Genomic DNA, 57,671 nt, shown 5'->3' with positions numbered 1-57,671 from the left:
ATAATCTGGTATCAGTGCTGCATCAACCAAACGATCTTCGACCTGAACAGGTACATCATTTTCATAATGCACAATAATCGAATGAAATAATCTTTGCCCTTCACGAGTCTGCATTAACACGCTTTGCTCTGCATTTGCATAAATTTGTTCTAAGACTAAAACTTCAGCGTGGTGCTTATGGTTTCGTGCAATAATCTCATCGGCAATATTATTAATTTGAAAAAGTGCAGTTCGGCCTTGCCCTTCAGCAACGAATGAGCCAACGCCCTGAATACGAACGAGTAAACCCTCAGTCGTTAATTCACGAAGCGCACGGTTTACCGTCATACGGCTACAGCCGAGTTGATTAACGAGTTCACTTTCCGAAGGAATTTTTTTATTTACAGCCCACGAGCCTTCATAAATCTTTTGTGAAATCAGTTGTTTTACGCGTTGATATAAAGGAACTGGACTATCAGCTTCAATCGAAAGCTCAGTATGTTCTTGTTTTGATGTTCTGGGCATAACAAATACTCAAAAAGGCGGCAGGCAAAAAGGTATTTTAGTTGACATGCTATGTATATACAACCACATACAACATGTTAATTTATGAATCAAATAGATTTTAAAAAGTTTAAAAAATAAACATAGCTCGATAAGAGCTAATTTAAAGTTTTATGTAGAGAAATTCAAATATATTAGGATTTTATCAATATTTATTTAATAGTTATTTCTGCTAAGCCAGTGCCCCATCCAAGAAAACAAAAATATCATTTTTTCGGGTTTACGAAATGATGCTTAAAACTTTTATTTAAAATAACTGATCGATAGTATTCTTCTGCCACACAGTATATTAATAAAACTGGAAGCACATCGAATGCGTAATTATAAAATAGATATTCTTCGAGGAATCTCTATCCTTTTGGTTCTTTTACATCATTTTAATATTCCCTATAAACTTAAAGATACATGGTTAGGTTTTGATTTTTTAGGTGAAGCATTTAGCACAGTCATCGCAAGAAATGGAAATTATGGCGTCACCATGTTTTTTGTGATTTCGGGTTTTTTAATTACCCATCACACTTTAAAACGAGACAAACAATTTTCTGCAATTAACCTCAAGCATTTTTATATCCGACGGGCAGCGCGTATTTTACCGTGTCTGGTATTACTCATTTTAGGTGTAAGCATACTCGGTTCATTTGACTTAAAACCCTTTATGAACCAAGCACCGAATGGCATTGAAGTCTCTTATCCTTTAACCATATTTGCAGCTTTAACCTTCTGGATGAATATCCTGATTATTAAATTCGGTTGGGTAAACTACGCTTTGGGAGTGCTGTGGTCGCTCTCTGTGGAAGAAGTTTTTTATTTTGTTTTTCCATTATTGTGTCTACTCACGCGCAGTAATAAGGTCTTTATTGCTGTGCTAATTGGAGTCATTTTATATGGGCCTTATTTTAGATCTCTGCATTTTGGAGAAGAAAGCGGCGCTTATTTATATCATTATTTTTCAAGTTTTGATGGTATAGCGGTGGGCTGTTTAACTGCCATTTTTTCTCATAAATATCAGCCAAATTGGTCCTATAAAAAACCTCTTTCATGGTTGATTATTTTGAGTATGACCGCTCTATATTTATATGCACCAATTAAAGAAGTCAGTACATGGGGTATCAGCTTATTTGCTTTTGCTACAGGCTTACTTATTTTGTGTTTTCAGCATCCTTCCGAAACGCAAGCGCATAACTTATTTACCAAAGTGATGGTCTGGTTAGGGCAAAGAAGTTACGAAACTTATTTGTTTCATCTGGTTGTATTGGGCCTTATGAAAGTTGCGTTTATTCCTGCTCAAACCGACTCTAGCATCAAAATTATGCTTTTAATTGGCTATTTGGTTCTGACTTTTATCATCAGCGCAGCGATTGAAAAATATTATTCCACACCGCTTAACAGCTACATTCGAAAGGTTTTTATTAAAGACAAATCATAAAAATAAGCCCCTTTAAAATAGGGGCTTATTTAATTAAGCGATCAACATGGTTTCATCTTCTTGTTTAAAAGGGTTAGACCAGCTCTGCCAAACTTGTGGCCCTAAAGCCATTTCTTCATCGCTTAACAAGCAACGATCTAAGCGCTGTATTAACGCTTGCTCATCCATTTGCATACCAATTAAAACCAGTTCCTGACGCGCATCACCTGTGCGGGCATCCCAGTTTTTCTTAATTTGTTCAATGCTGGCTAGGTCACTCGGCCAGTCTTCTTCTGCAACGGCGGCCCACCAATAACCTGCCAAGCCATGTCGAGCCATTGCTCCCGCTTGTGACCATGAATAAGCCAATGTCGGTTCAGCAGCCAACCAGAAAAAGCCTTTAGAACGCACGACTCCCGGCCATTCAGCCTGAACCAAATCATAAAAACGCTCTGGATGGAAAGGTCGGCGAGCGCGGTAAACAAAGCTGCTGATTCCATACTCTTCAGTCTCTGGCGTATGCTCGCCGCGTAACTCTTTTAACCAGCCCGGTGCTTGTGCGGCTTCATCAAAATCGAATAATTGCGTATTTAAAATTTTATCTAAGGCAATCTTTCCAAATTGAGCAATTTCAATTCGGGCACGCGGGTTTAATGTTTTTAAAATGGCGATAAGCTGGTCTTGCTGAGCTTGGTCAATCAAATCAATTTTATTCAGCACAATCACATCACAAAACTCGATTTGATCAATGAGAAGATCGACTACAGTTCTTTCATCTTGCTCACCTAATGATTCGCCACGTTGTTGCAGTGAGTCAACTGAACTGTAATCTTTAAAGAAGTTAAAAGCATCGACTACCGTGACCATGGTGTCGAGTCGAGCGAACTCATTGAGTGAGTTTCCATCTTCATCTTCAAAGGTAAAGGTTTCTGCCACAGGCAGCGGTTCAGAAATGCCAGTTGACTCAATCACCAATTGGTCAAAGCGCCCTTCGTCGGCTAAACGTCTCACCTCAACCAATAAATCTTCTCGTAGCGTACAACAGATACAGCCATTACTCATTTCAACCAGCTTTTCATCCGTTCTTGAAAGCTCTGCCCCACCTTCACGTACTAATGCAGCATCAATATTCACCTCAGACATATCATTGACAATCACGGCAATACGGCGGCCTTCACGATTATTTAAAATATGGTTGAGTAATGTGGTTTTTCCTGCACCTAAAAAGCCTGATAAAACAGTGACGGGAAGCTTGGCAAATGAGTTGGCGATTGCAGTGCGCATGGCTTGATCTCTTCGAATAATATTTAAACTGATCATGGCTGGCCATCTAGGTATGGCCAGATCACAGGCGTAATCTATTTCTAAACCACAATAATGTTATGTTATAACATAACTATTGATCAAGTTTTTATTCCGCTTTTATTTAAATCAATTTACTTAGTCGTTGAAAAAATTGCTTTTATAGTCCCTGACAAATTGAGGTTCTATAGTGATGGTCAGGCCCCCATGCACGGAATCCTTGGCTATCAATATGAATTTGTCCTGAAGCATAAACACCTAGTCCCATCTTAAGCGCTTGACCTTTTGTCGCCCAGAACTGACAAAGTTTGGTTTTAGTTTGCTGAATATTGAACTGGTCTAAGTCGCTGGGCTGTTCTGGCCCAATTCTAAAATCAAGCGCTGCATTAAAGACATGTCGAGAAGCATCAGCACCACCTGCACAGCGGTTTAGAGACAACGCCCGGTAGACCGAAGTCACTTCAAAATCATTAATTACGCCATCCTCAACTAACGCTTTTAAAATGCTAAGCGTCGGAACAATATTGGACCAAATCTCCCGTGGTGGCACCGCGTAAGGCTCAACTCCACATTTTTGCCAATCGCGAGCTGAGCTTAATAATTCATGGTCTGGAACTAAATTGGCAAGCCCTTTTTGCTTAAGAAATTGCTTGTAAGCTTGTACAGCCTGTCGATGGTCTGCTGAAGCTAACCACGCAACATACGCCTCGGGTTGAGACTTTATTTTGACCACTGGTTTTGTAGGTTGAGGTAAAGGTGTTTGGGTATGCAGAGGGGTTGTTGGCTTGGGTGTTTGAATGCTACATGCTGTGAGAGATAAGAAAATTAAACCGAAATAACGCTTCATAAATATGCTCTATCTTCACCAAAAATGGGAAAATTGCTCATCATTAAATTAATGAAATGTTATATTATAACAATAATAAAATCCTTTAATTTCTGTTGCTAAATTTTAAAAATAAAAAAAGGACGCCTGTCAGACGTCCTTTTTAGATACAACTCAATAATTTATTAAATATCTGCTTCTAAGGCAGGTACAGACTGCTCAGCTTTTAATTTTCGGCGTTTAAATTGGTAAGCCACCATCAAACACAAGATCCAGCCAGGAATCATCATGACCGCAACACGCATATCTGGTGTTAAAGACATCACGACCAAAATACCCAGCATAAACAGTATGCATAGATAGTTGCTAAACGGATACATAAAGCTTGGGAACTTCGTTGTTTGCCCTTGGCGCTGCATATATTTGCGGAATTTTAAATGCGTCCATGAAATTACAACCCAGTTAATTACAATCGCTGCAACCACCAGCATCATGAGTAAACCAAATGCTTTTTCAGGGAAAATATAATTTAACAGTACACATAAAATAGTGACTGCCGCAGAAAGGATCACTGCATTGGTTGGAATACCGCGTTTATTAATACGTGCAAATACTTTTGGTGCATTTCCTTGTTGCGCAAGGCCTAACAACATACGGCTACTGCAATAACTTGTCCCGTTATAAACTGAAACAGCAGCAGTCAAAATCACAAAGTTTAATAACGTTGCAATTCCTTGGCTATCTAAAGAAGCAAATACCATCACAAACGGGCTTCCGCCTTGTGCCATTTGGTTCCATGGGAACAGCGAGAATAAAACAAAAAGCGTCGCAATATAGAAAATCAAAATACGGTAAATAATTTGATTCACAGCTTTAGGTAAAGTTTTATCAGGGTCACGTGCTTCAGCTGCAGTAATACCGAAAAGCTCAATACCACCGAAAGCAAAAATAATGACTGCCATTGCCATGACTAAGCCTTCAACACCAAACGGGAAGAAACCGCCAAGTGCCCAGAGGTTTGAAATGCTTGCCTGTGGACCTGCTGTGCCTGTTGCAAGTAGATATGAACCAAAGCCAATCATTGCAAGAATCGCTAAGATTTTGACAATAGAAAACCAAAATTCCATTTCGCCAAAAAACTTAACGTGTAGCAAATTAATGCCATTAATTAAGACAAAGAAGGCTAAAGCAGATGCCCACGTCGGGATTTGCGGCCACCAATATTGAATGTAAAGACCAATTGCGCTTAGTTCTGCCATACAGACGAGTACATTGAGTACCCAATAGTTCCATCCTGACATGAACCCTGCAAATGGTCCCCAATATTTGTAGGCAAAATGACTAAAAGATCCACTAACTGGCTCTTCTACCACCATTTCACCAAGCTGACGCATCATTAAAAAAGCAATAAATCCTGCAATGGCATAACCGAGGATGACCGATGGACCTGCTAATTTAATCGATTGTGATATACCAAGAAAAAGCCCTGTGCCAATCGCCCCACCCAATGCAATAAGCTGGATGTGCCGATTACTCAAACCATGTTTCAGGTTTCCTTGCTCTTGTGCTGACATATGATTATTCTCATCCGTGTCACGTAATTTTTTTCCAATAAATTACGTATATCATAAATTGATCAAACTTTCATAGAGATTCATGAAAAAATAATTGCGTAACTTTTCTCATGACCGCGAATGAAAACAGAAAATACAAGAAATGACAATTATTATGAAATGTGTAATTAAATTATGTATTGCGTAATTTTATGAATTCAGTATTATAGAGACATGAAGCCATTGGTTGTGCTCGGTCTATATCAAACTCATAAGACAAAAGATGATCTAAGCAAAGGTTAAAACTTATTGAGTAGCTCAGTCCTAGACCGAACTTTTATTTGTATAAGACCCGAGATAAAGACAAGGAAGCGAAAATGGAACAAAAACTAAACTCTTTTATTGAAGTTTCACCTCAATCAGATTTCACTATTCATAATTTGCCTTACGGTGTTTTTAGCAGAGCTAACGAAAGTGAGCGTCAAGTTGGTGTAGCTATTGGTGATTGGGTGATTGATCTCGCTGCTCTTGAAAAGCATGGTCTTTTAAAACTTTCAGAACAAGACACATACTTTAACCAGCCTACTCTGAATAAATTTATCGAGTCTGGAAAAGCCAACTGGTCAAAAGTTCGTAAGACACTACAGTCTCTTCTCTCGGTTGAAAATTTAACGCTTCAAGAAAATGAAGCATTGCGTCAGGAAGTTTTGGTTAAGCAAGACAGCGTTACTTTGCATTTACCACTTCAAGTATCTGGTTATACCGATTTCTATTCTTCTAAAGAACATGCCACCAATGTAGGCTGTATGTTCCGCGACCCTAAAAATGCTTTACTGCCAAACTGGACTGAATTGCCTGTTGGTTATAACGGCCGTGCTAGCTCTGTTGTCGTCAGTGGCACTCAAGTCGTGCGTCCATCTGGTCAAATTAAACTTCCAAATGAAGAGCGCCCAGTTTTCTCAGCTACGCGTAAACTCGATTTCGAACTTGAAACAGCATTTGTTATTGGTAAACCAACAGAGCTTGGCCAGCCGATCTCTATTGAAAATGCTTGGGATCATATTTTTGGAATGGTATTACTCAATGACTGGTCAGCACGCGATATCCAGCAATGGGAATATGTGCCTTTAGGCCCTTTCAATTCAAAATCATTTGCTAGTGCCATCTCACCTTGGGTAGTCACACTTGAAGCACTTGAGCCATTTAAAGTGGAAGGCCCAAAACAAGAGCCTAAACCTTTAACGTATTTACAAGAAAATATCGCGAATAGTTATGACATTAATTTGAGTGTTGAAATTCAAAGCCCGAAATCGGCACAAGCTGACGTGATTTGCCAAACTAATTTCAAATATATGTACTGGTCTATGGCTCAGCAGCTCACTCACCACACCATTGGCGGCTGTAACGTTCAGGTTGGTGATTTAATGGGTTCAGGTACTATTTCAGGTTCTACACCAGATTCGTATGGCAGCTTGCTTGAGCTTACATGGAACACCACCAAGCCTTTAACACTTGCCAATGGTGAAACTCGTGGTTTCTTGCAAGACGGCGATACACTCATTATGAAAGGTCACTGTGAGAAAAATAGTATTCGCATTGGCTTCGGTGAAGTTCGAAATACAGTCCTTCCTGCATTAAATTTCGATTTTGCAGAAACTTCGGAGCCTGACTATGAAGCTGTATAGTTACTTTCGTAGCTCTGCAGCCTACAGAGTACGGATTGGTCTAAACATTAAAGGATTAGCTTATGAGACTGTTCCAGTTCATCTGGTAAAAAACGAACAGCAAAGCGAAGACTATTTAAAGTTAAACCGTAGTGCTCTAGTTCCGACTTTAATTGACGGCGATTTAACCTTGTCTCAATCGTTAAGTATTTTGGAATATCTGGATGAGCAATATCTAGAAACCAAATTACTTCCAAGTGATGTGCAAGAGAGAGCCAAAATCCGTGCTTTTTCCCAAGCAATCGCTTGCGATATTCACCCGTTAAACAACTTACGCGTACTGAAATATTTAAAAAATGACTTAAATGTTTCAGATGAGCAGAAAAATTATTGGTATCAGCACTGGATTATTGAAGGCTTTCAAAATCTCGAACAGCTACTTCAAGATTCAAATGGACAATTCTGCTTTGGACAACAAGCAACAATTGCTGATTGCTGTCTGATTCCACAGGTTTACAACGCGAAACGCTTCAAGATTGATTTATCTGCGTTTCCAAAAATTGAATCGATTTATCACCATTGTTTGTCTATCCCAGCCTTTTATAACGCGGCGCCAGAACAACAACCAGATTGGGAATAGTAAAAAGGAGTTTTAATATGACATTTGCCATTAAAAAAATACATCACGTTGCATATCGTTGTAAGGATGCGAAAGAAACTGTTGAGTGGTATAAAAAAATGCTCAACATGGACTTTATTTTAGCTTTTGCTGAAGACCATGTGCCGTCAACTAAAGCCTTTGACCCATATATGCATTTATTCTTAGATGCTGGTCAAGGCAACGTTTTGGCATTTTTTGAATTGCCAACTCAACCAGAAATGGGCCGAGACGAAAATACGCCTCAATGGGTACAACATATTGCTTTTGAAGTTGAAGACTTAAATGCGCTGATGGCTGCCAAGCAACATTTAGAAGAAAATGGCGTGAAAGTTTTAGGCGTAACTAACCATGGTATTTTCCACTCAATTTACTTCTTTGACCCAAATGGCCATCGTTTAGAACTGACTTATAACGATGCTCATGCTGAAGAAAAAATTGCAAAAATTACTGAAGAAATGAAAACTGAAATGCTAGAGGAATGGAGCAAAACCAAACGCGCTCCGCACCATACTCATTTCTTGCATGAAGAAGAGTTAGGAACCTAATTTTTAAAGAGCGCACTAAAAAATCGGCATTGATTAGAATTGTTTTAAGAGCAGTTCTATATCAATGCCGATTTATATTATTTAAAACCGCTAAATTTCTAGAAAATTGCGCTATAAATAAGAGCATAGTGATTTTAGAAAATTGTTGGTTATTAAACATGTCAATTTCGCTAATAGAAAAAGGTGATTTCTATTTTTCACTAGGCTCAGGCATGATGTAAAACGCGCCAATTTCAATTTATGTTTTGATCGTCACTGTTTAACAGCTGAAGTAAATTTATTAAGGGTATTTAAATGATTGAAGAAAAAGTATCTGGGGGGGTTCAATCACTTGAAGTCGGTTTATCTGTACTAAACGCCCTTTTGGAACACAATCAACCTATTATTCTCAAAGATCTGTCTAGCAAGCTCGAAATGCATCCTGCCAAGGTTCACCGCTATCTGGTTAGCCTTATTCGTATGGAATATGCAAAACAGCTTGATGATGGGCAATATGCTTTAGGTGATCAGGCATGGCGCTTAGGTCTCAACTGTGTCCAGCATAGCGACACACTACAGCTGGTACAGCATTTAATTTATGACCTACAAAACAAAATTGGTTGCGGTATACAAATTAGTAAATGGTCACCAAAAGGCCCTGTCGTGGTTCAATCGATTGAATCAAACCACCCTATTTCGATTGTGACTAAAGTCGGCTCGATTATGCCTTTAGTCAATTCTGCTGCGGGACGTCTATTTGCTTCTTATCTACCAGAACATTTTGTTCGTCCCTTAATGGAAATAGAATGGCAAAAACATCAAGAGCTTGATCTGCACATCGCACCACAAAACTGGCAAGCATTTACAGAGCTTAAAGACACCATTCGCCAGCAACAAATGTCGGCAGCGAAAGGTGATTTACTGACAGGAATTAATGCGGTGGGTTTACCTGTATTTAACTCAAATCAAAGTATTGAGTTTTGTATTGTCGCACTAGACAGTGAAATGTTTTTACCAGTCGATCCTCATAGTAAAACGATTGAAATCTTGAAAAATGAAGTGAACCTCATCAATCAATATATTAAAAGCCGCTAATCAGTAGCCATAAAAAAAAACCAAGAGATCAAACTCTTGGTTTTTTTAAGATCAGGAATAAAGCTCAGCTTATTTATTTAGTTTCTAAAACACCACGGCGAATCTGGTCACGTTCAATCGACTCAAATAACGCCTTGAAGTTACCTTCACCAAAGCCATCATCATCTTTACGTTGAATAAATTCAAAGAAAACTGGACCAATCATGTTTTCAGAGAAAATTTGCAATAAAAGCTTTTTCTGACCGTCTTTAGTATTACCATCAAGCAAAATACCGCGCTGTTTTAATTCATCAGTCGGTTCACCATGCTCAGGTAAACGATCTTCTAGCATTTCATAATACGTATTTGGCGGCGGTGTCATGAATTTCAGACCAAGGCCTTTTAACTTATCCCAAGTCGAGATTAAGTCATCACAAATAAACGCGATATGCTGAATACCTTCGCCATTAAAGTCAGATAGGAACTCTGCAATTTGGCCGTTTCCTTTGTCTGAATCTTCGTTTAACGGAATACGGATCTTACCGTCTGGTGCTGTTAATGCTTTAGACGTTAAACCTGTATATTCACCTTTAATATCAAAGTAGCGAATTTCTTGGAAGTTAAAGATTTTTTCATAGAAGTTTGCCCAATACTCCATACGGCCTTTGTAGACGTTATGAGTTAAGTGGTCAATCTCATTTAAGCCTGCCCCTACTGGACGTTTCTCGGCATCATCAAAGAAAACAAAGTCATTTTCATAAATATCACGGTCAACTAAAAAGATTGGCATACCACCAATACCTTTGATTGCCGGGATGTTGAGCTCCATTGGCCCAACTTTTGAATACATTGGTTCAGCACCAAGTTCTACTGCTTTTTGGAAAGCTTTTGCTGCATCACGTGTTTTAAAACCCATCGCACAAGCAGATGGACCATGTTCATTAAAGAAGAATGAAGCATAAGATTCTGGCTGATAATTCAGGATAATATTGATATTTCCTTGACGCCATAAGTACGCTTCTTTCGATTTATGCTTGGCTACTTTTGAAAAGCCGATTGTCTCAAAAACTGGATCTAATTCATTTTCTTTTGAAACAAACTCAATAAATGCAAAACCGCATAATTCTAATGGGTTCTCTAAAATATCCATCTAGTTTCCCTCTGGTGATTACCTGTTCCGTTTATCTCTATTGCTGATGAACTCAGCTCCTTTCTCTATAGAATACGTTGCTATTGGGTGAAGACTTGAACCGTCAAATTGGCTTAACCCAACGCATCCTATGAGAAAAAAACGAGTCATTAAAACGAAGATATGATGAGCGTAAAGCCTTTAATGATTAATTTCCGTTCCATGTGGTGTTTGTTTTCCATACACACTGTCCTTTGTTATCTAAAAGTACGATTGAGATTTTTCAATAAACCCTTAAAAATCGTCTTTTCCTAAAAATCATTTATAGATTTATGGAGACCAACATCCTTGTTGGATCTCCAATGGCCATTTACCTTGAATTAGATGCTACTAAAAACAATTAAATTATGCAATACATAACTTAATTATGAATTGCATAATTTTAGTAATCTTTTAATTTGCCTGTTTTTAAAATCAATTGTCATATTCGATATTCTGTTTATGATCCTTATCTTCAAAAATCTCTCTTGCTTTGAGTTTGAAAAACTATGCTTTTAGTCAGCGCATGTTTAATTGGTGAACCTGTTCGATATGATGGTAAATCCTGTCCAAATACCCGACTTAAGCAACTATTAATCAATAAAAAAGCCCAAGCATTATGCCCAGAGCTATTAGGTGGTTTTACCACTCCCCGTTTACCCGCAGAAATTGTGGACGGAACAGGTCAAGATGTGCTTGATGGCAAAGCAAAAATTACTGATTCATCTGGTTTAGATGTGACAGAGTTATATTTAAAAGGTGCTTACCGCACCCTAGAAGTTGCGCAGCAAATAAAAGCGACTTGTGTGGTTTTAAAAGAGAATAGCCCATCTTGTGGTAGCCAAAAAATTTATAACGGTACTTTTCAAGGTGAGAAAATTACGGGAGTTGGAATCACCACGGCGCTTTTGCAGCGCCATGGCTTTGAAGTAATTTCTGAAAATGAGATTGAAGATTGGTTAGTAGAACATCCTCTTTAATCATTGTCTGCTCAATCAAAATCCTCTTAATTGTTTTCTAAAATGGAAACAGATGGCACTCATTAGACAAGCCACTAAATAACTTATGGCAGCCATCCACCAGAAGCCATAAATTCCCATCGCAGAAATCGAGATATCCTGCCAATGCAGTCCTTTATAGGCCATCCACCAACCACCGCCTAATCCGAAACATAACACCACGACCAAGAAAATCAGCATTGGTAAAATCGACACATCCCAACAGCGCAACAAAGAGGTCAATAACGTCATTAAGCCATCTAGAAAGTGAGACAGACACACAATCAACAACAACGATGCAGCCAAAATCTGCACGGCCAAATCGTCTGAATAGAACGTGACAATTAAATCCCGTTCCAACCATAAACACAGGGACAAACTGCCACTCACTGCCATAATCACCCATATACTTTGTCTGGCAATTTTGTTTGCTTCTTCCATGTTCCCGCTGCCCATAGATCGTGACACCAAAATGCTATAAGCCGAGGCAATGGACGAAGGAAAAATAAACATGAAGCCGCCAGTACTCGCGACAATTTGATGGGCTGCAGACACCACACTCCCAAAAGGTAAAATCAGAATAGCAACCGAACAAAATGCAACGACGTCCATCAACGCCATGATTGCTGTCGGTATCCCTATTTTTAAAATCATACGCAGACTTTGGCGGCTATCTTCAACTGACTGCTCTGGTTGTTCAATAAAGATGTATCCTTTCTCTAGGAAAAACAGGTAATAAATAGCCAGCATAAACCACCGTACAATAAGGGTGGCTAACAAAGCCCCTATCGCACCGAGTGGTGGAATTGAAAATAAAGCGACACCATAAATCAAAAGATAGGACAAAATAATTTTAAGAATGAAGAAAATGCTATCTGATACTAAAACCTTATGCGCATTTTCAGTGACCTGAGACAAAGCTGTAAATAAGCGCATCAGTAAATGGGCAGGTAAAATAAATACCAAAGCCCAAATACAGTTTTTAGTAATTGAAACAACATGTTCAGATGCACCAAATAATTTTGGTAAATCACGGAACAAGTAAAGCAAGCCAATACTCAGCAATGCCGAACATAACATCAGCCAGATGCCTTGAATAAAAATTTTACGAATGCGTGGTATGTCATGGGAACCATAAGCTTCTGAAAGCTTGAGCATCACACCTTGCAGAATCCCCATACCAATGACATAAACCACTGTATATAAAGATAAGGTCACAGATAATGCTGCTACATGATCGTTACTAAAATGCCCTACATAAGCAATATCAACCAATCCACTTAAAACTAGAATTAAATTGCTTGAGAGCATGGGAATAAATAATTTAAAAATCTGGTTCATCAAGGAAATGCCTTATTTTTCTTTACGATTTATACTCATATTCACGTTATTTTTAGTGCATCAATTCAAAGCAAAAGACATACCAGTTCTAGCTTTAGCTCCCCTAAAATATGCTTTAAATAAAAAGGCCAAACTATTCGTTTGGCCTTCTTTTGTCATGTATGTTGTTTATACAGTTATTCTTGTTTGTGTTTACTTGCCCAATAAGTTGCAAGCGCCGGGCCCGAAATATTATGCCAAAGACTGAAAATCGCGCTTGGTACAGCTGTAATCGGAGAAGCAGCAAAATGTACTGCTGCGAGCGCAACACCTAAGCCTGAGTTTTGCATTCCGACTTCTACAGCAATTGCTTTACTGTCCGCATAAGGTAATTTAAAGAAACGCGCTGCGGTAAAACCTAATAAATATCCAAGCCCGTTATGTAAGATCACCACAGCTAAAATAAGCAAACCCGACTGTAAAATTGCTGCTTTGCTTCCACCAATAATGGCTGCCACAATCGCGACAATTGCAATGACCGAAACTAAAGGCATGACTTGAATATAAGATTCGACCTGACGTTTAAGCCATGTTCTTAAAATTAGACCAACGATAATAGGTAGTAGCACCACCTGCAAAATCGAAATAAACATCGAAGCTGCATCAATCTTTAGCCATTGGCTAGCAAGCAGATAGAAAATCGCAGGTGTTAATACAGGCGCTAAAAGCGTTGATACCGATGTACAGGCTACCGATAAAGCGACATTGCCTTTGGCCATATAGGTAATCACGTTTGAAGCGGTTCCCCCTGGGCAACAACCTACCAAGATGACCCCAACCGCGATTTCAGGTGGTAAATTAAATAATTTACATAGAACATATGCTAAGCCTGGCATCACCACAAACTGCGCTACGACGCCAATCAATACCGCTTTAGGGCTTTGTAATACTCCTTTAAAGTCATCGACGGTCATGGTCATTCCCATGCCAAGCATAATAATGCCCAAAATCCATGGAATGTACGCTTTGAGCCAGACAAAAAGTTCAGGCTGCCATAGCGCTAATGCTGCAAAAACAATCACCCATAGGGCAAAAGTTTTTTGAATAAATTGGGTAAAGCGCAGGAATGCATCCATACTTTCTATCCCTAAAAATTAAAATATAAAAGTAAAAATCAGAGCAATATACTTAAAACTCGCTCAACAGATCATTCGATTGAATACGGATAACACCTTGTTGCTGCATGGTTTGCCACGCTTGTTCTAAAGAACCATTCAGATCAATCCCTTTACAAGCATCTTCAACCACTAAAGTTTTAAAACCTTGCTTAACTGCATCCAAGGCAGTCCATGCTACACAAAAGTCCGTAGCAATTCCGACCACATAAACCGTATCAATACCGCGCTCTTTTAGATAACCCGTTAAACCCGTCGTTGTAGAATGATCAGCTTCTATAAAAGCCGAGTAGCTATCAATATGCGAGTGAAAGCCTTTTCGGATAATCAGTTGAGCTGTCGGAATATTTAAATCAGGATGAAACTCGGCATCTTGAGTACCTTGTACACAATGCTTAGGCCAAAGCACCTGCTGTCCATAGTCGAGTTCAATGGTTTCAAATGGCTGCTTATCCAAATGATTGGCTGCAAAAGAGATATGATTATCCGGGTGCCAGTCCTGAGTCAGGACGACATTTTCAAAACAACCAGCAAGTTGGTTAATAGTTGGAATAATTCTATCGGCATCAGCAACTGCTAAATTTCCACCCGGCGTAAAACCATTTTGTACATCAACTACGATTAAAACCGCATTTTGTGGTTGTTTATTCATTTTCATGTCATCTTCAATCCCAACTGGGAAATTGCATTCTATCTTGCCACAAAAAAAGCCCATATTAAGTAAGGCTCAGTCGAATCAAGCCGTATTGTTATGTTTACTGGGTATTCTTAGCGCGCAATAATGAAAACATCCTATCTTTTCCTCAAGTTTACATCGCGATTATCCGTTAGGCGTATTGTTCTTATGCGTCTGATCAGTCATAATTTGCATAATTGTCATTCAACAATCTGTTATTGTTAGAACTGGACAATCAAAATACTGCAACCATCCCACATTTTGTTTTTCTTACCTCAGATTCGGATGGATAAATAGGATATTTTTAAAAATGACTCAGCAAGCACAGACCATTCAAGGCTCAATCGTCGCAATCGTCACACCCATGTTGAAAGACGGCGGTGTAGATTGGAAGGGTCTTGAGAAGCTGGTTGAGTGGCACATAGAACAAGGTACAAACAGTATTGTAGCCGTCGGTACAACCGGCGAAGCCTCAACATTGAGCATGGAAGAGCACACACAGGTTATTAAAGAAATTATTCGTGTAGCCAATAAACGTATTCCAATTATTGCCGGTACTGGTGCAAACTCAACCCGTGAAGCAATCGAATTAACTAAAGCTGCTAAAGACCTCGGTGCTGATGCAGCTTTACTTGTAACACCATATTATAACAAGCCAACCCAAGAAGGCCTTTACCAACACTATAAAGCGATTGCTGAAGCTGTTGAATTACCGCTTATTCTCTATAACGTACCTGGTCGTACTGGCGTAGACCTTTCAAACGACACAGCTGTACGTTTAGCAGAGATCTCGAATATTGTCGGCATTAAAGATGCAACAGGTGACGTACCTCGTGGTAAAGCTTTAATTGAGGCGTTAAACGGCAAGATGGCTGTGTACTCAGGTGATGATGAGACAGCATGGGAACTTATGCTTCTTGGCGCTGACGGCAATATTTCGGTTACTGCAAATATTGCACCTAAAGCAATGAGTGAAGTATGTGCTGTTGCGATTGCCAAAGATGAACAACAAGCGAAGACGCTTAACAATAAGATTGCAAATTTACACAATATTCTATTTTGCGAATCAAACCCAATTCCTGTGAAATGGGCACTACATGAGATGGGACTGATTGATACTGGTATTCGTTTACCACTCACTCCTCTCGCTGAGCAATATCGCGAACCTCTCCGCAATGCCCTAAAAGATGCGGGAATTATTTAATAAGAGCAATTTATGATGCAATTACGTCTTGGTTTAGTCCTTGCAGTTTCAGCCTTAAGTTTAGCTGGTTGTGGTCGCTTCGCAATTAATAATCACTCTTTAGATTATAAAAATGCCAAGCAACTTGCCCCGCTTGAATATCCTGCCGATGCAACTGTACGACCAGCGACACCTTTGTATCCTGCACCAACTGTAGAACAGCGCGCTATCGATAACGCACCGAAGTTTGAAAATAAGCGTGGCAACCGCTATGCACTGCCACGCCCTGAACAAACACAAGGTAATGCGACACTAGATGCCTCTGCTCAAACGACGACTGCGCTTGGACGTCCTCAGCTTGTGACTGACGGTAATAAAAACCCGTTGTTAAAAGTTGATGGAAATACAGCCGAGATCTGGCAATACACTAAAGCAACTTTAAGTACTTTAAATTTCAACATCATCGCTCAAGGCAGTAATCAAGCGACGATTAAAGTAAATGACAATACTTATGTGCTTAAACTTACTGGTGTAGGTTCTAGTCATACTCTTGCTCTATTTAATGTAGATAACACTTTTGCAAGCCCAGATGTGGCTACTGAAGTGCTAAACCAGATTTACCAAAATTGGCCAGCCTAGTCGTTTACTAGGCATTTTTTTTAAAAAGGTTCCCTCATGTTAAAACAAACCTTGCTCTATACTGGTAAAGCAAAATCTGTATATGAAACAGACAATGCCGACCATCTGATTTTAGTCTTTCGTGATGATGCCTCTGCGTTCAACGGCGAAAAAATCGAACAACTAGATCGTAAAGGCAAGGTGAACAACCGTTTTAACGCCTTCATCATGGAAAAACTTGCTGCTGCAGGTATTGAAACGCATTTTGAAAAATTGCTTTCTCCAACTGAAGTGCTTGTTAAAAAACTTCAAATGATTCCAGTTGAATGTGTAATTCGTAACTACGCAGCTGGTTCTCTATGCCGTCGCTTAGGTGTAGAAGAAGGTAAAGAGTTAACTCCTCCTACATTTGAATTGTTCTATAAAGATGACGGTCTAGGTGACCCAATGGTTAACGAATCTCAAGCGATTGCTTTAGGTTGGGCGACTGCTGAACAGTTAGAACAAATGAAAGTTTTAACTTATAAAGTAAACGATGTATTAAAAGCATTATTTGCTGAAGGCAACATGATTTTGGTGGACTTCAAGCTTGAATTCGGTGTTTTCCATGACCGCATCGTGCTTGGTGATGAGTTCTCTCCAGACGGCTGCCGTTTATGGGATAAAGACTCTAAGAAGAAACTCGACAAAGACCGTTTCCGTCAAGGTTTAGGCGGTGTTGTTGAAGCTTATGAAGAAGTTGCTGCTCGTTTAGGCGTAGATTTATCTGACATCTAATCAGTAAAACTTCATAAAAAAACCGGGCTAAAGCCCGGTTTTTTATATTCAGCGTCATGCGCCCCAAACAATGTAGACAGATTTGTCTATTTCAATAAATTAACACTTGCATAAGCTTAATTTAAAACACTAAAATCTAAAAAAACACAAAGCACTTCACAATAATTAAATTTAAAAACTAGGATGAACCTATGGAATTATCTAAGCTTGAAAAGAGATTAATGAATCATCCAATCCATTTTGGTGAAAATCCTTTGGTCTTATTAAACAACTTTAGCACTTCTGCCTTAAAACAAGGATGGAGTCAGGCAGAGGTTGAATCTGTTATTGCTAAAGCCTCTCAAGGCGACTATATGGCACTCATCCGTACTTTAAGAGCTTATACTTTTCTTTGATTTTGTGATTGATGATCCAGCCATTGTGCATTCAATTTATAAAAAGACACATAAAGCTGTTATGAATAGACTAGATTTATCCTGAACACTGCCTTAACAATAAATAAAACAATAAATATAAGATATTTATTCAGTGAGGAGTAAACCTGATGGACCATGAAATAGAGGAAAAGAAAGTCGAGAAAACTTTAAGCTGGCGTGAAAAAATGGCAGTCGAAGAACATGAGAAACTGTCACCCCGTCTGGTTTATGAAATTATCCGCCGTGATGGTGCCGAAGAGCTTGATCGTCCAACAACTGCACTCATCTTTTCAGGGATTGCCGCGGGTTTAGTCATCAGTTTTTCATTTGTATTTAAAGCGATTATTGCTGCTTATCTCCCAACTGATGCAGTCTGGACCGATTTAATCACTAATGTCGGTTATACCATTGGGTTCTTGATCGCTATTTTGAGCCACATGCAACTCTTTACTGAAAATACCATCACCACAGTTGTGCCATTATTTAATCCCTTTACTTTCGATAAATTACGAGCAGTGGGCCGCTTATGGGGCATTGTGATTCTATGCAACATTATTGGAACAGCTTTGGCGAGTTTATTTTTCCTAACTACTCACCTGTTTACTCCAGATATTGACAAAGCACTGGATGAGCTCGCACATCATGTGGGTTCCTTTTCTGCCACTCAGAATCTGCTCAAAGGCATTATGTCAGGGCTGTTAATTGCAGCATTGGTCTGGATGTTACCCTCGGTCAGTAATAAGTTCCTGCTCATCTTTTTTATGACGTATTTGATAGGACTGGGTGACTTTACTCATGTAGTGGTTGGTTCTACAGAAATGTCCTATCTGGTCTGGCAAGGAGAAGCTTCTATTGGCAAGTATCTGTTTACTTTCCTCATCCCAACCACTATCGGCAATATTATTGGCGGTACAGGCGTGTTCACTCTACTGATTTATGGTCAGGTCACTGAAGAGCTGGAATAGCATAAAGCAGGAACTATTGTTCCTGCTGCCATCTGCGTTGCTGTAAGCGCTCACCTTCAACCTCACGCTTATTTCTTGCAGACTCATAGAGTTTGGTTCCCTTCAACTCAGGCGGCAAATAGTCTTGCAGCACAAAATGCTCTGGGTAGTCATGAGGATAGAGATAATTAATTCCATAGCCTTGCTGTTTCATAAGCTTGGTCGGCGCATTTCTCAAATGCAAAGGCACAGGTAAATTTGCTGTTTTTTCAGCAAGTTCCAAAGCTTTATTAATCGCTAAATAAGTACTATTACTTTTTGCACTCGTTGCTAGATAAACCGCTGTTTGACCTAGAATAATTCGGGCCTCAGGCATACCTACCGCTTGTACAGAGCGGAAACACTCACCTGCAAGCAATAGTGCATTTGGGTTGGAGTTTCCGATGTCTTCTGAGGCTGCAATCAGCATACGTCTTGCAATAAAAACAGGATCTTCTCCGCCTTTAAGCATACGTGCCATCCAATATAGCGTTGCATCTGGATCACTACCACGAATTGATTTAATAAAGGCAGAAACAAGGTCGTAATGCTGCTCGCCCGATTTGTCATAACGCGCAATATTTTGCTGAGCGACTTTTACCACAACCGCATTAGTAATCGTGTTTTCAACTTCTGGTTCAAAAGTACTTGCGATCAAGTCTAGTAAATTAAGCGCTTTACGTGCATCACCTGCTGCGAACTGAATGAGCGCATCATATTCTTCTATATGAATGTAACGTTCTTTTAAGAATTTATCGCTTTGAAGTGCATTGTTGAGTAATGTCTGAATTGCCTCACTGTCTAAACTATTTAAGGTATAGACCTGACAGCGTGATAAAAGCGCGCTATTCACCTCAAAAGATGGATTTTCAGTGGTCGCACCAATTAAAGTAATTTTGCCTTTTTCAACTGCACCCAATAAAGCATCTTGCTGAGATTTATTAAAACGATGAATTTCATCAATAAAAACTACAGGCGTCAGTAAATCACCACTTTCTGCAATCACTTCACGTAATTCTTTTACACCCGTATTCAGCGCAGATAAGCTCACAAATGGACGGTCTATCGCCTGTGCCAAAAGTAAAGCAATCGTTGTTTTACCAACGCCTGGTGGTCCCCAAAAAATAATAGAAGGCAAATGTCCCTGATCAATCATTTGACGTAAGGGCGCATGTTCACCTAATAAATGATCTTGCCCAATAATTTCAGACAAGTCTCTTGGGCGCAGGCGTTCGGGAAGTGGAATATGGGTGTCTGACATCTCAAATGGCTTTATCGTCTTTTCACTATAGTCTATTGTGTCTCACAGAAATCTACAATTTGAATCTATGAGACACGTTCTTTATTTACAGGCTCTTGCTTAGCATTAAGAGGGTTTCTTACTCAGCTTGAGTAAACGTGCATTTGAGCCATCTTCAATCACCCAAATCGAACCATCTTGTGCTTCATGCAACCCACGAATACGTTTTTTCATATCCAATCTTTGCACTTCTTTCACGGGCTTATGCTCTAAATCCACCACAATAATCGCTTCGGAAGATAACCCGCCAATTAAGGCTTTATTTTGCCATGCAGGAAATTGCTGACCACGATAAATGATCATACTCGATGGAGAGATAACAGGAGTCCAGTCAATTTCTGGTGCTTTAAACTCTGGCCGAGTGTGATGATCTGGAATAGGTTGGCCCGAATAATGGTCTCCATTTGAAACGATTGGATAACCGTAATTTTCACCTTTGGTAATAATATTAAGCTCATCACCACCTTTAGGCCCCATCTCAACCACCCACAGCTGTCCTTGGCGGTCAAAAGCCATACCTAACGGGTTACGGTGTCCAAGTGACCATATCTCAGCAATTACCCCGCCTTGCTTATAAAAAGGGTTACCTTCAGCCGCGGTGCCATCCTCATTTAAACGCAAGATTTTACCCAAGTTACTTTTCATGTTTTGGGCAGGATCAAACTTTTGTCGCTCACCTGAACTGACCCACAGCTTACCATCTGTACCAAAAAGCATGCGATGTCCATAATGGCCTTGTCCTGAGACTTTAGGTACTTGCTGCCAAATCTGCTTTATATCGTTAAGTTTTGGCTGATTAGGATTAGATAAATCTAATTTCGCACGTGAAATCACTGCGCCAGATCCGCCTTGTCCTTTTGTAGCATAGCTAAGATAAACCCAATGATTCTTGGCAAAGTCAGGGTGTAAAATGACATCTCCTAAACCACCTTGTCCCCCATAATTCACTGCAGGAACATTCTGGACATCCAACATTTGTTTATTTTTAGGGTTAAAAATTTTTAATTTACCCTGCCGTTCAGTCACTAATAAACGTTGATCAGGCAGACTGGTCACAGCCCAAGGCTCATTAAAATGTGCAACTGCTTCGACCTGATAAGTTTGTTTGACAGCAACAGACTGATCTGTTTTCGCAGTCGTATTTTGTTCAGGATTTTTTGAATTGGTATTATTAGACCCACAGGCCATTAACAAAAAAAAGCTACTACATAATAAGGGGGCTGCTAATCGTCTCATCGTTTTTATCTCCTTTTGCTTTTATTGTTATATAACGGAGATGAGCAAAAAAATGACGATAAAAATGTTACTTTATTATACGCTGTAATCAAACAACGCCTTTTAAGATCTATTTAACGTACCCATCGCACAATATAATCTTCAAGATCATCTTCATGGACATCAACTTCAGAAAGACAACGTCCTGCAACTGACTTTTTCGCCTTAACCACGCTTTGTCTCGAACCCGTATTTAAATAATGCCAAGAAGGTAAATTCTTGCCTTCATTCAAGCGCTTATAGGCACAGCTTGATGGCAACCAGTGGATTGTTTTTAAAGACTCTACCGTTAATTGCAGGCAGTCAGGTACTTGCTGCTGACGATTCGGATAGTCCGTGCAACGCCCTGTACCACAATCAAGTAACTTACAGGCCACCTTGGTATAAGCCACCTCATGCGTATCTTCATCTTCTAGTTTTACCAGACAGCACAAACCACAGCCATCACATAAAGCTTCCCACTCAGCCTGAGTCAGTTGCTCTAACGGATAGTTTTTCCAAAAGAGTGGTCGAAGTGAGGTCTCGGTAGACATAATCTTTTAACAGCTGATGAGATAAAACGATGTATCAGTATAGCATTGAAGTGGTCTGTACTAAAAAAGAAGCTGTATTTATGACATCACAAAATGATTGTTTAATATACATTTCAACCACATAAACGACACATTCCGAGTAAAAAACACGCTATATAGTTAAATGACAATGAAAAATAAGGAGGACAGCATTATGTTCCGTTGGGCGATAATTTTTGCAGTAATTGCACTCATTGCCAGTCTATTAGGGTTTGGTGGTGTTGCAGGGCTATCTAAAGACTTTGCCGTGATTTTATTAGTTGTAGCTGTAATTCTAGCTGTAATTGGGTTCATTTCTCGAGGCCGAACTTAATTTAATCATGATCACATAAAAAGAAGGAACTGGTTTCCTTCTTTTTTATTGCTTATAGCTTTGTATCTTTTTATTTTGATGTAGATTTTTACATAGTTATTTATTTTAGTTCTTAATTTTTATGCTTTAATCAAGCGTATTTAAATCGATTTAAATTTCAGGATTAATGTCATGAGTACTGCAATTAAAACCCGTGAAATTCAATATACTGCACCAGACGGTAGCCATTTAATTGGTTATTTTGCGGCTCCAGATAGCGAAACACCTGTTGCGGGTGTGATTGTTGCTCCTGAGTGGTGGGGACGTAACGAATATACAGAGCAACGCGCACGTGAACTTGCTGAACACGGCTATGCTGCGCTTGCAATTGATATGTATGGTGATAAAAAAGTTACAACCACCGCAGCTCAAGCCTATGAATGGATGATGCAGACATTTGAAGAATTAGACACGGTGACTGATCGTGCCAATGCTGGGCTTCAAACTTTAGCTGCTCAGCCGGAAGTAAACAGTGAGAAAATTGCCGCTGTCGGTTACTGCTATGGTGGTAAAGTCGTATTAGATCTTGCGCGTTCAGGTGCTCCACTAAAAGCAACTGCAACTTTCCATGGCACATTAACGCCTAAAGCTCCTGCTCAAAAAGGCGACATTCAAGGTGAAGTTTTAGTTCTACATGGTGAATTAGACAGTATGGTCACCTTAGAAGATGTTGCTAATTTTGAAAAAGAGATGCAAGCTGCTGAGGTTAAACATGAAGTAGTGGTTTTAGAAGGTGCTAAACATGGCTTTAGTAACCCGCTTGCCGATGAAAGAGCTAAAGCGAACGGTGTGGACCTTGGCTACAATAGCGAAGCAGAAAAACAAGGCCTTGCTAAAATGTACGCTTTATTAGATCGTACTCTAAAATAAAAGAAGCAAATTTGGAGCAAATGATTTTTTTGCATTTGCTCCCTTAAATGTTTATGACTTTGCAATATTTTTACTGTATTTTTTAAACCATACTTCAATAACTATACTCCCGTTGAGCTAGAGCAAAGCCTAGTCTTATTTCCCGCACTCGGGGTTTAATGGAATAACATGAGAGGATACAACAATGACTGACAAGAAATGTCCGTATTGCGAATTTGATGAATATGACATCATTGATAAGAATGAATTTGCCGTAATTTTGCCTGATTCTAATCCGTTATCTAAAGGCCACTGTGTAGTAACACCACTGCGCCATGTTAGTTCTTTTTTTGACATTACGTCTAAAGAACATCAAGGGTTGCTTACACTTCTTGAAATTGCCCGTCATGAAACCCAGCTTCGTCATCAACCAGATGGCTTTCATATTGGCTTTAATGATGGTGAAGTTTTTGGAAAAACTTCAGATCATTTCCACATTCATGTCATTCCTTACTATAAAAACCAGCCGTTGAAACTTGATCAACTTTGGGGTGTACAAAAGGATTAATCCTTTTTATACATGAAACAGAGGTTGCCCATTATCAGGTAATCTCTGTTTTAATATACTCTCGCTGTTCGCCTGCTTTAAACAAAATTTCATCTAAATTTCAGCTATAATTTAGCCCTTACTTCTCTTCTATAGCTGTTCATGCCTGAATTTTCTTTTTCTGATGCCCTCTTAAACTGGTTCGATCAACATGGTCGTCACGATTTGCCTTGGCAAGTTGCCGATGATCCGTACAAAGTTTGGGTTTCTGAAATTATGCTACAGCAGACTCAGGTGAAAACGGTCTTGCAATATTTTGACCGCTTTATGGAGCGCTTCCCGACTGTAGAAGCTTTAGGTCATGCAACTTGGGATGAAGTAGCCCCTTTTTGGGCTGGCCTCGGTTACTACGCTCGTGCACGCAATTTGCATAAAGCGGCTGGTCTTGTCACGCAGCAAGGTAAATTTCCTGAAACGCTAGAAGAATGGATTGCGTTACCTGGCATTGGTCGCTCTACCGCAGGCGCGCTCATGTCTTTAGGTTTACGTCAGTACGGCGTCATCATGGATGGCAACGTGAAACGCGTCTTAGCTCGTTTCTTTGCCATTGAAGATGACTTAAGCAAACCACAGCACGAGCGTGAAATGTGGAAACTGGCTGAAGAGCTTTGCCCTACACATCGCAATCATGACTACACTCAAGCGATTATGGATCTCGGCGCAACCATTTGTACGCCTAAAAAACCGCTATGTTTATATTGTCCAATGCAAGCCCACTGTCAGGCTTATCAGCAAGGGTTAGAACAAGAATTACCTTTTAAAAAACCGAAAAAAACACCGCCTGTTAAAACAGCAGATGTTCTTATTATTCAGTGCGAAGGTGAATGGTTCTGGCAACAACGTCAAGCTCATGGTCTATGGGGCGGTTTATTCTGTTTACCTATTTTAGAAAATGAACATGAACGACTGAGCATAAGCCAGCAATATAAATTACAGCCTCAAGCACAAACTTTTCAGATCAGCCATAGCTTCACTCACTTCACATGGTTACTTAATGCTCATGCGTTCCACGTGGAACCTGATCAAAAAGAACATCTGGCTATTGAACTTGAAGGTCAATGGTTGAGTCCGGAACAAGCCATTGCCAAAGGTGTTCCAACCGCTATGAAAAAATTGATCTCGACAAGCCGTTCATGACATAGTGAGTAAAATAATTTTGATATGGCTGTGACAGGGAGTATTTTGTGCGACGTTTTGTTTCTCATTTCTCACTTGGTTTTCTGATTATTCTTTTGGCTGCCTGTGCCAGTGCACCTAAAAAACCTGCCCCACTTCCACCTGCTCAAGTCATCAAACTCAAAAGTATGCAGCTTCCAAGTCGACTACCTGTACCTGTAAGAGGTATTGACCGTGATGAATTAAAAGACACATGGGGAGCTGCTCGGAGTCAGGGCCGTAGTCACGAAGGAATTGATATTTTGGCTCCACGTGGAACCAAAGTGTACAGTGCAACCGAAGGTCTCGTTGCAGATCTTCGCAATAACAACTTAGGTGGCAAAGTCATCTGGATTTTAGGTCCAGCCGGGACATGGCATTATTATGCTCATCTTGATGGTCACAAACGTGGCTTAAATGTGGGTGACTATGTCAAAAAAGGCGACCTCATTGGCTATGTCGGCAATACGGGCAATGCACGTTATACTTCACCTCATCTTCATTATGGTCTTTATCTAGATGGTAAAGGGCGTGGTGCTGTTAATCCTTATTTATATTTACGCTAGGAACATTTTATGTCGGAAGCGCTGATCAATCGCTTAGTAGAGTTTGCCGAGTCTGGTAACCAGCAAAAGATCGTTTTAAATGGCAATAGCTATCAAGGCTGGATCATGGAAATCAGCGATGATGCCCTGCTGATCAGTACCGGTTTTTCAGACAAAGTTGGCAAAGACTTTTGGCTAAAGTTTGAAGACTTAACACAAGCAGAACTGTATTATTGGGATACTCGCCCGAATGAATGGGTGCTATTTAAACTTTAAAATTCTAAGATAAATATAAGGAGCATTATCATGAAAACTCAACGTTGCGGATGGTGTTCCGACGATCCACTCTATATTGCCTACCATGATGAAGAATGGGGCAAACCCGAACACGACGAAGCACGATTATTTGAAATGCTCTGTCTTGAAGGTCAGCAAGCCGGCCTATCATGGATTACCGTACTGAAAAAAAGAGAAAGCTATCGTCAGCATTTTTTTAATCATGCGATTGCAGACATTGCTTCATTTACAGATGATTTTCTAGAACTAAAATTATCCGATGCTGGCTTAATTCGTCACTTGGGGAAACTCAAAGCCATTCGTGATAATGCTATTGCTTGGCAAGCGCTCAAAGTACAAGTCGGTGATGTTCCTACATGGCTTTGGCAGTTTGTAGATGCAGCTCCACAAAACAATGATGTTGTAGATTATCGTAAGGCCCCTGCTCAAACCGAACTGAGCGTAAAACTTTCCAAAACTCTTAAAAAGAATGGTTTTAAATTTGTTGGCCCAACCACCTGCTATGCTTTTATGCAGGCAGTAGGCATGGTCGATGATCATGAAAACGATTGTCAATTTAAAGCTTCATAACCCACCAGAACGGTTCAAAGCCGCTTAAGGAGTTTCCGATGAGCAATAATACGATTCAAGCTTATGCTGCAATGCAGGCAGGTGAAAAACTGGTTCCCTATCAATTTGACGCAGGTGAATTACAACCGCATCAGGTTGAGGTAAAAGTTGAATATTGTGGTTTATGTCATTCTGATATTTCTGTTTTAAACAATGAATGGCATTCGACCGTGTACCCTGTGGTTGCAGGTCATGAAATTATTGGACGAATTGTTGCTTTGGGTTCAGAAGCCAAAGGTCTACAAATTGGGCAACGTATCGGCATTGGTTGGACAGCTGAAAGTTGCCAAGCCTGTGATGAATGTATTGGTGGTCAGCAAGTACTGTGTACAGGTGGAAATGTTGCAACAATCGTCGGGCATGCTGGTGGCTTTGCTGATAAAGTCCGTGCAGGTTGGCAATGGGCCATTCCCCTCCCTGAAGATTTAGACGCTGAAAGTGCAGGTCCTTTACTTTGTGGCGGAATTACCGTTTTTGATCCACTACTCAAACACAAAATACAGGCAACGCATCATGTCGGTGTGATTGGTATTGGTGGTTTAGGTCATATCGCCATTAAGCTACTTAAGGCATGGGGCTGTGAAATCACTGCTTTTAGTTCTAACCCAGATAAAACCGAAGAACTCAAAGCAATGGGAGCCGACCATGTGGTAAATAGTCGCGATACAGAGGCAGTAAAAGCTCAAAAAGGTAAATTCGATTTATTGCTAAGTACCGTGAATGTGACTCTAAATTGGTCTGCTTTTATTGCAACACTGGCACCAAACGGAACCTTACATTTCTTAGGCCTTACGCTTGAGCCTGTTCCTGTTTCTGTTGGCTCTCTTATTGGTGGTGCTAAGTCAGTGACTGGTTCACCTACGGGCTCACCTGCTGCACTACGTCAGCTTTTAAAGTTTGCTGCACGTAAAAAAATTGCGCCTCAAATTGAGCTATTTCCAATGTCACAGCTCAATGAAGCAATTGAACGTCTACACTCGGGTCAGGCACGCTACCGCATTGTGCTTAAGGCAGACTTTGCAGAATAAGGCTAACTCACTGTTTTAATCTGTTGCCGTGACCAGTCCGCTAAGTCTTTAATTGCTTGGCGGACATCTGCTGTTAACTCATGACCTGCATTTAAACGAATAAAATGTCTATAGCGTTCATCCTCACCAAAAACATGCCCGGGAACTACGGTAATTCCGTGAGATTTTGCAGTGTAATAGAGCGCCAAACTATCTACGGTTTTAGGTAACTGCATCCATAAGGCATAACCCCCTTCTGGTTGGCTCAATGCAATTGGTATACCTTCAAAGGCATTTAAAATACAACTACGATACTCCTCGACTTGCCGCATCAAATTCGGTCTTAACTGCTCTAAATGCTCCCTGTAACCACGACTATAAATAAAATCAGCTAGGCCTAATTGTAGCGGTGTATTGACCCCTATATTACTGGCTACCAGCTCAAGCCTTAAATGTTGTAGCTTCGCACTTAAACAGAACCACCCTACGCGATACGCACTCGACAATGATTTAGAAACCGATCCACACCAAATCACATAGCCTTCACGGTCCCAATAGCGTATAGGCAATGGCCGCTCACCACTGTAACCACACTCCCCATAAATATCATCTTCGATAATAAAACACTGATACTTTGCTGCTAATTCGGCAATCTTTTGCTTTTCTGCATTACTTAAACAATATCCTAAAGGGTTTTGATAGCTGGCTGTCATTAAGCAAACTTTAGCCAAACCTTGCTTCATAAATGATTCTAAGCGCTCAAGATCGATACCACGATGATGCGCTGGAATTTCAATAATCTGTCGTTTTAAACTGGCTATAAGCTGTAGTTGTCCATTAAAAGTAGGCGTCGGAATTAAAATAGTATCACCTACTTCCGTTAGATGTTGAATCACCAAAGACAAAGCAGGCATGCAGCCATTGGTAATAAAAATATCTTCTGCCGCGATAAAAATCCCATCTTCACGCCAATGATCAGATAACGCTTTTCTTAATTGCTCATGCCCTTGTTTATTACAATAAAGAAAGTCTTGAGGCTGACAATTTTTTAAAGCCCGTTGAATAGAACGACGTAAACCTTCCACAGGAATAAAATGAGGCGTTAACTGAATAGAGCCTAATGGTACAAGATGGCTTTGTAAGGCAGCTTCCTGAATTTGATTATGCAATTCCAGATTTGAAACTTGTCGAGGTAAAGACAAGAAATCTGGACTTTCAGGAATGGGGCCGGATTGTGTACGAGCTACCACAAAATAACCTGACTTTGGCTTTACATAAATAAGCCCCCTCGCCTCAAGTAACTCATAACAACTTTTTGCTGTACTTAAACTAATGCTGTGCTGACGAGCAAAATCTCGTAAAGAAATAAGTTTCTGATGAGGTTTAAGCTCATCTTGATAAATACGATGTGCTAATTGATTGGCAAGAACCTGATATTGGAAAGTCATTCTGTGCTGCTTTTTTAAAAATTTCTGTATCTGTACTGATTTATAGAACACCTTTAGGCTATAGAAATCAACTCAGAAAGTAGCAAAGTCATGAAATTAAAAGCTATATTGTTATTTACTATTGTTTTAGCTGGTTGCCAACCCCAACCAAAAAACCAGCAGCACATGCACACAGTTTGTCAAAGTTTAATTGAAGGTTATTTAAAAATGACCAACCAACAAGACTACAAACTTACCCAGCGTACTGATGATAAAGCTAATGCTATTTCCGATTATCAATATCAGCGTAATAGCTCAAATGAAGTCGTCATGGTGAATTCAGTTTATTCCAAATTATATTTTAGCTGCCGAGAACAGCAAAAAAGCTATTTTCTGGCTCAACATTCATCCCAAGGACAAACGACTCCTATTCTAGAAGTTCATTTTCCAACTGATAGTTATAAGAGTTTTAGAGAGCGTTTTTAAAACCGTCTTTTAATTGTTCTGCCAAAAACTCAATAAATAAACGAATTCGTTTTGGTAGATGCTCTTGTTGATAATACACAGCATGGATGCTTTGATATTGATGTTCAATTTGGTCTTCGAATAATGCAATCAAACGTCCTTCTTGAATATCTTTCCAAATTTCAAATTCAGATAGTCGTGCAATACCATGTCCTCTAATCGTGAGTTGGCGTACCGTCTCACCACTAGAAGCTTTAATATTTGCTTGTGCAAAAAAATATTCATCGCCGACTTTAATCGGCCAGCTGTTAATATAAGCAGGTCTGGTAAAACCAATCAGATCATGCTGTTCAAGCTGTTCAGGTTGTGTCGGTGTACCCTTAATTGCTAAATACTCAGGGCTTGCAACGATAAATAAGCGACTTTTACATACTAATTTGGCATGAAGACTTGAATCATTAAGTTCTCCGAATCGAAATGCCACATCGGTTTTATGTTGTAGCAGGTCAATCACCTGATCATTACTATTTAACTCAATTTCAATATTTGGATAGCACTCACGAAACTTATGCATTAATGGCGCAATAACGTGTAAGACAAACGGCGTTGCTGAATCAATGCGAATAAGTCCCGCAGTACCCTGATCAGATTTTTGTAGTTCTTCTTCAGCCGCATTTAGCTCATTTAAGATTTTACGGGCCTTTACCAGAAACTGTTGTCCTTCTTGAGTGAGTTTCAATTTACGTGTCGTTCGTTCTAATAAGGTCACATCTAACTTCGCTTCTAGGCGCGTTAAAGATCGACTGACTCCTGAAGGCGTTTGTTTTAAATGTTCTGCCGCCGCAACAAAAGAGCCCGTATCAACGATTGCGATAAACGCGACCAGCTCTTCAATTGTTGATTTCATGTCTTATTCCATTATTGACTAATGATCAAAGATATTTTGCTTATTCATCTATTTTTTCGCAACAATAAAAAAAGCAAAATACACATCAAGTTAAATGATTATTCAAATTTAGGTAAACACATGAATATCCCACGTTTTGGTCTAGGAACTTTCCGTCTTAAAGAACAAGCAGTTATTGATTCTGTTAAAACTGCTTTAGACGTAGGTTACCGTGTCATTGATACTGCTCAAATTTATGACAATGAAGCAGCAATTGGTCAAGCGATTGCCGAAAGCGGTGTATCACGTCAGGACTTATTTTTAACCACAAAAATCTGGGTAGATAATTTTGCTCAAGATAAGTTTATTCCAAGCTTAAAAGAGAGCCTACAAAAGCTTCGTACTGACCATGTTGACCTCACTTTGATCCATTGGCCAGCACCAGATTTAGGCGTTTCGATTCCTGAAGTTATGAAGCTTTTACTTGAAGCAAAACAACAGGGCTTAACTAAACAAATTGGTATTTCAAACTTCAATATTGAGCTTACTCAACAAGCAATTGACACAATTGGTGTAGAGCATATTGCAACCAACCAGATTGAGTTAAGCCCTTATCTTCAAAACCATAAGCTTGTGAATTTCTTACAAGAGAAGAATATTGATGTCACTTCATACATGACTCTTGCGTACGGTAAAGTGCTTCAAGACCCAGTTCTCGCTGAAATTGCAGCAGCGCATAAAGCAACAACAGCACAAATTGCACTAGCGTGGGCATTGCAACGTGGTTTTGCAGTCATTCCATCTTCGACTAAACGTGAAAACCTGATGAGCAACTTAAAAGCACAGGATATCGAGTTAACTTCAGCTGAAATGCAAATGATTGCTGAACTCGACCGCAACAGTCGTGAAGTTAGCCCAGAGCCATGGGCACCAGTTTGGGACTAAACTCATGAACACTCAATCAAATACGGCGTTCTCGTTATTGGCATTGGCAATAGGTGCCTTTGCGATTGGCACCACTGAATTCTCACCAATGGGATTGTTGCCGAATATCGCTAATGATTTAGGGATTTCAATTCCAACGGCCGGTATGTTAATTACAGGTTATGCACTTGGTGTCATGCTAGGTGCTCCATTCATGACCCTATGGTTCGGTGGTTTTGCACGCCGTAATGCACTTATTTTGCTGATGGCGATCTTTACGGTCGGTAACCTAATCGCAGCGTTTTCACCAAGCTATATGAGCTTATTAGGTGCACGTCTCATTACAAGCTTGAACCATGGTGCTTTCTTCGGGATTGGCTCTGTTGTAGCGGCAAGCATTGTACCCGCACACAAACAGGCCAGTGCTGTAGCCACCATGTTTATGGGTTTAACCATTGCCAATATCGGTGGTGTACCGTTAGCAACATGGGTTGGGCAAAACATTGGCTGGCGTATGTCTTTCCTTGCGATTTCTTTGCTTGGTGTAATTACCATGCTCGCTTTATGGAAAGCGCTCCCTCAAGGTATGGTTGCCCAAAAACCAAATGTGAAAGCTGAGTTGAAGGTATTAACGCGTACTCCTGTGATCCTTGCGCTACTCACCACCGTACTCGGTGCAGGCGCAATGTTTACGCTCTACACCTATATTGCGCCAAGTTTGACTGAGTTTACCCATGCTTCACCTACTTTCATTACGTTCATGTTGGTATTGATTGGTGTCGGTTTCTCAATTGGTAACCATTTAGGCGGACGTTTTGCAGATTTGTCGATTAATAAAACTTTGATTGGTTTCTTGGTTCTGTTAATTGTGATGATGGTGACTTTCCCAATTCTTGCACAAAGCCAGATTGGAGCAGCCATTGCATTAGTGATCTGGGGTGCAGCAACCTTTGCTTTAGTACCACCTTTGCAAATGCGTGTAATGTCAGTCGCTCATGAAGCACCGGGACTTGCCTCTTCAGTAAATATCGGTGCGTTTAACTTAGGTAATGCCGTAGGTGCAGCAGCAGGTGCGTTAGTACTCGATTTAGGTTGGGGTTATAGCGCAGTATCATTTGCTGGAGCATTACTAGCTGGCTTAGGTTTGTTATTGGTTTTATTTCAAATCAAACGCGAAAGTAGCCCTGCACAAGCTTTACAGCAGTGTTCAGATTAATAAAAAAGCGCCTGATCTCAGGCGCTTTTTTTTAAGCTATTTATTTTAAAATATCTGGTAATTTAGGGTGTTCATAAATCGGACTGGTCACTTCCCGCTTCATTTTGAGCAGCATCTGGTAAGGTTGCTGTTGAACAAACATATTTACAAAGCTCAACGGAATTGCTCCAGCAGGGTCAGCGTAACCACTGGTCGTTACTTTCACCTTATTATTTGCAAGTTTCTGGAATGTCCAATCCCCTTCATAGCGTGTTAAGCGCACTACATCAGGTTGTATCGGATAATTTCCACTAATTGCAGTATTTTTAATTGTCACAACACCATTTGCAGCCTTGCTCATTTTTCCTTTTACAACCACATCGCGATCTTTCAAAGGAAACGGAAAATCCAACACCATGTACAGTGTGAACTCACCTTTTTTCTCATCTTGAGACAACATTTCAACTTTGCCCATATAAGGCACCCACTGGTCAGCACGATTTACATCTAAAATCACAGCGACAGCGCGTTCAAGTGGCACATCAAATGTCGTTTCAGCCTTATATTGAAAGACTGGATTATCAGTTTTTTGATAGGTCCAGACTTTAATATTATTGCGGTCTAAGCTGAGTTTAGCTTTTTCTGTAGAAGCAGCCCCCGTCCAGAGGCTGCTTAAGCAAAGAAGAGTGGTCAAGGCAATTTGTTTTTTATTCATGTTCTGCTCTATCTTGTTTTTCTCGCTACACATGGAATACGTACAGGGTTTTATACCTGTACGTCGTTCAATCCTAAAACATCTTTCATGTCATATTTACGCGCTTCACGGCCCACAACCCATGCAGCAGCTCGTACTGCACCAGCAGCAAAGTTCATACGGTTAGTCGCTTTATGAGTCACTTCAACACGCTCACCTTCACCAATAAACATGACAGTGTGTTCGCCAACGATGTCACCACCACGAATGGTTTCAAAGCCAATCGTTTGACGGTCACGTGGGCCTGTATGCCCTTCACGGCCATACACAGCAACTTCTTTTAAGTTACGACCTAAAGTATCTGCAATTGCTTCGCCCATCATTAATGCTGTACCTGACGGCGCATCTACTTTATGACGGTGGTGAGCTTCAATCACTTCAATATCTACTGTATCGCCAAATACTTTTGCTGCAAGCTCAAGTAACTTGATTGATACATTTACGCCCACTGAATAGTTCGCAGCGTAAACCACAGGGGTATGTGTAGCGACTTCGTCTAACTCAGCTTTTTGCTCATCTGACATACCTGTTGTACCAATAACCATGGCAACCCCAGCTTCACGACAAAGCTTTAAATGCTGAGCAGTTGCAACTGGTGCAGTAAAATCAATGATTACATCACAGTCTTTAAGAACTTCTGCTAAGTTTCCTGAAACCTTCACACCCACTGAACCAATACCAGCAAGCTCACCTGCATCCGTGCCCACCAAACTACTTTCCGGACGCTCTACCGCAGCAGCTAATTGATAGCCTGCCTGTTGAACTGCTTGAATAAGCGTACGGCCCATACGACCGCCTGCACCTAAAATACCAATGCGTGGAGCTGCTGACATAATCTTCCCAATCTTCGGTTTTACGTAATTTACCTACTATATCAAAACTCTTTGCTCATCTTAAAAAGTAAAAATTATTTTTTGAGATGAATCAAAATTTAATCTGTTTTCACAAAAGTTAAAGAATTGATCGGCACACTACGAAGCCACGAATGAGAAAAAGATGACTATAAAGGAGTTCAGCATGCATTCGAGAATTATTAGCTTCACAGTGATGATGGGGATTATGAGTTCAGTGGCATTTGCAGAGCCTGCAATCCAGCCAGGAGACACATTAGAAAGTTTATCTAAAGCGCGTATTACAACAAACGTAAATACCCAAACACCAACGCCTACAGCTCAAACAAGCAATGCCAATGCTGACGTTAAAGTTGAAGATATTGACCCGATTATTGGCGAAACTACAGCAGAAATATCTAAAGCAGCTGTACAGCCACAAGCAGTAGCCGCAACAGTGATCGAAAATGCTCCGACTCTTGCTTCTAGCGAACCGACTGTAAGTGTTAATGATATTGATGTTGCTCACCCTACAGAGTAAACAGACATAATTTTTCTTTTAAGCAGAATAAAAATAATAAGATACATCAGCGCAATAAAAAGGCGGATATTGATAAAATATCCGCCTTCTTTTTAATTTCTTGTCTAATCAAGTATTAATCGAACAAACGATCAAAGAATGATTTTTTCTTCGGTGAAGAAGCACTGTCTTCGCCATCAAAAGAAGCTTGCAACTCTTTAAGTAATTCACGTTGACGAGAATTTAAGTTGACTGGTGTTTCTACCACAATACGGCAAAGTAAATCACCGACCATGCTGCTACGTACTGGACGAACACCTTTACCACGTAAACGGAATAATTTACCTGTTTGAGTTCCCTCAGGAATCTTCAAGCTAACACGGCCTTCCAAAGTTGGAATCTCAATTTCTTTACCAAGTGCAGCATCAGCAATGCTTACTGGTACATCCATATAAAGATCGGCACCATCACGTTGGAAAATTTCGTGTTCACGAACTACAACTTCAACGTACAAGTCACCTGATTGGCCATCACGAATTGCTTCGCCTTTACCACTCAAACGAACGCGGTCACCATTATCTACACCCGCTGGAATAGTAACTTCCAACGTTTGCTGGCGATCGGCAACACCTGAACCATGACATGCCTGACAAGGGTTTTTAATAATTTTACCTTGGCCACGACACGTACCACATGTTTGTTGTACAGAGAAGAAACCTTGCTGCATACGAACTTGTCCTGAACCATGACAAGTTTTACAGGTTTCAACATCTTTTGGATTTTTAGAGCCTTTACCATCACACACATCACATGGTGCAGGAGCAGTAAAGGTAATGGTTTTTTTCACCCCTTTTACAGCTTCTTCAAGGGTAAGTTCCATTACATAGCGTAAATCTGATCCACGACGTTGACGCTGTTGACGTCCACCACCACCGAATGCGCCACCGAAGATATCACCGAACTGGCTAAAAATATCTTCTGCACTAAATCCGCCGAAGCCACCACCGCCCCCGCCAAAGCCACCTTCGAACGCATTATGACCCATGCGATCGTACATGCTACGCTTTTCGCTGTCCGATAAAACTTCATAAGCTTCAGCAGCTTCTTTAAATTTCTCTTCAGCTTCGGCATTGTCAGGGTTTCTATCAGGATGATATTTCATCGCCAATTTACGGTAGGCTTTTTTGATCTCATCATCACTTGCGGTTTTTGAAACGCCTAAAACCTCATAATAATCACGTTTAGCCATTTTTGGCGGTGCTCCTCACGGAATTTTATCAATACTCTATTGCCGACTAAATTGGGGACTTTAGCCGAATTTACAAGGGGGAAATGTTTAAAAAATAGATATATTAAAAAACTGCCTTATTTTTTAAATATTTAGACAAGCCTTTTAACCATGCATTTAATAGAAATAACCACGCAATAGCGCTAAAAACTACGCCAGCGACCGTAGAGGCTGTGACCCAAAGATTACTATCCCATGCAAAGAAGAAGAGCGGAATGAACCAGACAACAGCAAAAATTGCCATAAATAGAAATAGAATCCCGTTGCGCATAATCCATAGCGCATGCGCATGAATCCAAACTTCTGCATTATCTACAACTGCCACTTTACGAGCGACCAAATAAGCAAAGGCCGCAAAAATAACCGTAAACAATGCAAGAAACATGAACGCATAAGAAATTACTATATAACGGCGATGCTGTTCGATATGGTCTTGCCCCATCTGTATTTCACCTCAATTCACTGCATTTTGCCTATTTTTTATGCAGTGAAATAATCCTGTATTTTTTGTGTAAAGACAGGTGCTACTATATTGGAGTTTTCAATATTTCGCACCTTTATTCACAAAAAATTTATGTATTTTATGCGGTTTTTTTCACCTTAAACCACGCTGCGTAGAGTGCAGGTAGGAAAAATAATGTCAGTAAGGTGGCAACAATCAATCCACCCATGATTGCAACAGCCATCGGACCAAAGAAAATACTTCGAGAAAGTGGAATCATGGCCAGAACTGCGGCTAAAGCAGTCAAAATAATTGGACGGAATCGACGCACTGTCGCTTCAATAATTGCTTCCCAAGTTGGATGTCCAGCTTGTCGGTCCTGCTCAATTTGATCAATCAAAATAAGCGAGTTACGCATGATCATACCAGAGAGCGCAATTGTGCCTAACATGGCCACAAAGCCAAATGGTTTGTTAAATAACAGTAAGAATAAAACAACACCAATTAAACCCAGTGGAGCTGTTAACAGCACAATCGTCGAGCGAGACAAGCTTTTGAGCTGAATCATCAGTAATGTCATGACCACTGCCAAAAAGAGTGGCATACCCGCATTCACAGAATTTTGCCCACGTGCAGACTCTTCTACGGTTCCACCCACTTCAATTAGATAGCCACTTGGCAATTCAGCACGTAACTTATCCATTGATTCAGCTAACTCACCCACAACAGTAGCAGGCTGCAAATTGGTACGAATATCTGCACGAACAGTAATCGTCGGTAAGCGGTTACGATGCCAGATCAAACCATCTTCAAACTTATACTCAATCTTCGCAATTTGAGCTAAAGGTACAGTAGTTCCATTGTTCGTTGGCACAGCTAAGCTTGCCAGTGAAGCCACTTCAACGCGCTCTGCTTGGTCCCCGCGTAAGCGAATTTCAATGAGTTCACGTTTTTCACGATATTGCTCAATCGCACTACCAGTAATTGATGCATTAATGAAATTCGCTAAATCCAGACTAGAGACACCCATTTGTCGAGCACGGTCTTGATCAATTTGAATGGAAATGATCTTACTTGGCTCGCCCCAATCTAAATGCACATTGGTGGTATTCGGGTTTTCACTCATTACTTTAGCGACTTGCTGTGCTTCTTTACGTACCAGATTTAAATCTTCACCTGACACACGATATTGCAATGGATAACCCACAGGTGGGCCATTTTCGAGTAATGACACACGAGTACGGACTTGTGGGAGTAACTGCTTAATTTGTGTTTCTAACGAACGACGAATGTCATCACGATCATCAAGTGATGATGCGAGTACAACAAACTGAGCAAAGCTGGCTTGTGGTAATTGTTGGTCTAAAGGTAAATAAAAACGTGGTGAACCTGTACCCACATAGGCCACATAGTTATCAATACCTTTTTGTTTCGACAAGAATTTTTCAACCTTTTGCACAGCTTGTTCTGTTGCTGTTAAAGAGGCGCCTTCTTCAAGCTTTAAATCGACTAAAATCTCGGCACGGTTTGAAGGCGGGAAAAACTGCTGAGGTACCATCTTAAACATCAGCACAGAGAGTACAAAAATCCCCACTGTCGTTGCAATCACGGTTTTACGATAGGTCACACAAAACTCGACCATCTTTCTAAAACGTAAATAGAAACTAGATTGATAAGGATCGTAATGATGGTCCTGTGAAATTGCCACAGTTTGCGGTTGCGGTTTTTTCGTTAATCTTGCCCACAAACGGACATACCAAGGGGCCTGATGTCCTAACTTGGTAAAATCTGGTAATAGCTTTTCACCTAAATAAGGTACGAATAAAACTGCCGCGATCCAAGACACCAATAAAGCAATGGTCACGACCTGAAAAATAGAGCGTGTGTATTCGCCTGTACTAGACTGAGCCGTAGCAATCGGTAAAAAACCTGCCGCGGTAATCAATGTTCCCGTGAGCATCGGAAATGCGGTAGTTTTCCACGCAAATCCGGCGGCTTTAATTCGGCTATAGCCCTGCTCCATCTTAATGGCCATCATCTCGACGGCGATAATGGCGTCATCGACTAACAGACCTAACGCCAAGATCAAAGCACCAAGTGAAATCTTATGCAGTCCGACATCGAATAAACTCATACCGGCAAAGGTCATTGCTAAAACTAATGGAATAGAAAAAGCGACCACCAATCCCGTACGGAAGCCTAAAGAGAAAAAACTCACTAACAAGACAATAATGACTGCTTCAGCGAGTACCTTCACAAACTCATGAATACTGCGTTGTACTGCTACAGGTTGGTCAGAAACTTTTTGCAATTTCATGCCGAGTGGCAAGGTCTTTTGCAGTTGGGCAAATTCTGTTTCTAGATTTTTACCAAGGGCAATAATGTCACCGCCTTTACGCATCGAAACGGCAATGCCAATACCATTTTCACCCATGAAACGCATACGTGGTTGAGCAGGCTGACTAAAACCACGATAAACATCAGCAACGTCACCAAGCTGGATGGTTTTATCACCGACCAATAAAGGTGTTTTTTTAATTTCATCAATGTTTTGTAGATGACCACTTACTCTAATTTGAATACGGTCTGTACCCGTTTCAAAAAAGCCAGCACTTGCCATACTATTTTGCTTTTGTAAGGCTTCTTGAATCGCTGTAACTGGAATTCCGAGCTGCACCGCTTTAGTGTTAGAAATCTCAACCCATATTTTTTGGTCTTGTAGACCAATCAATTCGACCTTACTGACATCCTTGACTCGTTGAAGCTGTAATTGCAAACGATCTGCATATTCTTTCAAAAGTGCATAGTCAAAGTCTTTGCCTGTCAGTACATAAATATTACCGAAAGTGTCCCCAAATTCATCGTTAAAAAATGGGCCTTGTACACCGTTTGGCAGTTCATGGCGAATATCATTCACCTTCTTACGGACGTTATACCACACGTCAGGAATCTGTGCCGATGTCAGCGAGTCCTTGGCAACAAACGTAACCATCGACTCACCTGGGCGGGAGTAAGCCATAATCTTGTCATATTGACCTGTGGTCATCAGTTCCTTTTCGATACGGTCAGTCACCAGCGTTGAAACTTCTTTCGCTGTTGCTCCCGGCCAATAGGTTTGTACGACCATGACTTTAAAAGTAAATGGTGGGTCTTCACTTTGTGAGAGTTTTGAATAAGAGATCGCGCCGATAATGCCGAGTAACAGCATAAAATAAAGGACGATACCTTTATTATTTAATGCCCATTCCGAGAGATTGAATTTCATGGTTGGGTTGCTCCCTGAATTTTCACCGCACGGTTTTCACGGTCAATCGGGTGAATCTTCTGCTTATCGCGTAGCAAATGCACACCACCAATCACCACCCAATCATTTGGTGTTAAACCAGATAGCACGGGTACACTGTCTCTGCCATATGCACCAACAGTTACAGGTACTTTGCGTAAAGTTTGATTCGCATTAACAACCCAGACATAAGGCTGATTATCTGTTGCTGAAACACTCGAAAGTGGCACACTCATCACGTTGGTTTGAGTTGAGGTAAAAAATACGCGTGCACTTTGTCCAAGTTGGATAACAGACTGCCCTTCTTTGAGTGCAACTTTCACTGTAAAGGTACGAGACTGATCCGCTGCCGGAGAAACTTCACGTACATATCCGGCAAACCTTTCATTCGGTTTAGACCACAAGGTGATCCAAGCGCCTTGACCAACTTTAATCTCGGTAACTGCTTGTTCAGGAACACCAATAACAACTTCACGCTCTCCATCAATTGCAAGTTGATAAGCAGCTTGTCCTGCTGCAACCACTTGTCCAATTTCTATATTTCGCGCAGTAATCACCCCGTTTTTGTTAGAAACGAGTTGGTTATAACCTGTCTGGTTAGCAGAAACCTCATAGTTAGAACGAGCTTGTTGTAGTGCTGCCTGTGCCGCGTCATATTGATTTTTTACCGTATCGAATTGCGAACGGCTCACTGCATTAATAGGGAGTAATTGTTGAAAACGTTTAAGTTCATCTGCTGCTGTTTTTGCTGAAGCCTGTGCATTATCCAGTTGGGCTTTAGCAGCATTTAATTGTAACTGAGCATCTGCCACATCGAGTTTTGCTAATACTTGTCCAACTTTAACTCGGTCGCCTACATCCACATAGCGCGCCGTAACTTGTCCACCAACCCGAAATGCCAAAGCCGTTTGTTGTCTAGCCTGCACATCCCCTGCATAGCTTTTTTGTTCATTGAGTGTGGTTAATGGCTGCGCCACCATCACATAGGGTATTTCTTCTGTTTTGGGTGCTTCTTTACTGCATCCCATTAATGTGACCGTACAAACAATCACCATACTCATGATGAGAGGTTTTAACAGATTCATATCTTATCGCTCTTATTCAAACTGATTTTTTAAGGCACAATATGCTTGCATCATAATTTGTTTGTTTTTTAATTAATATGCCTACGAGTACATTAATTAAAAAAAACTTATAAATATTTATTTTTCTAAACTTTTATTAGAGGGTTTTGTGCAAACAGTTAATCAAAGTGGTCGCCCCAAAGATCTGGAAAAGCGTGCTCGTATCCTACAAGCCGCGAAAGCTATTTTTTTAAAATCCGGTTATCACGGTACTAGCATGAACCAGATTGCACAGGAAGCAGGCGTTACTAAACTCACGGTTTATAACCACTTTCAAGATAAAGTGAACCTGTTTATCTGTGCGATTACGGAAACTTGTGAAGAGACACTGTGCACTAAACAATTTGACTTAGATACATCGGCAGACTTCTATCAAACACTCTTTATTGTATGTTCACGTGCCTTACAAATTATTTATTCACCTGAAGCATTAAAGCTTGATCATGTATTGTTGGAGCTTGCAGCCGAACAGAACCCACTCGCCCTACAGTTTTTTGAAGCTTCACATACACGAATGGAGAATCAATTAGCTGAGTTTTTTCAAAAAGCGGCTCAATTAGGTTTCATTCAAGCCGATGATCCGATCTATCAAACAGAACTGCTTTTGACCTTATTGCTTGGTGTACGCCATCACAAGGTTTTACTGGGCATCACTGCTGCCCCAAATGCACAGGAGCTAGAGCAAATTATTCGTGACGCAATTAATTTATTCTTGCTCAAATACCGGAATTAAACCAAAGTCCGATTGTCAAAAGTTGCGCTGAGTGCATGCCAGCTTTTAAGACACTATAAGCGAATTAAATGTTATTTTTTAAGCAAAAATTCACATTTTCTTACGCTCAAAGCTTGGAATGTTTGTTAATCGCGCTATATTCGATAAGAATAAGAACAGGAGAAAATAGCATGGTTCAGCAAATCGATGCGCCACTGCGTGAGGATGTCCGCTTACTTGGTAATTTATTAGGTGAAACCCTAAAACAACATGCAGGACAAGAACTGTTTAATCAGATCGAGCAAATCCGTGCTCTTGCCAAAGGTGCACGTGATGGTCAAGCTGAAGCCGAAAAGCAACTAGAACAATTATTTTTAGAACTGCCCGATGAAGAGTTACTTCCTCTCACCCGCGCTTTTTCTCATTTCCTCAATTTTGCCAATATTGCCGAGCAATATCATGTGGTCCGTAGCCGCAGACAGGCAGAGTTCGATTCGGATGCAAACTCTCCGAATCCGCTGGTTCACTTATTTCAAAAATTTAAAGATAAAAGTATTTCAACAGAAAAACTATTCCAGCAAATTTGCGATCTTAAAATTGAGTTAGTACTTACGGCGCACCCCACTGAAGTGAGTCGTCGTACCCTGATTCAGAAATATGATGATATTAACGCATGTCTCTCGCAGCTTGATCAGCAAAAACTTACCCCACGCGAACGCCAAAATGCACTTGCGAATTTAAAGCAACAAATTAGTTCGGCTTGGCAAACAGATGAAATCAGACAGCATCGCCCAACTCCAGTCGATGAAGCAAAATGGGGATTTGCCACAATTGAGCAAACACTTTGGAATGCTGTACCTAAATTCATTCGCGAGTTAAATGAATTAGTTCAAGAAAACTGCCAACTCAATTTACCACTTAATATTGCACCAGTACGTTTCGCATCTTGGATGGGCGGAGACCGTGATGGCAACCCAAATGTTACCCATCAAATTACCCAAGAAGTGCTGTGGTTATCACGCTGGCAAGCTGCCGATCTCTATTTAAGAGATATCGAAAACTTACGTTGGGAACTTTCAATCCAGACGTGTTCTGAAGAAATGATTCAAGCAATTGGTAGCCAACATGCAGAACCTTATCGTGAATATTTACGTGCTACACGAGAGCGTTTAAAAGCGACTCGCCACTGGTTAGCTCAGCGTTTACAAGGCTTAGAAGCTGATGACAGCAATGTCATTAAAAGTAAAGATGAGCTTTTACAACCATTATTGCTGTGCTATCGCTCTTTAATCGACAGTAACCTACCTGAAATTGCGAATGGTCAACTGCTCGACTTTATCTACCGTGTGAACTGTTTTGGTATTGAATTACTTAAACTCGACATTCGCCAAGAATCAGGCCGTCATCGCCAAGCGATTTCAGCCATTACCGAATATTTAGGTTTAGGTAATTTTGAATCGTGGACTGAACAAGCGCGCCAAAATTTCCTCATTCAAGAATTACAAAGTAAACGCCCGCTTTTACCGAAATATATTAATGAGCCTGAAGGGAGTTTGATTGGTCATCCAGATGTTCAAGAAGTATTTGCAACCATGCGTACTTTGGCAGACCAACCACCTGAGTCTTTAGGAGCATATATTATTTCGATGGCTGAATATCCAAGTGATGTTTTAGCTGTATTGTTATTGCAAAAAGAAGCAGGTATTCAGCACCCTTTACGTGTAGTTCCTCTATTTGAAACTTTAAAAGATTTAGATGGCGCTGCAACAACCATGAATACGCTGTTCAATATGCATTGGTATAAACAGCACATTCAGGGTAAACACGAAGTCATGATCGGTTACTCCGACTCAGCAAAAGATGCGGGTTTCATGTCTGCTAACTGGGCGCAATATCGTGCTCAAGAAGAGTTGACTGCAATTGCTCAAACACACGGCGTACAGTTGACACTATTCCATGGTCGTGGCGGTTCAATTAGCCGTGGTGGCGCACCAACACAACAGGCACTATTTTCTCAGCCACCGGGTTCGATCTCTGGTGCAATCCGTGTCACAGAACAAGGTGAAATGATTCGCTTCAAGTTCGGTTTAGAAGGAATTGCCATGCAAAACCTTGAAATCTATACCGCTGCAACACTCGAAGCGACTTTATTACCGCCACCAGAGCCTAAAGCCGAGTGGCGTGAAATCATGAACCGTATGACTGATCATTCTGTTAAGGTTTATCGCCAAACAGTGCGTGAAAATCCACATTTTGTGAAGTATTTACGGACCGTTACGCCTGAACTCGAATTACAAATGTTGCCATTAGGCTCGCGTCCTGCAAAACGTAAAGTGAGTGGCGGCATCGAGTCTTTACGTGCGATTCCATGGGTATTTGCTTGGACACAAATTCGTTTGATGTTGCCTGCATGGTTAGGTACTGGTGCAGCAATTAATGAAGTGATTGCCGATCAGCAAAAAGCAACACTTGATGAAATGCTCCAGCAATGGCCTTATTTCCAGACGCTCATTGATATGCTGGAAATGGTATTGTCTAAAGCCGATGCCAATATTGCACTCTATTACGAGTCTCATCTGACTGAAGATGAAGATTTAAAAGTGCTCGGCAACCAATTACGCCAACGACTAAAAGATGCTGTACAAACTTTATTAACCTTAAAAGATGAATCAAAGCTTCTGAGTAATAATGATGTTCTTGATCAATCCATGCAGGTTCGTAAACCATACTTACTTCCTTTGCATCTTTTACAGGCTGAACTCATGAAACGCCGACGTGATTATCTTGCTGAGCGTCAGGCAGAGCACACCCCTGTTGACCATGCACTTATGGTGAGTATTGCAGGTATTGCGGCTGGCTTACGTAATACAGGCTAAGCTAATTTTACCAATTGTTTTATAAAGCAGTGCATCTTGATGTGCTGCTTTTTACTTGCAAACTTCTTTATTTTTCTTAAATTTTCCCCGATTTTCTATTTTTTTGAATATTTTTTAAAAATCATAAAATTAATATTTATGAGAAAAAAATAACTAAATACGCATATTTAGTTTTTTAAAAATTATACCAATCGTTAAAAAATAATTACTTTTCACTCACATACTTCTCTGTAGAGATTAAATGCACTCTCAAGAAAGAGTATCATGGCAGCAATTAAAGAATAATGAGCTTATTTTATGTCCAATTGGTTTCCAAAATGGCAGCCTTACCAAGGTGATATTGACCATCGGCCAGTCTCTACCAATGAATATCTCCCACCCGTTCAAAGTGCTGTTTTGGGTATTCAACATGCATTTGCCATGTTTGGAGCAACTGTTTTAGCACCATTACTCATGGGTTTTAATCCTAACCTTGCCATTTTAATGTCTGGTATCTGTACCATCCTGTTCTTTTTAATTACAGGTGGTCGTGTTCCAAGTTATTTAGGATCAAGTTTTGCCTTTATTGGGGTGGTTGCAGCTGCAACTGGGCATATTACAGGTTCAGGTGCCAATCCAAATCTATCTATGGCTTTAGGTGGAATCGTAGCATGTGGTGTTTTTTATGCCATCATCGGTTTTATCGTGATGCTTACTGGTACACGCTGGATTGAAAAACTCATGCCGCCTGTGGTGACTGGTGCCATTGTGATGATTATTGGTCTGAACCTTGCACCTGTTACGATTAAAGGTGTTGCAGGCCAACCATTTGAAATGTGGATGGCCTTAATTACCGTACTTTGTATGGGTAGTATTGCAGTCTTTACTCGTGGCCTGTTGCAACGTTTACTTCTGTTGATTGGTTTGATCTTGGCATATGCAATTTACGCCATCACCACCAATGGGTTAGGTTTAGGTAAACCAATCGATTTTAGCCAGATCTCACAAGCTACATGGTTCGGGATTCCAAGCTTTTCGCATCCTACTTTTGATACTAAGGCTATGCTAATTATTGCGCCAGTTGCGCTTATTTTAGTAGCAGAAAACCTAGGTCATATTAAAGCTGTTGGTGCAATGACTGGTGAGAACCTGACTCCACAATTAGGCAAAGCATTTGTTGCAGATGGTTTAGCAACAACGCTTTCTGGTAGTGTTGGCGCGCCGGGGATGACCACTTACGGCGAAAACATTGGTGTGATGGCAGTCACTCGTGTGTACTCAACCATTGTTTTTGTGATTGCAGGTGTCTTTGCTATTTTCTTGGGTTTATCTCCAAAATTTGGTGCGGTAATTAGTACGATTCCAAGTGCTGTCTTAACAGGTGCATCTATTGTTGTGTTTGGTTTAATTACCATTGCAGGTGCAAAAATCTGGATCGAAAACAAAGTTGATTTTTCTAACAATAAAAACCTCATTGTTGCTTCTGTAACAATTATTTTAGGTGCCGGAAATTTTGAATTAATGTTTGGTAATTTCAATTTAGGTGGCATTGGTACAGCAACATTTGCGGCCATTATTCTAAATTGGTTGTTTAGTTTAAAAGATAAAACCTAAATTCAAAAAGGCAGCGTAAGCTGCCTTTTTTCATTACGATTTAGTATGATGACCTCTTAGCCTTCAATACGTTCCTATCATGCGTTTTGATTTTTTTGATTTACAATTGGTTCTTCATATTGTCTCGACTGGTAGCCTAACCAAAGGTGCAGACCGCTCTGCGATTTCACTTCAAGCAGCGAGCGAGCGTATAAAAAAACTCGAACAATATTTTGAAACACCCTTATTTATTCGCCAAACCACTGGGGTAGAACTCACCACAGCTGGACATGCTTTTGTAGAAAATGCTCGTCAGCTTTTAGTACAAAAAGATCACCTCGAACAAGAAATGCAGCGGTTTAGGCACCCTATCACAGAGGCATTAACGCTTTGGTGTAACTCTTCTGCTCAAAGCGAATATTTGCCTCCGTTATTACCGCAATATTTGGTGCTTCATCCCGAAATGAACATTGATTTACACGAGGCAGAAAGTTCAGAAATTGTAGAGGCATTAACGCAAGGAGTTGCAAATCTTGGGCTGGTCTCAAGTTTTTTTGATACCAGACATTTGCAAACTAAGGAATTTGCTAGTGATCCATTAGTTCTGATTTGTCCTCCTACTCACAATTTAGCTCAATACCAAGAGCTGAATTTGGTAGAGGCTTTAAGTTATGGTTTTATTGGTCTTAAGCCCCACCATTCGTTGCAACAGTCCATCGAAACTCAAGCTAAGCTATTAGGCTTTAACATACAGTACCGTTTGCGCTTACCTAATTTTGGTGCGATTGCGGAAGTAGTCGCCAAAGGTGTCGGAATTGCGATTATGCCGGCTCGTGCTGCCCAGCGTTTGCAATCGGACTATGACTTTCATTCCATTCAACTACTAGGTGCGTGGGCAAATCGTAAACTGCTTTTGGCCACACAAAATTTCAATCAGCTACCTAATAGTTATAAACAATTTTCAGATTTTTTATTGCAACATCGCCCTTAAAAATTGGCTTAATGCAAAATCATATAAAGCCCTAATGACACCAAACCTATAAAAAAGATACGGCGAAATAACTGCTCATTTAACCGATAACGGATTTTTTTACCTAACCACATTCCAACGAGAGCCGCCAATAATGCAGCAAAAGATAAACGATAATCCAATGTCATTCCCGACATCGGGTTGTGGTGTAAAAAGACTGCAAGACAAATGGTAGAGACAGTAAACGTTAGTCCTAAAGCCTGAACCAACTCATCACGCTTTAAATGTAAAGACTGCAAATAAGGAACGATTGGAATAATAATGACACCAGTTGCTACAGTCACTGCCCCGCCGATATATCCAATAATCGGTGATAGCCAACGTTCATACTTTCCTAAGTGTGGAAGTTTCTTCACGCACAAACCGTAGAGTCCATATAAGGCCAACATACAGCCTAATAAAATTTCACTACTATGCCCATGACTTTGACTTAAAGTAGGTAAAAAGCTCCATATAGAACCTACTATAATGCCGACAAGCAACGTCCAGAAACGGCGAATAAACGCCCAGACATGTCCTTCAGCAAAAAGCTGCCAGACGTTGGTGACCATTGAAGGGACAATGAGCAGAGATGCTGCCTGAAAAGGGCTCATTGCGATGGTGAGTAAGCCCATCGATACCGCGGGCAATCCTAAACCGATCATGCCTTTAATCATGCCAGCGAAGGCAAAGACCACTATAATAATTGCTAAAAAAGTCACTGTTTATCTCCGATTCCTTAAAGGATATGCTACGGAAAAAACAGGTTTTGCCCTATTCTTGTTTTTAGAAGTGGGCCTCAATTAAAAGTTGAGGCTGTTTTATATTTTTCTTCTAATACATTGCTAAAAATACTTTCGATCATCCACACACGATACAAGCTATTAAATACGTAGGTCTGACCATCAATACGCAGCTCTAAAACCGGTAAATCAGGCTGATGCTTGTCTTTGCAAAGTGCATCATTCTGCGCCAAAACAGATTGCACATCTTGGTCGGTTAGCTGCTCAATCCCAAGTTGCTGCTGTAACTGTTGGAAATGTTTTAAGAAAGATAAATCTTTTCCTTTCGTCCAAACTGCCTGCAATATTGTAAAAATTGTATCGATTTGCTGATTCTCTTGCACACTATAGAAAAGCTTTGCCATCTCTAATGTGCTTTCCTCAGTAGGGCGACAAAATGGCGTAAAGGCCACACCTGTTCGTTTAGAAACACGTGTCGCCAAACTCCAGTCAAACCAATCTCGACCTTGATAACTTAAGGGGTAAACTTTTAGTTGAATATCATAATAATCAGCCAGCTCTTCCTTAATATAGGCAAGTAACAACCAGCTCATTGGGTCTTCTAAAGCAATATAGACATCAAGCTCAGGATGAAGGGTCTGAATCTCGGTAAGTGCCTCCGCATCATTAATCAAATGTTCACGCCATTCGATATGATTAATTAAAAATATCGGATTACCTGTCAGTAACTTTTGTTGTTTTAAACGTCGGGTTAAACGTAATAAATCATCTACTGCATGATATTTACGCCCACCAAACTCAAAGTATGCCGCTCGAACAGGTTCATCCGTAAAAATACGTTCTGGAAAATGCTGAGGAACCTGATGCTTGACCGCCATGGCATGTAGAGTACGCAATTTTCCATATTGCTGTTGCCAAAGCATGTGAAAGATATCTTCAAGTAAATGTAAGAAGTTCTGACCTTGTAGTGGGGTTCTTTTTAATATGACAGCGGCTTGTTTTAAAGATTCTGGACTTGGGATTTCTGGAAACTCATCAAAAGCAAACCGGTGCTGATTTGCTAAAATTTTGGCATCATTTAAACAATAATGCTGCCACTCCTCATGCGTCATGCTATTTGGAGGTTCAGAAGCTGTATGGGAAATAATAATTTTTAAAGGTTTAAGTTCATCACTTAAAATTTCATCTAGCTGAGACAATTGCTGAACAGCCAGATAGCTATACACATCATCAAGTCGTAAATAAATACTTAAACCATTTTCCGTGGGTAACACCGCTTGACGAGAAGGCTTTTGGTAAAACCAGCTCGATCGGATAGGGTCAAACCAACGGCGTAGCAGTGACATGAGTAGTGCCTCTAAAAATAAATCCTAAGCGAGATCAAAAGTTATTTTGATCATAGTGCAAGGTGAAACAGTAGTCGAGATGGAAAAATGACTACCTAAGTTCGCGCAGAAAATATGTCATGTTATTTCGCGAGTTTCTGCGTAGGTGAAGATTTTATCACCATTTTATGGCAAACCCATAGAATGATCTGAAACCACCTTTTTCTACAAGCGGATTTTTTTTACCAGACATAAAAAATGCACCCTTAACATGATAACAATTCATCGTGTTAATGGGTGCATGTTTCCTACTCAATTATTAAAATTGAATATTTTATAGAACGCGTACAGCTCCTTTTGCTGCACTTGTGGTATGCATTGCATAAACTTTTAACGCTTTTGATACTTTACGTTTACGTTCTTCTTTCGGATGCCAGCCTTTCGCTTCTTGCACTGTACGGCGATGCGCCATAGTTGCATCATCAACGTTTAAGTGAATCGTACGGTTTGGAATATCGATTTCAATAGTATCGCCATCTTCAACCAAACCAATTGCACCACCTTCAGCCGCTTCTGGTGAAACGTGACCAATCGAAAGACCTGATGAACCACCAGAGAAACGACCATCTGTTACCAATGCACAGTCTTTTCCTAAACCTTTCGATTTAAGGTAGCTAGTTGGGTAAAGCATTTCTTGCATGCCCGGACCACCACGTGGACCTTCGTAACGAATCACAACCACATCGCCAGCTTTAATATCATGACCCAAAATTGCATCTACAGCTGCATCTTGGCTCTCAAATACACGTGCTGTGCCCGTAAATTTCAAGATTGATTCATCAACACCTGCAGTTTTCACGATACAACCATCAAGCGCGATGTTGCCGTATAGAACCGCTAAACCACCATCTTTAGAGAATGCATTTTCTGCATTACGGATAACGCCTTTTTCACGGTCGCCATCTAATGTTGAATAATAGCGATTTTGCGAGAATGCAACTTGAGTTGGAACACCACCTGGAGATGAGCGGTAGAATTCATAAACGTCTGCATCTTCAGTACGAATAATATCCCACTTATCTAATGCATCTTTTAAAGTTTTCTCGTGTACAGTCGGTACAGATACATCAAGCAAATTCGCGCGATCAAGTTCACCTAAGATCGCCATGATACCGCCAGCACGGTGAACATCTTCCATATGAACGTCTTGTTTTGCAGGCGCTACTTTAGACAGTACAGGAACTCGACGTGATAATTCGTCAATATCGTCCATTGTAAAATCGACTTCTGCTTCACTTGCCGCAGCCAATAAATGCAGAACCGTATTGGTTGAACCACCCATTGCAATATCAAGGGTCATCGCATTTTTAAATGCAGCCTTGGTTGCAATTGAACGAGGTAAAATGCTTGCATCTTCTTGTTCATAATAGCGCTTAGCCAATTCAACAATAAGCTGGCCTGCTTTTAAGAATAATTTTTTACGGTTTGCATGCGTCGCAACAATCGAACCATTACCCGGTAAAGATAAACCTAAAGCTTCTGTTAAACAGTTCATTGAGTTTGCAGTGAACATACCTGAACATGAACCACAGGTTGGACATGCCGAACGTTCAAATTCTTCAACTTCTTCGTCTGTATAACTTTCATCAGCCGCAACAACCATTGCATCAACAAGGTCAATCGCTTTTTCATTACCGCGGAACTTAACCTTACCAGCTTCCATTGGTCCGCCAGACACGAAAACAACAGGAATATTCAGACGCATCGCAGCCATGAGCATTCCCGGAGTAATCTTGTCACAGTTTGAAATACACACCATGGCATCTGCACAGTGTGCATTCACCATATATTCAACTGAGTCAGCAATCAAATCACGTGATGGTAGTGAATAAAGCATGCCATCATGCCCCATTGCGATCCCGTCATCTACTGCGATCGTATTGAACTCTTTAGCAACACCACCTGCTGCCTGAATTTCTGCTGCGACAAGCTGCCCTAGATCTTTAAGATGTACATGGCCCGGCACAAATTGAGTAAATGAGTTGACCACCGCAATAATCGGTTTGCCGAAATCCTCATCTTTCATTCCTGTTGCACGCCATAAGCCACGTGCGCCAGCCATATTTCTTCCGTGTGTCGATGTTTTTGAACGATAGTCAGGCATTAGTGTTTCCAACAAGTTGTGCTTGAGCGGAATTTTTCCCGCTCTGGCGGATGATACTGATATAGCGTTAGATCAGTCGGAATATTGACTCATCATCATAATTTGATCATTCTCCATTCTATAGAAGCAAATAATATTCGGAAAGCCAAGAACAGTAATAGACAGTCAATATTTAGCAAAACTTACATGAATAATTTTTTATTTTTTCATAACCTTTTTTTATCAATAAAAGTTTTTCAATAATTTTTTGTTCACTATTTAAAAAACTAAAATGCTCAATCGCCATGATTTTAGGGCTTCAATCGTTTTTCACGTATACTACGCCTAAACTCTTTTTGGATTGCATTTGTGAAAATTATTTTTGCTGGCACCCCCGAATTTGCTGCAACAGCATTGGCGGCTTTATTAAAAACTTCCCATGAAATTATCGCGGTTTATACTCAGCCAGATCGTAAATCGGGTCGTGGACAAAAACTAACGCCATCTCCCGTAAAACAACTTGCTCTTGAGCATAATATCCCTGTTTATCAACCCCTTCACTTCAAAGCTTCAACCGAAGAAGGTTTAGCAGCTCAACAAGAACTGGCAGCTTTAGGTGCTGATGTGATGGTGGTTGCAGCCTATGGTTTGATCCTTCCACAAACTGTGCTCGATACACCGAAATATGGCTGTTTAAATATTCACGGTTCACTATTACCACGCTGGCGCGGTGCAGCACCAATTCAGCGTGCAATTGCAACAGGTGACGACGAAACTGGTATCACTATCATGCAAATGGCTGCTGGTTTAGATACAGGCGATATGATGTATAAAACATACTGCCCAATTACTGCCGAAGATACCTCAGCGACATTACATGACAAACTCGCAGCTCAAGGCGCAACAGCAATTTGTGCGGTACTTGAGTCAGAAGAAACACTACAAAAATATTTGGCAGAACGCGAAGTTCAAGACGAAAGCTTAACAGTCTATGCTCATAAGCTCGTAAAGTCAGAAGCTCGTATTGATTGGTCAATTAATGCTGTTCAAGTCGATCGAAATATCCGTGCATTTAATCCTTGGCCCGTCGCTTTTGTTCAACTTGATGAAAATAATGCCCTGCGTGTCTGGAACTCTCTAATTGCTAGCCAAACGAAAGTAAGTGCCCAAGCTGGTGAAATTATTGCAATCGATAAACAAGGTGTGCACGTTGCTTGCGGTGAAAATACATTTATTTGTCTGACTAGCGTGCAGTGGCCGGGTGGCAAAGCATTAAACGCTCAACAAATTGCACAAACTCAAAAACTTCATGTAGGACAAATTTTGCCATGAGTCAGGTTACCTCAAATTCCTCACGTTTTAACCTGCGTGCTCAAGTCGTCCAGACGTTACTAAAAGTTCAGCAAGGCCAATCACTCGCTAGTATTTTAAATACACAGCTGAATCAGGTCGCAGAGCGTGATCGTGCTTTGTTTCATGAGCTTGTGTTAGGTACATTGCGCCAATGGTTTGCACTTAAATCAATTAGCCTACCGCTACTCAGCAAGCCTTTAAATAATGAGACAGTAGAAACCTGTCTTTATGTTGGTCTTTATCAAGTTTTATGCACGCGTATTGCAGCACATGCCGCTATTTCAGAAACAGTCGATGCGACTAAACAACTTGGTTTCCCTGCACTCAGTGGTATTGTGAATGCAATTTTACGCCGAGCTACTCGTGAGACTGATGACTTTCAGCAAGGCTTACAGCAGGCGCATGGCTTACCAAGCTGGCTTTTCAAACGCTTAAAAAAGGATTGGGGTGAACAAACTGAATCTCTCTGTCAATCTTTGAAGCAAGTCGCGCCTTTAACCTTAAGGGTGAACCAACGTCATATTGGCCGCGATGCTTATTTAGCAAAACTACAAAGTTTAGATATTCAGGCACGTGCTTGTACTTTGTCTGGGGCAGGTATTGTTCTTGAACAGTCTGTACAAATTACTCAACTACCTGGTTTTGAACAAGGTTGGTTTTCTGTACAAGATGAACACGCTCAGCTTTGCGCAACATTATTGCCAGATTTGAACGATAAAATAGTAGTTGATGCGTGTGCTGCCCCAGGTGGTAAAACTGCTCACTTACTTGAAAAGTTTAAACCTGCTCAGCTCATTGCGATTGATCAGGACCCAAGCCGTTTAGTGCGTGTAACTGAGAACTTAAATCGCTTAGCACTTGATCAAAGTCATACGGAAATTTTGGCAGCCGATGCAACTCAATGGACTCCTGCACAGCCAGTGGATTGTATTGTGCTCGATGCACCTTGCTCTGCTACAGGGGTTATTCGTCGTCATCCTGACATACGCCTATTGCGCCAATCTACCGATATAGCTCAAACCATTGAGCTACAAAAGCAGATCTTGGACCACATGTGGCAGCAACTTAAAGTTGGCGGCACATTACTTTACATCACCTGTTCAATTTTAAAAGCTGAAAATGAACAGCAGATGATGAAATTTTTTGCTGTAAATCCAAATGCAAAAGAGATCAAGATTGACGCTGATTGGGGAATTGAGCAAACCTATGGTCGCCAATTACTGCCACAAGCGCAGTCTGGTGACGGATTTTATTATTGTAAAATCCAAAAAATTGCATAAAAAAAAGCAGGCTTTAAGCCTGCTTTTTTACTCGATCAGCATTAAAGTGTGTGCTGATCTTTTACTTCTTCTAAAACGTCATCTAACTCTTCAGGATGCTTCGATAAATGGATAATGGACAAAGCTAAGCCACCCCATAAAAACACCATCGAAATTACCATCATTACGATTGCTGAAGTATTCATTATTCTATCCTCCTAGCGATCTTTCATTTTGCTTAAAACAATTGCAACGACTGCACAGAAAATCACACTACCCCAGCCGAATACACCTTGTAAGCTCATACTATAAGTATCATAGCCATTTTTGATCAAATTAAATACAGTCATACTGAGTGTAGTTAACAAGATTAATGATGTAATCACTGTTAAAGTGAAATCCCATCCTTTACCTAATTGAATAGTTGAGATGCGATTTACGTGATCACGAAGTTCCTTCAGTGCAGAACGTTTAAACCAAGTCACGGCAATAATAGAAAGTAAAGCACCGCCAATAATGCCGATGTTATTGATAAAGTGGTCAACAATATCAACCAGCTTAATTGCGTTTACACTTGAGAATAAAATAATTGATACAAGCGCACTACCACCACCGATAATGGTTACAGCTTTTTTACGGCCCCATTTCAATTTATCTTGCATTGCTGCAATAGGTACTTCCAAAATACTCACCATCGAAGAAATACCTGCGACGAAAAGTGAAGAGAAGAATAAGAAACCAAATAAATCGGCACCAGTACCTAAACTTGAGATAATTTTAGGGAATGCAATAAATGCTAACCCAATCCCGCCACTCACAACATCTTTAACTTCAGTACCTGCCGCATGAGCCATAAAACCAAGCGCTGCAAAGATACCAATACCAGCCAAAATCTCTGTTGATGCATTTGCAAAACCAACGATTAAACCAGAACCTGTTAAATTCGTTTTTGGTTTCAAATAAGATGCATAAGTCACCATGATCCCGAAGCCGACAGAAAGGGAGAAGAAAGTATGGCCATAAGCCGCTAACCAAACTTTATAATCCATCATTGCTGACCAGTTCGGCGTAAAGAAAGCATTTAAGCCTTGAACTGCACCTGGTAAACGTAATGATTGAATCACTAAAATAGTGAAGAGAATGAATAATAAAGGCATGAAAATCTTATTCGATAATTCCACACCTTTTTTCACACCACCATAAAGAATGATTAGAGTAAGTGCCCAAATCCCAACAATCGGCCAGAATAAATGACCTACAAACTGTAAATCAAAACCGGTTGCTTTTGTGGTCTGCAAATAGGTATTAAAGAAGAAACCTTCCGGATCACTTCCCCACATTTGGCCAATAGAGAAGTAAACATAACTACCAGCCCAAGTGAGTACACTTGCATAATACAAACCAATGATGATACAGACACAAACTTGCCACCAACCTAATGTTTCCCCGCCTTTAAATAGGGCACGATACGCTTTAGGAGGTGAACCAGTACTACGATGTCCTACCGCATAATCTAAAAATAGTAACGGTAAACCAGCAGTAATGAGTGCCAATAGATAGGGAATAAGAAACGCACCACCACCATTTTCATAAGCAACGTATGGAAAGCGCCAGATATTACCTAAGCCTACAGCCGAACCAACGGCTGCAATAATAAAACCAGATCGTGACGTCCAGTTTTCACGAGAATCTGTCATAGAACACCTAATGTTAAAAGATTACTTATTTTTACTGCTATTGTTGATTGTTATTCCGCATGCAAAAAAAGAACCAAAAAATACTTTTGTGTTTGTAGAAAATAAAATGCACCTTTTGAGTATTTTTATTCCCTTAACAAACAAGCAAAAATAGAAAATTCTTCCTTAAAGATTTTTGTCCATTTTTTGCCCCTATATAGCTGAACAATACCTGTTTTTATTTCTTTTTACTGTAATTTCCGTCAGAAATTTTACGAATTTTCTGAGTTTTTTTCACAATTGGTTATTTTTCAGCTAATATTTACGTTCTACTACTTGTAGATCAAAATTATTATTAAATGTAATTTTATTGCCATCTCTGAAAATATTTATTTAATTACTCAACTTATCCACTAATTTCTTTTTAACTCCCTAGTTATCAATTAAAATTTAATAAGTCCGATACGATTGACAAAATTTATACTAAATTTTCTAAAAGATTAAATTCATTTAAATTAAGAAGAAAATATTAATTGATTGAAATAAATAAAATTTTTTAAGGTTTTAAAAATTTACTCATATCACATACCTCAGATCCTTATTTTTTATCAATGCATCTGTAGCAAGATGTCTATATCATGCGCTCAAAGATTTCTTTTATGTGGATGTAAAAATGAAAATATTAAAAATATCTTTATTAACGCTCGGGATGGGCTTAAGTGGCTTTGCTCAAGCAGACTTCGTAGGAGTAAAAGGCGATGTAGGTTACTGGTTCTATGACGGTAAAGCTAATATGTCTTCTCAATCACCTGAAGATCAAGATTTAGATCAAAAAGGTAATGCTCAAATCTCATTAGCAGTAGAACACCCAATCCCATTTATTCCAAATGCAAAAATTCGTTATGTAAATTTAGATACCGAAACTAAATCAGAAACTTTAGGTCAAGCCAACTATAAAGTTGATTTAGATCATAGCGATTTTATCCTCTACTACGAGTTACTAGATAATATCGTAAGTGTAGATGCTGGTCTTGGTGCAACTGTATTAAATGGTGATATTACTGCGTATACAGGTAATCGCGTGGATATTGATAAAACATATCCTATTGCTTATTTGTCAGGTGAAGTAAAACTTCCGTTTACAGGCTTAAGTGCTAAAGGTGAAGCAACTTATACAAACTTTGACGATGCACGAATTACAGATGCACTGGCAGAAGTAAAATATAAATTTGCAGATAACTTACTCATTGATCTGGGTCTAACAGCAGGCTATCGCGTACTTAATATCGACTTAGATGACTACGATAACAATGATCTTAAATTTGAGTTTAAAGGCCCATATGTAGGTCTAGAAGCACATTTCTAAATCAGAATTTCAGAACTAAAAAAGAACTCGATATGAGTTCTTTTTTATTTAAATCATATCTACATAACCTAAATATTCTCGAATCCTTTGACACCACGCTTGAATATTTGGATATAGCTCCAAATCAAAACCACCTTCCTCCGCGACATGCGTGTATGCATACAAGGCAATGTCAGCAATAGTTAATTGATCTCCAACAAGATAGTTGTGATCTACTAAAGCTTTATCCATAATAGATAGTGCTTTATGGCCTTTTGGCTGTAAATTATGGTATTCCTCTATTCTTTCTGGTGGTAACCCTAAATATTTATTAATAAAACAAGCAACTGCAATAAATGGTTCATGACTATACTGCTCAAAGAACATCCATTGGTACATTTTTGCTTTAATAAAAGGATCTGTAGGAATAAATTTTGTTCCTTCAGCCAAGTAACCTAAGATAGCATTCGACTCACTCAAAACACGACCATCTTCTAGGACTAATACAGGTATTTTTCCATTAGGATTTAAGGACAAAAAATCAGCTGATTGAGTTTCTTTGTTTAAAATATCAACGTGGATCCATCTATGATTAATATTTAATAAGGAAAGTAATAGTTTTATCTTATAGCAGTTACCCGAACCGACATCACCATAAATTATCATAGATGCTCTTCCCTTATTATGCATACTTAAAAGATTAATTTTCTTATTATTTATAACAGAACTCTTTCTTAGAATTAATATATATCTGTCTTTATCTCTGCTATATCTAGAATTTTATAGAATTTTCTTATTTTCTCCCCCAATAAAAAACACCCCCATTCATTAGAATGGGGGTGTTTAGAATAATGAGCTGGCGATGACTTACTCTCACATGGGTAACCCCACACTACCATCAGCGCTAAGAGGTTTCACTTCTGAGTTCGGGAAGGGATCAGGTGGTTCACTCTTGCTATGGTCGCCAGCACAACTGGTATGGATACTTGCTTCGTTTTATTCACTGTGTGATACGTTGCGTTTTCCAAATCTTTACAGATGGGCTGATTGAATCTGATTTTGTTCATTTTAGCTAAGCATTTAACT

55 protein-coding genes and 1 rRNA gene (1 of these 56 running past the window's edge) are annotated in these 57,671 nt (G+C 40.1%); 30 read left to right on the top strand and 26 right to left on the bottom strand.

From position 1 onward, the window contains the following. On the bottom strand, positions 1–504 hold the 5' portion of the coding sequence (hutC, locus tag HMPREF0013_RS19080) for a histidine utilization repressor (RefSeq protein WP_002119291.1). It extends 249 nt beyond the left edge of the window; 504 of the gene's 753 nt are visible here — the first part of the coding sequence; it begins with the start codon at positions 502–504; its stop codon lies off the left edge, out of view. 352 nt (positions 505–856) lie between these two features. Between hutC and HMPREF0013_RS19075 the strand changes: the two genes are divergently transcribed. Further along, complete coding sequence (locus HMPREF0013_RS19075; protein ID WP_025464154.1) at positions 857–1,969, top strand: acyltransferase family protein; 1,113 nt, start codon at positions 857–859, stop codon at positions 1,967–1,969. A gap of 33 nt (positions 1,970–2,002) precedes the next feature. Here HMPREF0013_RS19075 and zigA read toward each other — a convergent pair whose 3' ends face one another. The 3 genes from zigA to HMPREF0013_RS19060 form a co-directional block, all read right to left on the bottom strand. Further along, a complete protein-coding gene (zigA, locus tag HMPREF0013_RS19070; RefSeq protein WP_025464153.1) occupies positions 2,003–3,268 on the bottom strand; it encodes a zinc metallochaperone GTPase ZigA in 1,266 nt (421 codons plus the stop codon). A gap of 142 nt (positions 3,269–3,410) precedes the next feature. Further along, positions 3,411–4,097 (bottom strand): D-Ala-D-Ala carboxypeptidase family metallohydrolase, encoded by a 687-nt coding sequence (locus tag HMPREF0013_RS19065; protein WP_005804352.1) that lies wholly within the window; start codon positions 4,095–4,097, stop codon positions 3,411–3,413. A 164-nt stretch (positions 4,098–4,261) separates the two neighbouring features. After that, complete coding sequence (locus tag HMPREF0013_RS19060) at positions 4,262–5,650, bottom strand: amino acid permease (RefSeq protein ID WP_002119258.1); 1,389 nt, start codon at positions 5,648–5,650, stop codon at positions 4,262–4,264. Positions 5,651–6,006: 356 nt separating this feature from the next. Between HMPREF0013_RS19060 and fahA the strand changes: the two genes are divergently transcribed. The 4 genes from fahA to HMPREF0013_RS19040 all read left to right on the top strand — a co-directional run bounded on the left by fahA (position 6,007) and on the right by HMPREF0013_RS19040 (position 9,573). Beyond that, on the top strand, positions 6,007–7,314 hold the full coding sequence (fahA, locus tag HMPREF0013_RS19055; RefSeq protein WP_025464152.1) for a fumarylacetoacetase: 1,308 nt from the start codon (positions 6,007–6,009) through the stop codon (positions 7,312–7,314). Beyond that, the gene (gene maiA, locus HMPREF0013_RS19050; protein WP_005804350.1) at positions 7,301–7,933 is read left to right on the top strand and encodes a maleylacetoacetate isomerase; all 633 of its coding nucleotides are present in this window, start codon (positions 7,301–7,303) and stop codon (positions 7,931–7,933) included. Before fahA ends, maiA begins: the two co-directional genes overlap by 14 nt. Before the next feature lie 17 nt (positions 7,934–7,950). Beyond that, positions 7,951–8,499: a VOC family protein gene (locus HMPREF0013_RS19045; protein ID WP_002119119.1), complete on the top strand. Its 549-nt coding sequence runs from the start codon at positions 7,951–7,953 to the stop codon at positions 8,497–8,499. A gap of 294 nt (positions 8,500–8,793) precedes the next feature. Then, positions 8,794–9,573: an IclR family transcriptional regulator gene (locus tag HMPREF0013_RS19040; RefSeq protein WP_005804348.1), complete on the top strand. Its 780-nt coding sequence runs from the start codon at positions 8,794–8,796 to the stop codon at positions 9,571–9,573. Between the two features lie 73 nt (positions 9,574–9,646). On the opposite strand, the gene hppD is transcribed toward HMPREF0013_RS19040, so the two are convergent. Continuing rightward, entirely contained in the window at positions 9,647–10,702 is a 1,056-nt protein-coding gene (gene hppD, locus HMPREF0013_RS19035) for a 4-hydroxyphenylpyruvate dioxygenase (protein WP_002119157.1), read from the bottom strand. Between the two features lie 527 nt (positions 10,703–11,229). Between hppD and HMPREF0013_RS19030 the strand changes: the two genes are divergently transcribed. After that, entirely contained in the window at positions 11,230–11,700 is a 471-nt protein-coding gene (locus HMPREF0013_RS19030; RefSeq protein WP_005804347.1) for a DUF523 domain-containing protein, read from the top strand. 15 nt (positions 11,701–11,715) lie between these two features. Here the strand turns inward: HMPREF0013_RS19030 and HMPREF0013_RS19025 are convergent, their stop codons facing one another. The 3 genes from HMPREF0013_RS19025 to pncA all read right to left on the bottom strand — a co-directional run bounded on the left by HMPREF0013_RS19025 (position 11,716) and on the right by pncA (position 14,871). After that, positions 11,716–13,059: an MATE family efflux transporter gene (locus HMPREF0013_RS19025; RefSeq protein ID WP_005804346.1), complete on the bottom strand. Its 1,344-nt coding sequence runs from the start codon at positions 13,057–13,059 to the stop codon at positions 11,716–11,718. 176 nt (positions 13,060–13,235) lie between these two features. Then, complete coding sequence (locus HMPREF0013_RS19020; RefSeq protein ID WP_005804345.1) at positions 13,236–14,174, bottom strand: bile acid:sodium symporter family protein; 939 nt, start codon at positions 14,172–14,174, stop codon at positions 13,236–13,238. A gap of 52 nt (positions 14,175–14,226) precedes the next feature. Next, a complete protein-coding gene (pncA, locus tag HMPREF0013_RS19015) occupies positions 14,227–14,871 on the bottom strand; it encodes a bifunctional nicotinamidase/pyrazinamidase (protein ID WP_005804344.1) in 645 nt (214 codons plus the stop codon). A 328-nt stretch (positions 14,872–15,199) separates the two neighbouring features. Here pncA and dapA point away from each other — a divergent pair, with 328 nt between their 5' ends. From dapA to HMPREF0013_RS18990, 5 genes are all read left to right on the top strand, one after another. Then, positions 15,200–16,093, top strand: a complete 894-nt coding sequence (gene dapA / locus HMPREF0013_RS19010) for a 4-hydroxy-tetrahydrodipicolinate synthase (RefSeq protein WP_005804343.1) — start codon at positions 15,200–15,202, stop codon at positions 16,091–16,093. 15 nt (positions 16,094–16,108) lie between these two features. Continuing rightward, on the top strand, positions 16,109–16,711 hold the full coding sequence (locus HMPREF0013_RS19005) for a hypothetical protein (protein ID WP_005804342.1): 603 nt from the start codon (positions 16,109–16,111) through the stop codon (positions 16,709–16,711). A gap of 36 nt (positions 16,712–16,747) precedes the next feature. Beyond that, a complete protein-coding gene (gene purC, locus HMPREF0013_RS19000) occupies positions 16,748–17,467 on the top strand; it encodes a phosphoribosylaminoimidazolesuccinocarboxamide synthase (protein ID WP_002119240.1) in 720 nt (239 codons plus the stop codon). A 191-nt stretch (positions 17,468–17,658) separates the two neighbouring features. Continuing rightward, positions 17,659–17,862: a hypothetical protein gene (locus tag HMPREF0013_RS18995; protein ID WP_005804340.1), complete on the top strand. Its 204-nt coding sequence runs from the start codon at positions 17,659–17,661 to the stop codon at positions 17,860–17,862. A 149-nt stretch (positions 17,863–18,011) separates the two neighbouring features. After that, positions 18,012–18,848, top strand: a complete 837-nt coding sequence (locus HMPREF0013_RS18990) for a formate/nitrite transporter family protein (protein ID WP_025464150.1) — start codon at positions 18,012–18,014, stop codon at positions 18,846–18,848. Between the two features lie 13 nt (positions 18,849–18,861). Here the strand turns inward: HMPREF0013_RS18990 and HMPREF0013_RS18985 are convergent, their stop codons facing one another. The 3 genes from HMPREF0013_RS18985 to HMPREF0013_RS18975 all read right to left on the bottom strand — a co-directional run bounded on the left by HMPREF0013_RS18985 (position 18,862) and on the right by HMPREF0013_RS18975 (position 21,974). Continuing rightward, on the bottom strand, positions 18,862–20,127 hold the full coding sequence (locus tag HMPREF0013_RS18985; protein WP_002119242.1) for a replication-associated recombination protein A: 1,266 nt from the start codon (positions 20,125–20,127) through the stop codon (positions 18,862–18,864). Between the two features lie 105 nt (positions 20,128–20,232). Further along, positions 20,233–21,402, bottom strand: a complete 1,170-nt coding sequence (locus HMPREF0013_RS18980) for a PQQ-dependent sugar dehydrogenase (protein ID WP_005804338.1) — start codon at positions 21,400–21,402, stop codon at positions 20,233–20,235. A 113-nt stretch (positions 21,403–21,515) separates the two neighbouring features. Beyond that, positions 21,516–21,974, bottom strand: coding sequence for a YcgN family cysteine cluster protein (locus tag HMPREF0013_RS18975; protein ID WP_005804337.1), 459 nt, complete (start codon positions 21,972–21,974; stop codon positions 21,516–21,518). Positions 21,975–22,167: 193 nt separating this feature from the next. On the opposite strand from HMPREF0013_RS18975, the gene HMPREF0013_RS18970 reads away from it, so the two are divergent. The 8 genes from HMPREF0013_RS18970 to ahr all read left to right on the top strand — a co-directional run bounded on the left by HMPREF0013_RS18970 (position 22,168) and on the right by ahr (position 27,455). Next, entirely contained in the window at positions 22,168–22,326 is a 159-nt protein-coding gene (locus HMPREF0013_RS18970) for a DUF1328 domain-containing protein (RefSeq protein ID WP_002053759.1), read from the top strand. Positions 22,327–22,497: 171 nt separating this feature from the next. Next, positions 22,498–23,235, top strand: a complete 738-nt coding sequence (locus tag HMPREF0013_RS18965) for a dienelactone hydrolase family protein (RefSeq protein WP_002119163.1) — start codon at positions 22,498–22,500, stop codon at positions 23,233–23,235. A 184-nt stretch (positions 23,236–23,419) separates the two neighbouring features. Further along, entirely contained in the window at positions 23,420–23,782 is a 363-nt protein-coding gene (locus tag HMPREF0013_RS18960; RefSeq protein ID WP_002119132.1) for an HIT family protein, read from the top strand. Between the two features lie 141 nt (positions 23,783–23,923). Further along, entirely contained in the window at positions 23,924–24,958 is a 1,035-nt protein-coding gene (mutY, locus tag HMPREF0013_RS18955; protein WP_005804336.1) for an A/G-specific adenine glycosylase, read from the top strand. Between the two features lie 47 nt (positions 24,959–25,005). Continuing rightward, positions 25,006–25,542: a M23 family metallopeptidase gene (locus HMPREF0013_RS18950; RefSeq protein WP_005804335.1), complete on the top strand. Its 537-nt coding sequence runs from the start codon at positions 25,006–25,008 to the stop codon at positions 25,540–25,542. Between the two features lie 9 nt (positions 25,543–25,551). Continuing rightward, positions 25,552–25,797: a hypothetical protein gene (locus tag HMPREF0013_RS18945; protein WP_005066589.1), complete on the top strand. Its 246-nt coding sequence runs from the start codon at positions 25,552–25,554 to the stop codon at positions 25,795–25,797. 30 nt (positions 25,798–25,827) lie between these two features. Continuing rightward, a complete protein-coding gene (locus tag HMPREF0013_RS18940; protein ID WP_005804334.1) occupies positions 25,828–26,388 on the top strand; it encodes a DNA-3-methyladenine glycosylase I in 561 nt (186 codons plus the stop codon). 38 nt (positions 26,389–26,426) lie between these two features. Then, positions 26,427–27,455 carry an NADPH-dependent aldehyde reductase Ahr gene (ahr, locus tag HMPREF0013_RS18935; protein WP_005804333.1) on the top strand — a complete coding sequence of 343 codons (1,029 nt, stop codon included), beginning with the start codon at positions 26,427–26,429 and terminating at the stop codon, positions 27,453–27,455. Positions 27,456–27,457: 2 nt separating this feature from the next. On the opposite strand, the gene HMPREF0013_RS18930 is transcribed toward ahr, so the two are convergent. After that, positions 27,458–28,882, bottom strand: coding sequence for a PLP-dependent aminotransferase family protein (locus HMPREF0013_RS18930; protein ID WP_005804332.1), 1,425 nt, complete (start codon positions 28,880–28,882; stop codon positions 27,458–27,460). A gap of 90 nt (positions 28,883–28,972) precedes the next feature. Between HMPREF0013_RS18930 and HMPREF0013_RS18925 the strand changes: the two genes are divergently transcribed. Further along, a complete protein-coding gene (locus tag HMPREF0013_RS18925) occupies positions 28,973–29,347 on the top strand; it encodes a hypothetical protein (RefSeq protein WP_005804331.1) in 375 nt (124 codons plus the stop codon). On the opposite strand, the gene HMPREF0013_RS18920 is transcribed toward HMPREF0013_RS18925, so the two are convergent. Then, on the bottom strand, positions 29,331–30,233 hold the full coding sequence (locus HMPREF0013_RS18920; RefSeq protein ID WP_005804330.1) for a LysR family transcriptional regulator: 903 nt from the start codon (positions 30,231–30,233) through the stop codon (positions 29,331–29,333). The two genes, HMPREF0013_RS18925 and HMPREF0013_RS18920, sit on opposite strands and share 17 nt — an antisense overlap. 120 nt (positions 30,234–30,353) lie before the next feature. Between HMPREF0013_RS18920 and dkgB the strand changes: the two genes are divergently transcribed. Then, positions 30,354–31,157 carry a 2,5-didehydrogluconate reductase DkgB gene (dkgB, locus tag HMPREF0013_RS18915; RefSeq protein ID WP_025464149.1) on the top strand — a complete coding sequence of 268 codons (804 nt, stop codon included), beginning with the start codon at positions 30,354–30,356 and terminating at the stop codon, positions 31,155–31,157. A 4-nt stretch (positions 31,158–31,161) separates the two neighbouring features. Next, positions 31,162–32,352 carry an MFS transporter gene (locus HMPREF0013_RS18910; RefSeq protein WP_005804328.1) on the top strand — a complete coding sequence of 397 codons (1,191 nt, stop codon included), beginning with the start codon at positions 31,162–31,164 and terminating at the stop codon, positions 32,350–32,352. A gap of 40 nt (positions 32,353–32,392) precedes the next feature. Here the strand turns inward: HMPREF0013_RS18910 and HMPREF0013_RS18905 are convergent, their stop codons facing one another. Then, a complete protein-coding gene (locus HMPREF0013_RS18905) occupies positions 32,393–33,046 on the bottom strand; it encodes an START domain-containing protein (protein WP_002119284.1) in 654 nt (217 codons plus the stop codon). Positions 33,047–33,096: 50 nt separating this feature from the next. After that, positions 33,097–33,918, bottom strand: a complete 822-nt coding sequence (gene dapB / locus HMPREF0013_RS18900; RefSeq protein ID WP_002119175.1) for a 4-hydroxy-tetrahydrodipicolinate reductase — start codon at positions 33,916–33,918, stop codon at positions 33,097–33,099. A gap of 184 nt (positions 33,919–34,102) precedes the next feature. Between dapB and HMPREF0013_RS18895 the strand changes: the two genes are divergently transcribed. Beyond that, the gene (locus HMPREF0013_RS18895) at positions 34,103–34,456 is read left to right on the top strand and encodes a hypothetical protein (protein ID WP_005804327.1); all 354 of its coding nucleotides are present in this window, start codon (positions 34,103–34,105) and stop codon (positions 34,454–34,456) included. 115 nt (positions 34,457–34,571) lie between these two features. On the opposite strand, the gene dnaJ is transcribed toward HMPREF0013_RS18895, so the two are convergent. The 4 genes from dnaJ to HMPREF0013_RS18875 form a co-directional block, all read right to left on the bottom strand. Further along, complete coding sequence (dnaJ, locus tag HMPREF0013_RS18890) at positions 34,572–35,684, bottom strand: molecular chaperone DnaJ (RefSeq protein ID WP_002119101.1); 1,113 nt, start codon at positions 35,682–35,684, stop codon at positions 34,572–34,574. 103 nt (positions 35,685–35,787) lie between these two features. After that, positions 35,788–36,165: a membrane protein gene (locus HMPREF0013_RS18885; RefSeq protein WP_005804326.1), complete on the bottom strand. Its 378-nt coding sequence runs from the start codon at positions 36,163–36,165 to the stop codon at positions 35,788–35,790. Between the two features lie 139 nt (positions 36,166–36,304). Beyond that, positions 36,305–39,430 carry an efflux RND transporter permease subunit gene (locus tag HMPREF0013_RS18880; protein WP_005804325.1) on the bottom strand — a complete coding sequence of 1,042 codons (3,126 nt, stop codon included), beginning with the start codon at positions 39,428–39,430 and terminating at the stop codon, positions 36,305–36,307. Further along, positions 39,427–40,533 carry an efflux RND transporter periplasmic adaptor subunit gene (locus tag HMPREF0013_RS18875; RefSeq protein ID WP_005804324.1) on the bottom strand — a complete coding sequence of 369 codons (1,107 nt, stop codon included), beginning with the start codon at positions 40,531–40,533 and terminating at the stop codon, positions 39,427–39,429. Before HMPREF0013_RS18875 ends, HMPREF0013_RS18880 begins: the two co-directional genes overlap by 4 nt. A gap of 148 nt (positions 40,534–40,681) precedes the next feature. Between HMPREF0013_RS18875 and HMPREF0013_RS18870 the strand changes: the two genes are divergently transcribed. From HMPREF0013_RS18870 to HMPREF0013_RS18855, 4 genes are all read left to right on the top strand, one after another. Then, positions 40,682–41,305: a TetR/AcrR family transcriptional regulator gene (locus HMPREF0013_RS18870; RefSeq protein ID WP_002119184.1), complete on the top strand. Its 624-nt coding sequence runs from the start codon at positions 40,682–40,684 to the stop codon at positions 41,303–41,305. Between the two features lie 170 nt (positions 41,306–41,475). Beyond that, complete coding sequence (gene ppc, locus HMPREF0013_RS18865; RefSeq protein ID WP_005804323.1) at positions 41,476–44,160, top strand: phosphoenolpyruvate carboxylase; 2,685 nt, start codon at positions 41,476–41,478, stop codon at positions 44,158–44,160. A gap of 297 nt (positions 44,161–44,457) precedes the next feature. Further along, complete coding sequence (locus tag HMPREF0013_RS18860; RefSeq protein ID WP_005804322.1) at positions 44,458–45,753, top strand: solute carrier family 23 protein; 1,296 nt, start codon at positions 44,458–44,460, stop codon at positions 45,751–45,753. A 79-nt stretch (positions 45,754–45,832) separates the two neighbouring features. After that, the gene (locus tag HMPREF0013_RS18855) at positions 45,833–46,723 is read left to right on the top strand and encodes a LysR family transcriptional regulator (protein WP_005804321.1); all 891 of its coding nucleotides are present in this window, start codon (positions 45,833–45,835) and stop codon (positions 46,721–46,723) included. Positions 46,724–46,731: 8 nt separating this feature from the next. Here HMPREF0013_RS18855 and HMPREF0013_RS18850 read toward each other — a convergent pair whose 3' ends face one another. The 3 genes from HMPREF0013_RS18850 to ilvD all read right to left on the bottom strand — a co-directional run bounded on the left by HMPREF0013_RS18850 (position 46,732) and on the right by ilvD (position 50,973). After that, positions 46,732–47,463: a sulfite exporter TauE/SafE family protein gene (locus tag HMPREF0013_RS18850; protein WP_005804320.1), complete on the bottom strand. Its 732-nt coding sequence runs from the start codon at positions 47,461–47,463 to the stop codon at positions 46,732–46,734. Between the two features lie 77 nt (positions 47,464–47,540). Continuing rightward, positions 47,541–48,830, bottom strand: a complete 1,290-nt coding sequence (locus HMPREF0013_RS18845) for a hypothetical protein (RefSeq protein ID WP_005804319.1) — start codon at positions 48,828–48,830, stop codon at positions 47,541–47,543. A 313-nt stretch (positions 48,831–49,143) separates the two neighbouring features. Next, positions 49,144–50,973 (bottom strand): dihydroxy-acid dehydratase, encoded by a 1,830-nt coding sequence (ilvD, locus tag HMPREF0013_RS18840; protein ID WP_005804318.1) that lies wholly within the window; start codon positions 50,971–50,973, stop codon positions 49,144–49,146. 348 nt (positions 50,974–51,321) lie between these two features. Here ilvD and fmt point away from each other — a divergent pair, with 348 nt between their 5' ends. Together fmt and rsmB are read left to right on the top strand one after the other, a co-directional pair. Continuing rightward, positions 51,322–52,284 (top strand): methionyl-tRNA formyltransferase, encoded by a 963-nt coding sequence (gene fmt, locus HMPREF0013_RS18835; RefSeq protein WP_005804317.1) that lies wholly within the window; start codon positions 51,322–51,324, stop codon positions 52,282–52,284. Beyond that, positions 52,281–53,585 carry a 16S rRNA (cytosine(967)-C(5))-methyltransferase RsmB gene (gene rsmB / locus HMPREF0013_RS18830; protein ID WP_005804316.1) on the top strand — a complete coding sequence of 435 codons (1,305 nt, stop codon included), beginning with the start codon at positions 52,281–52,283 and terminating at the stop codon, positions 53,583–53,585. Before fmt ends, rsmB begins: the two co-directional genes overlap by 4 nt. Positions 53,586–53,626: 41 nt before the next feature. Here the strand turns inward: rsmB and HMPREF0013_RS0105615 are convergent, their stop codons facing one another. Further along, a complete protein-coding gene (locus tag HMPREF0013_RS0105615; protein WP_002119126.1) occupies positions 53,627–53,770 on the bottom strand; it encodes a methionine/alanine import family NSS transporter small subunit in 144 nt (47 codons plus the stop codon). 12 nt (positions 53,771–53,782) lie between these two features. Then, a complete protein-coding gene (locus HMPREF0013_RS18825) occupies positions 53,783–55,261 on the bottom strand; it encodes a sodium-dependent transporter (protein ID WP_002119149.1) in 1,479 nt (492 codons plus the stop codon). Between the two features lie 640 nt (positions 55,262–55,901). Between HMPREF0013_RS18825 and HMPREF0013_RS18820 the strand changes: the two genes are divergently transcribed. After that, positions 55,902–56,606 carry a TIGR04219 family outer membrane beta-barrel protein gene (locus tag HMPREF0013_RS18820; RefSeq protein WP_005804315.1) on the top strand — a complete coding sequence of 235 codons (705 nt, stop codon included), beginning with the start codon at positions 55,902–55,904 and terminating at the stop codon, positions 56,604–56,606. 48 nt (positions 56,607–56,654) lie between these two features. On the opposite strand, the gene HMPREF0013_RS18815 is transcribed toward HMPREF0013_RS18820, so the two are convergent. Then, positions 56,655–57,251, bottom strand: coding sequence for a glutathione S-transferase family protein (locus tag HMPREF0013_RS18815; RefSeq protein ID WP_005804314.1), 597 nt, complete (start codon positions 57,249–57,251; stop codon positions 56,655–56,657). Between the two features lie 188 nt (positions 57,252–57,439). Next, positions 57,440–57,554: ribosomal RNA gene (rrf, locus tag HMPREF0013_RS18810) — 5S ribosomal RNA — on the bottom strand. Positions 57,555–57,671 lie beyond the last annotated feature (117 nt).

Origin of the sequence: Acinetobacter sp. SH024 (genome assembly GCF_000163635.1) — a bacterium.
Lineage (GTDB): Bacteria > Pseudomonadota > Gammaproteobacteria > Pseudomonadales > Moraxellaceae > Acinetobacter > Acinetobacter pittii.
This window is presented reverse-complemented; position numbering and strand designations above follow the sequence as displayed.

Excerpts from the sequence above, each read along its gene's own strand:
- HMPREF0013_RS19075 (WP_025464154.1), top strand. The coding sequence starts at position 857 with ATGCGTAATTATAAAATAGATATTCTTCGAGGAATCTCTATCCTTTTG.
- zigA (WP_025464153.1), bottom strand. The coding sequence starts at position 3,268 with ATGATCAGTTTAAATATTATTCGAAGAGATCAAGCCATGCGCACTGCA.
- HMPREF0013_RS19065 (WP_005804352.1), bottom strand. The coding sequence starts at position 4,097 with ATGAAGCGTTATTTCGGTTTAATTTTCTTATCTCTCACAGCATGTAGC.
- HMPREF0013_RS19060 (WP_002119258.1), bottom strand. The coding sequence starts at position 5,650 with ATGTCAGCACAAGAGCAAGGAAACCTGAAACATGGTTTGAGTAATCGG.
- fahA (WP_025464152.1), top strand. The coding sequence starts at position 6,007 with ATGGAACAAAAACTAAACTCTTTTATTGAAGTTTCACCTCAATCAGAT.
- maiA (WP_005804350.1), top strand. The coding sequence starts at position 7,301 with ATGAAGCTGTATAGTTACTTTCGTAGCTCTGCAGCCTACAGAGTACGG.
- HMPREF0013_RS19045 (WP_002119119.1), top strand. The coding sequence starts at position 7,951 with ATGACATTTGCCATTAAAAAAATACATCACGTTGCATATCGTTGTAAG.
- HMPREF0013_RS19040 (WP_005804348.1), top strand. The coding sequence starts at position 8,794 with ATGATTGAAGAAAAAGTATCTGGGGGGGTTCAATCACTTGAAGTCGGT.
- hppD (WP_002119157.1), bottom strand. The coding sequence starts at position 10,702 with ATGGATATTTTAGAGAACCCATTAGAATTATGCGGTTTTGCATTTATT.
- HMPREF0013_RS19030 (WP_005804347.1), top strand. The coding sequence starts at position 11,230 with ATGCTTTTAGTCAGCGCATGTTTAATTGGTGAACCTGTTCGATATGAT.
- HMPREF0013_RS19025 (WP_005804346.1), bottom strand. The coding sequence starts at position 13,059 with ATGAACCAGATTTTTAAATTATTTATTCCCATGCTCTCAAGCAATTTA.
- HMPREF0013_RS19020 (WP_005804345.1), bottom strand. The coding sequence starts at position 14,174 with ATGGATGCATTCCTGCGCTTTACCCAATTTATTCAAAAAACTTTTGCC.
- pncA (WP_005804344.1), bottom strand. The coding sequence starts at position 14,871 with ATGAAAATGAATAAACAACCACAAAATGCGGTTTTAATCGTAGTTGAT.
- dapA (WP_005804343.1), top strand. The coding sequence starts at position 15,200 with ATGACTCAGCAAGCACAGACCATTCAAGGCTCAATCGTCGCAATCGTC.
- HMPREF0013_RS19005 (WP_005804342.1), top strand. The coding sequence starts at position 16,109 with ATGCAATTACGTCTTGGTTTAGTCCTTGCAGTTTCAGCCTTAAGTTTA.
- purC (WP_002119240.1), top strand. The coding sequence starts at position 16,748 with ATGTTAAAACAAACCTTGCTCTATACTGGTAAAGCAAAATCTGTATAT.
- HMPREF0013_RS18995 (WP_005804340.1), top strand. The coding sequence starts at position 17,659 with ATGGAATTATCTAAGCTTGAAAAGAGATTAATGAATCATCCAATCCAT.
- HMPREF0013_RS18990 (WP_025464150.1), top strand. The coding sequence starts at position 18,012 with ATGGACCATGAAATAGAGGAAAAGAAAGTCGAGAAAACTTTAAGCTGG.
- HMPREF0013_RS18985 (WP_002119242.1), bottom strand. The coding sequence starts at position 20,127 with ATGTCAGACACCCATATTCCACTTCCCGAACGCCTGCGCCCAAGAGAC.
- HMPREF0013_RS18980 (WP_005804338.1), bottom strand. The coding sequence starts at position 21,402 with ATGAGACGATTAGCAGCCCCCTTATTATGTAGTAGCTTTTTTTTGTTA.
- HMPREF0013_RS18975 (WP_005804337.1), bottom strand. The coding sequence starts at position 21,974 with ATGTCTACCGAGACCTCACTTCGACCACTCTTTTGGAAAAACTATCCG.
- HMPREF0013_RS18970 (WP_002053759.1), top strand. The coding sequence starts at position 22,168 with ATGTTCCGTTGGGCGATAATTTTTGCAGTAATTGCACTCATTGCCAGT.
- HMPREF0013_RS18965 (WP_002119163.1), top strand. The coding sequence starts at position 22,498 with ATGAGTACTGCAATTAAAACCCGTGAAATTCAATATACTGCACCAGAC.
- HMPREF0013_RS18960 (WP_002119132.1), top strand. The coding sequence starts at position 23,420 with ATGACTGACAAGAAATGTCCGTATTGCGAATTTGATGAATATGACATC.
- mutY (WP_005804336.1), top strand. The coding sequence starts at position 23,924 with ATGCCTGAATTTTCTTTTTCTGATGCCCTCTTAAACTGGTTCGATCAA.
- HMPREF0013_RS18945 (WP_005066589.1), top strand. The coding sequence starts at position 25,552 with ATGTCGGAAGCGCTGATCAATCGCTTAGTAGAGTTTGCCGAGTCTGGT.
- HMPREF0013_RS18940 (WP_005804334.1), top strand. The coding sequence starts at position 25,828 with ATGAAAACTCAACGTTGCGGATGGTGTTCCGACGATCCACTCTATATT.
- ahr (WP_005804333.1), top strand. The coding sequence starts at position 26,427 with ATGAGCAATAATACGATTCAAGCTTATGCTGCAATGCAGGCAGGTGAA.
- HMPREF0013_RS18930 (WP_005804332.1), bottom strand. The coding sequence starts at position 28,882 with ATGACTTTCCAATATCAGGTTCTTGCCAATCAATTAGCACATCGTATT.
- HMPREF0013_RS18925 (WP_005804331.1), top strand. The coding sequence starts at position 28,973 with ATGAAATTAAAAGCTATATTGTTATTTACTATTGTTTTAGCTGGTTGC.
- HMPREF0013_RS18920 (WP_005804330.1), bottom strand. The coding sequence starts at position 30,233 with ATGAAATCAACAATTGAAGAGCTGGTCGCGTTTATCGCAATCGTTGAT.
- dkgB (WP_025464149.1), top strand. The coding sequence starts at position 30,354 with ATGAATATCCCACGTTTTGGTCTAGGAACTTTCCGTCTTAAAGAACAA.
- HMPREF0013_RS18910 (WP_005804328.1), top strand. The coding sequence starts at position 31,162 with ATGAACACTCAATCAAATACGGCGTTCTCGTTATTGGCATTGGCAATA.
- HMPREF0013_RS18905 (WP_002119284.1), bottom strand. The coding sequence starts at position 33,046 with ATGAATAAAAAACAAATTGCCTTGACCACTCTTCTTTGCTTAAGCAGC.
- dapB (WP_002119175.1), bottom strand. The coding sequence starts at position 33,918 with ATGTCAGCAGCTCCACGCATTGGTATTTTAGGTGCAGGCGGTCGTATG.
- HMPREF0013_RS18895 (WP_005804327.1), top strand. The coding sequence starts at position 34,103 with ATGCATTCGAGAATTATTAGCTTCACAGTGATGATGGGGATTATGAGT.
- dnaJ (WP_002119101.1), bottom strand. The coding sequence starts at position 35,684 with ATGGCTAAACGTGATTATTATGAGGTTTTAGGCGTTTCAAAAACCGCA.
- HMPREF0013_RS18885 (WP_005804326.1), bottom strand. The coding sequence starts at position 36,165 with ATGGGGCAAGACCATATCGAACAGCATCGCCGTTATATAGTAATTTCT.
- HMPREF0013_RS18880 (WP_005804325.1), bottom strand. The coding sequence starts at position 39,430 with ATGAAATTCAATCTCTCGGAATGGGCATTAAATAATAAAGGTATCGTC.
- HMPREF0013_RS18875 (WP_005804324.1), bottom strand. The coding sequence starts at position 40,533 with ATGAATCTGTTAAAACCTCTCATCATGAGTATGGTGATTGTTTGTACG.
- ppc (WP_005804323.1), top strand. The coding sequence starts at position 41,476 with ATGGTTCAGCAAATCGATGCGCCACTGCGTGAGGATGTCCGCTTACTT.
- HMPREF0013_RS18860 (WP_005804322.1), top strand. The coding sequence starts at position 44,458 with ATGTCCAATTGGTTTCCAAAATGGCAGCCTTACCAAGGTGATATTGAC.
- HMPREF0013_RS18855 (WP_005804321.1), top strand. The coding sequence starts at position 45,833 with ATGCGTTTTGATTTTTTTGATTTACAATTGGTTCTTCATATTGTCTCG.
- HMPREF0013_RS18845 (WP_005804319.1), bottom strand. The coding sequence starts at position 48,830 with ATGTCACTGCTACGCCGTTGGTTTGACCCTATCCGATCGAGCTGGTTT.
- ilvD (WP_005804318.1), bottom strand. The coding sequence starts at position 50,973 with ATGCCTGACTATCGTTCAAAAACATCGACACACGGAAGAAATATGGCT.
- rsmB (WP_005804316.1), top strand. The coding sequence starts at position 52,281 with ATGAGTCAGGTTACCTCAAATTCCTCACGTTTTAACCTGCGTGCTCAA.
- HMPREF0013_RS0105615 (WP_002119126.1), bottom strand. The coding sequence starts at position 53,770 with ATGAATACTTCAGCAATCGTAATGATGGTAATTTCGATGGTGTTTTTA.
- HMPREF0013_RS18825 (WP_002119149.1), bottom strand. The coding sequence starts at position 55,261 with ATGACAGATTCTCGTGAAAACTGGACGTCACGATCTGGTTTTATTATT.
- HMPREF0013_RS18815 (WP_005804314.1), bottom strand. The coding sequence starts at position 57,251 with ATGATAATTTATGGTGATGTCGGTTCGGGTAACTGCTATAAGATAAAA.